Genomic DNA, 54,836 nt, shown 5'->3' with positions numbered 1-54,836 from the left:
CCAGGCTCGAACGACTCGCTTGTGCTCGACCGTGCGGGCATGCACCTCACTGCCGGTCTCGGACTCGGCGGCCGTGTTGATGAAGGCGCACCCGTGGTACCCCTCACGGCGGGCGGCGTTGGCGAGGGCGTCGAACATGCCGACCAGTTGCGCCCGCGGATCGTCGCCCGCGTCACGGGCTGCGGCCCGCAGTTGGCCGAACCAGGTCTGGTCGACCGTGTCGAGGTAGGCCAGCACGAGGTCGTCCTTGCGCGGGAAGTGCTTGTAGAGCGTGGCCTTGGCCACGCCGGAGTCGGCGATGACGGTGTCCACCCCGACGCCCCGAGGCCCGCGAGCGTAGAAGAGGCGGAACGCGGTGTCGAGGATCCGCTCGCGCGCGGGCCGGGCCGCGGTATCTGCCTGACGCACTGTTGCTCCTTCGAAGCTGACGTGATCAGCCATTCTACAGACAAGTCGGTCTCTGAGCGACAACCGCATACGGCCTATCCCGCACCGCGATCATCCGTAGCCCGGCGCTTGGCATAGACAGACCTGTCTGCTAGCTTGGTCCTCGCGCAGGTCGCGCCCCTGGGCGAGCAACGTTTCCGAGACGGCAAGGAGCACCCGATGAAGATCGCAGTACTGGGCACTGGAATGGTCGGCCGCGCCCTCGCAGGCCGGCTGGCCGAGCTGGGCCACGAGGTCACCGTGGGCACCCGCGATGTCGCAGCGACGATGGCGCGCACCGGGTCCGACGCGATGGGCAACCCGCCCTACGCCGACTGGGCCCACGGGCACCCGCAGGTGGCCCTCGCGACGTTCGCCGATGCGACCGCTGGCGCAGAACTCGTCGTGAACGCGACCTCGGGCAACGCGTCGATCGCGGCACTCGAGGCGGCCGGCCGCGAGCACCTGGCCGGCACGGTGCTCCTCGACGTGGCCAACCCCCTCGACTACTCGCAGGGGTTCCCGCCCAGTCTCTTCGTCGGCAACACCGACTCCCTGGCCGAGCAGATCCAGGCGGCATTCCCCGAGGTCAAGGTGGTCAAGTCGCTCAACACCATGAACGCGGTCCTCATGGCCGATCCGCGGCAGCTCCTCGACGGCGACCACTCGGTCTTCGTCTCCGGCAACGACGCCGACGCGAAGCAGCTCGTGACCGGGCTGCTGGAGTCGTTCGGACACGCCGATGTCATCGACCTCGGCGACCTGAGCATCGCACGCGGCACCGAGAGCCTGCTCCCCGTCTGGGTGCGGTTGTACGGTGTCCTGGGCACCCCCGCCTTCCAGTTCAAGGTCGTGCGCTGAACCGCGCTCGGCCGCACCGCCATGATCCGGCACGACGGAGGACGACGATGACCGACCACACCACCCCTTCGATGGCCGGCAAGACCGTGCTCATCACCGGCGGCACCGGCGGGATCGGCAAGGCGACCGCGAGCGGGCTCGCCCGGCTGGGCGCCCGAGTGGGCATCGTGGGACGTGACGCCACCCGCGCCGCGTCCGCTGCCGGCGACATCCGCTCGCTCGCAGGCAACGACGCGGTGGATGTCTTCATCGCCGACGTGTCGTCGCAGGCCGAGGTGCGCCGGCTGGCGGCGGCGGTGCTCGACACCTACCCCCGGCTCGACGTGCTCGTGAACAACGTCGGCGGCTACTGGGCGCACCGGCACGTCACGGCAGACGGGCTCGAACGCACCTTCGCCGTCAACCACCTGGCACCGTTCCTGCTGACCAACCTGCTCCTCGAGCGGCTCGCGGCGAGCGCACCCGCGCGGGTGGTCACGGTCTCGTCGGGCGCCCAGGCGATGGGGCGCATCGACTTCGACGACCTGCAGGGGTCGCAGACGTACTCCGGGCAGCGGGCGTACAACCAGTCGAAGCTCGCCAACGTGATGTTCACGTACGAGCTCGCCCGTCGTCTCGAGGGCACCGGTGTGACCGCGACGGTGCTGCATCCGGGGGTCACCCGCACCGATTTCGGCGCGGAGGACCAGGCGGCCTACTTCGCGTGGATGAGCGGGATCGCGAAGCCGTTCATGAAGAGCCCCGCCGGCGGAGCCGAGACGCCGATCTTCCTCGCGTCCTCCCCCGACGTCGAGGGGGTCTCGGGCCGCTACTTCGCCAACCGCAAGGCCAAGGACTCCAACAAGGTCTCCTACGACACGGATGCCGCGGCGCGGCTGTGGCAGGCGAGCGCCGAGCTGGTCGGGCTGCCCACCACTTCGCGCTGACACCTCGATCTCGCCGACGCATCGGCGTAGCCTGACCGGCGAGGCTCATGGACGAGACGGCGCCGCGCCGAACGAGCGCAGCGCCGAACAGAGGGGGTTCCCGATGGCCGAGCTCGCACCCATCCAGCCGTGCCTGTGGTTCGACGACCAGGCACGCGAGGCGATGGAGTACTACGTCGACGTGTTCCCGAACTCGCGCGTCAACCGGATCGACGAGTATCCCGACGAGTCGCTCGACGAGCACTTCGAGGGGATGTCGGGAAAGGTGCTGAACGGTCGGTTCACGCTGAGCGGGGTGGACTTCGTGTGCCTCGACGGCGGTCCGCTCTTCCGGTTCAACGAGTCGATCTCGTTCGTCGTGTCGTGCCGCGACCAGGCCGAGATCGACGAGTACTGGTCGAAGCTCTCGCACGTGCCCGAGTCGGAGCAGTGCGGCTGGTGCAAGGACCGGTTCGGCGTGAGCTGGCAGATCATCCCGGCGAACATGGGCGAGCTGACCCGTCGGCCCGAGCAGGTGCAGGTGATGATGCGGCAGAAGAAGATCGTGATCGCCGAGCTCGAGAACGCCTGACGGCGGCGCGTCAGCGCGTGAGGCTCGCCTCGGCGTCGAGCCGCGCCAGCTTGTCGGGGTTCGCGATCGAGAAGATGCGGGTGATGCGCCCGTGCTCGACGGTCACGCTGACCGCGGCGGCGAGCTCGCCGCCGACCTCGATCCGGGCGCCGCGCGCCCCGTTGACCCACGCGGGCGTGGCCACGGGGTGCACGTCGAACTTCGCCATGCTGCCGAGCAGGTACGCCGCGAGCTTCGCCGCCCCGACGATCGGTCGTCGAGCTGCGCCCCGGACCTTCCCGCCGCCATCGGCGACCGCCACGACATCTGGTGCGAGCACGTCCATGAGACCCTGCAGGTCACCGGTGTTGAACGCCGCGAGGAAGCGCTCGACCACCTGCTCCTGTTCGGTGGGGTCCACCCGGATGCGCGGGCGGCGCGCCGCCACGTGGTCCTTCGCCCGATGCGCGATCTGCCGGACCGCGGCAGGCGTCTTGCCGACCGCGTCCGCGATCTCGTCGTAGGGCAGGTCGAAGACCTCGCGCAGCACGAACACCGCCCGCTCGGCCGGCCCGAGCGTCTCGAGCACGGTGAGCATCGCCACCGAGAGGCTCTCGGCGAGTTCGACGTCGTCCGCGACATCCGGACGCGTCAGCAGCGGCTCGGGCAGCCACTCGCCCACGTACTCCTCGCGACGGCGCGAGACGGTGCGCAGGTGGTTGAGCGACTGCCGGGTCACGATGCGCACGAGGTAGGCGCGCGGGTCTCGCACCCCGTCGTGGTCGACGCCGGCCCAGCGCAGCCAGGACTCCTGGAGCACGTCCTCGGCGTCGGCGGCCGAGCCGAGCAGCTCGTACGCGACCGTGAAGAGCAGGCTGCGGTGGAGGACGAACTGGTCGGCGGCGGTGCCGGCGGAACTGCTCATGACGGGCAGCCTACGCGGCACCGGCGACGGCCGAGCGGGTGGCGAGCGGCGGCAGGCCGCACGCATCCGAGTAGTGGTCCGAGCGGATGCCGAGGGCGAGGTTCATGCGCGCCGTCGCGTTCATGAGGCCCACCGCGGCGGCCAGTTCCAGGAGCGCTGCCGGTCCGAGCTCGGCGAGGAGCGCATCGGAGAGCTCGTCGGTGACGACGACCGGGGTCTGGCACATCGCCTCGGCGTACTCCATCACTCGCCGCTCGAGCGGGGTGAACACGTCGGACTCGCGCCACCGTGGAACCTCGCGGGCCTTGGCCTCGTCGAGCCCGCGGTTGTGGGCGAGGAAGTAGTTGAAGTCGAGGCAGAAGCCGCAGCCGACCTCGGCGGCCGCGGCCATCCGGGCGAACGACCCGAGGTTCTCGTCGAGCGCGTGCCATTTCTCGGACTTCCGCCCGATCGAGATCAGGTCGGTGAACACGCGGGGATTGTGCCACAGGACGCCGACCGAGTCGGGCACCCGCCCGACCATCCTGCGCATCGCGGCCTTCACCAGGATGCCGTAGCCGCCGGTGATCTCGGTCGCGGGGATTCGTGCGGTGCTCATGTCTGCTCCAGGTCTCGTGTCGTGTCGTGCCGTCGACATGGAGACACCGGCCGGGGGCGGGATGTGACAGGCACTCGCGGATCACGCGGCGGGCAGCGCCGACTCGACCCAGGCGCGCAGTTGCGCCGCCGGCACGGCGCCGATCTGGCGCGACACCTCGGCGCCGTCGCGGTAGAGCAGCAGCGTCGGGATCGCGGTCACGCCGTGACGACGCGAGATCCCGGGCGAGCGGTCGGCGTCGACCTTGACGACCTTGAGGCGCCCGGCGAGCTCGCGTGAGAGCTGCTCGACGACCGGCGCGATCGCGCGGCACGGTCCGCACCACACGGCCCAGACGTCGACGAGCACGAGCATGCGGCTCGCCACGGCGGCGTCGAAGGTGGCGTCATCCGCCTCGACGAGCCAGGGCAGGTCGGCGTGGCAGTTCGAGCAGCGGACCCGGCCACGGCCGCCGAGCGGCACGCGGTTGCGGGTGCCGCACGAGGGGCAGGCGACGACCTTTCCCGGCTGGACGCTGGTCATGTCCGACAGCCTACGACTCGGCTCTGCCGTCGGCTCAGCCCGGCGGCTCAGCCCGGCGATTCAGCGCCTCGGCTCAGCCCGTCGCCCCCACGAGCGCCTCCCCCAGCGGCGTGCGCAGGTGCAGCATCCGCGCGCCCTCGCGGCGGCTCGCGACAAGGCCCGCCTCGCGGAGCACGGTGAGGTGGTGCGAGGCCGTCGAGACGGCGATCCCGGCATCTGCCGCGACCTGCGAGGTCGTGCGTGCCTCGTGGGCGGCGAGGAGGATGCCCGCGCGGGCGGGCCCGAGCAGGGCCGCGAGCGCGTCGACGAGCGCCGTGGCATCCGCCGCCCAGCGTTCGGTCACGCCCTGCGCGGGGTAGAACAGCGTCGGCTGCGCGGGCGGCTCGGTGAGCACCGAGCAGCCGAGGCCGCCGAGCACCGAGGGCACGAGCACGATACCCGAGCCACGGCAGTCGAGCACCTCGGAGTGGAACCCGAGCTCGACGCGCAGCGCACCCTCGTGCCACCCGACGGTGTGGTGCAGGCCGTCGACCATGCTCGCGAGGCCGTCGGTGGCGATACGGCGGGCGCGCACCGCGATGTCGGCGCGCAGGATGCGCTCGAGCTGCGGCCAGACCGGTGCGAGCAGCGCCGACCACAGCTCGAGCCAGGCATCGGCGATCAGCGCACGGGCACGCGGGAGGTCGTGGAGCATGCGCTGCACCGCATCGCGTCGCGCTCCCTCGGAGCGATCGACGACCTTGCCGAGGTCGACCCGCATGAGCTCGTCGGGCACCTGCCGCAGCCGCGCGGCCTCGTCGACGGGGTCGAGGTCCCACGTGGGCGTCGTCGTGAGGAAGTCGGGGAAGTACCCGCGCTCGCGCACGATCACCGCGAACAGCTCGAACGCCTCCCGCGGCACGCGGTCGCGCACGCTGCGCAGCCAGCCCCACTGCAGCGGATGCTCCGCCGGCCGCTGCAGCACCCGCACCGCGTGGCACAGCTCGTGCCCCGGCGAGACCCCGAACCGGATCGCCGAGACGTCGCCGGGCGCGAGCCGGAAGTCCACGAAGTTTCGATCCACGTCGAAACACTACCGACGACGGATGCCGCGGCGGGAGCCTTGCGGTGTCAGCCCGCCGCCCGCCGCGACGCGACCGCCCCGCGGCATCCGTCACCGAATCGAGGTCATCATGAACGCCGTGAACCCCGCCGAGATCACGCTCACGCCGACGATGGAGGGCCCGGCCAGCGCCGCGGTCGTGCCTGCCGAGGCACTGCGGATCGGGACCGGACGCACGCGCCGGTTCGTCGGGCTCGAGCACGGCGCCGGCGTCTCGTACTTCTTCGTCGACAACGAGCCGGGCGAGGGGCCGGGGCTGCACTGGCACCCGTACACCGAGACCTGGGTGGTGCTGGAGGGCACCGCCGAGATCACGATGGGCGATCACCGGCTGATCGCCGCCGCCGGCGACACCGCGACGGTGCCGGCCGGCGTCTGGCATCGTTTCGAGAACGTCGGCGACGGGCGGCTGAAGGTGCTGTGCATCCACGCGTCGGCCGTGATCGTGCAGACGTGGGCGGACGAGGACTGAGGCCCGCGTTCGTCGCCGCGGCCACCGCACCGCACCGCATCACACCGCACCGACCGCACCGCACCGCACCGCACCGATCCATCCGAACCGAAGGAGACCGCAATGTCGTTCCAGGCCTACCTCGACAACATCGAGGCGAAGACCGGCCTCACCCCGCGCCAGTTCGTCGAGCTCGCCGAGCAGCAGGGCTTCGGACCCGACACGAAGGCCACCCCGATCGTCGCGTGGCTCGCCGACGACTACGGCCTGGGCCGTGGGCACGCGATGGCGCTCGTGCACGTCATCACGAAAGGTCCGCAGATCAGCCGCAAGCACGTCGAGAGCGGCGGCACGCACAGCGACCCGGCCGACACGCTCTGGCTCGACGGGGCGGCGACGAACCCGAACGCCTGAGCAGGGCCCGCCTCGCTCCGCAGCGAGGTGAGCGCCCGACGGTCACGCCGCAGCGGATGCGGCGTGCAGCCAAGGTGGATCGGGATCCGCGTCCGGGCGCAAGAACGTCGGCGCTTGCGGGTTGGGCGGAGTGCTGGGCGGTCGGGAGCCGGTCGGCCCCGGCACAGGGAGGAACGGCCGTTCGGGGAGCGTGCGGAGCACGTGACCGACGGGTGAGGTCCAGCGGATGACGCCGTCGGGCTCGTGCGCCATGCGCCATCCGGATTCGTGCTTCAGCCGATGATGCGCACGGCAGAGGTGGGCGAGGTTCTCGGCGGAGGTGCTTCCGCCCTGCGCCCATGCGACGATGTGATCGAGGTCGGCGTGTCGCGCCCGGCGTGCGCAGCCGGGGAACCGGCAGCGCCCGTCGCGGACGCGGAGGTACCCGGCCAGGTCTGCGGCGACCCGGTACCTGGTGCGACTGTACGAGAGCGCCGCGCCGGTTTCGGGGTGCACGAGCAGGCGTTGCACCGAGGGCGCGTGCGCCGCGAGCCGACGGGCGGTCTCGGCGTCGATCGGGCCGTATCCATCGAGCTCCGCGGGCTCGTCGGTCACGCCGAGCAGGCTCAACACGGGAACGGTGACGACGATCTGCGCTGCGACCCGCCCCGTCGCGGCGGCCAGGTGGTGGTCGGCGGCGTCGAGCGTGCCCGCGAGCAGCAGATCTCCGGCGACATCCGCCGCTCGTTGCGCCCTGGTGCGGCAGTCGGGTCGGTCGGGGTCGGACGCCGCCGCGAGCGCATCGAGGCGTTCGACGATCGCGACGGCGCGTTCGGCCTGGAGGAACAGGCTCAGCCAGGCCATGCCGTCGGGTGCCGAGTCGAGCGCGACCCGCCGGTCTTCGGCGGCCCGCGCACGACGCTCGCTGAGCGACGCAGGGTGCAGTCGCTCGCGAAGACGATGCACCCGCCCACGGAACGCGGCGCTCGTGCGCATGGCGGCGTCGGCCAGGGCGAGACGCTCGAGGTCGCCGGCGGCGTCGGCCGGCATGGTCTGGGTGATCTCGAGCATCGAGCGCACGTGCCCGACGCTCACCGCACCGGCCGCGAGCGCCTCCAGCGTCGCGGCCCGCGCACCGGTGAGCCGGCCGGCATCCGCCACAAACCGGCCCGCGGCCGCCTCGGGCACGACGAGCGTGGTCGCGATCTCGGCCACGAACGACCGCGTGGCGAACTCCCGTTGGGCCGGGCTGCTCACCTCGGTCACGCCCTCGATTTGGGCATGCCTGACCCTCGCCGCCTCGATGACCCGGTACTGCTCGGCCTGCGCCCACCGAATGGTGCGCTCGAGCGATTCGAGCAGGGCGAGGTCGGCAGCGAGCGCCGCTTCGACACCCGCGGCCGCGCCCGCCATCGTCGCCTCGTCCGCCCACGCGGTGACGAACACCTCATCGAAGACCTCGCCGACGAACACCTCATCGATCAGCGCACGCTCTGACACGTCGGCGGCCGACTCGAGAAGCGGTGTCGCCATCGGGGTCATGCGACCAGTCAACCAGCACCCACCGATATCCGATCATGGCCGAATACCCTGACGAGCTACGGTTTCCGGGACTCCCCGATGCCGACAGCGGGCCGCGCCCTCAGCACCCGTCCGCCGGCGCGACCACCGCGCAGATCTGCTCGATCACGAGCGCCGGGCTGACGTTCGCGACGAAGTGCCCGCTGTTCGTCGTCGTCACGTGCGTCGCGCCGAGGGAGGCGGCGAGCAGGGCGTGCGCCTCGAGCCACTGAGGCCAATAGGCGTCGGCGTCGCCGATGCCGAGGAAGTCGAACGGCTGGTCGGCCGACAGCACCGCGGCCGGCATGGGCGGCAGCGGCGGGGTGGCGTCGAGCGCCGCGATGCTCGACGGGTAGTCGGGCGATTCGAGCTCCGGATGCTTCGCGCCGGCCTCGGCCACGGACTGCATCCAGCGCGACCACACCTCGGGCGGCAGGGCGGTCTGCAGGAACTGCGACGCTGGATCGACGAGCACCACGCCCGAGACGTCGTCGGGGTGGGTGCGCGCGAAGGTGGTCGCGATCAGGCCCCCGAGCGAGTGCCCGACGACCACGTAGGGGCCCGGGATCTCGGCCGCGGTCAGCAGCGCCTCCAAGTCCGCAGCATCGGCCTGCGTCGTCGTGGGCTGCGGCACGGGCGTCGAGCCCCCGGCGCTGCCGTCCCACGGCTGGGTGCCGGGGCGGTCGTACGCGCAGACCCGCGTGAACCGCGCCGTTGCCGGGAACACCGCCGAATCCGAGGGCATCGCCGATTCGACCGAGGCTCCCGCGTCGGCGACCGCGTACCCCCAGTTGTCGGCGGCGACCCCCGCACCCGAGATGAGCACCACGGTCGGCGAGCCGGTGCCGCTGCACTCGAGGAAGAGTTCGCGGCCGCCGCCGATGTCGACCAGACCGGCACTGTCGACCATGTCAGGGTCGAAGGCTCCGGATGCCGCGGGTCCGGCCCCGGTCGCGTCCGCGGTCGCGTCCGACGGGCTCGCGGCCGGTACCGGCGCCCCCGTGCATGCCGACATCGCCGCGAGCACGACGAGCGCGACGAACGGAGCCGCACCCACCGGCATCCTTGCACTCGCATGACGCGTATGTCGTCGCACGTTCATCGCGGCTCCGTCCCGACGACGACTCGATGGCGCCGACCTCGACCGAAGGCTACGCCGAACACGCCGATACCGGCAGTGCCGGCACCCACGCCCTCCCGAACCACGGACTCTCAGGTCCTCCCTCATTCGCGCCACCCGACCTCGCGTCGAGGGGATGAACCACGCACTCGAACTCGACAACGGCGTGACGATGCCCGCCCTCGGCTTCGGGGTCTTCCAGACCCCGCCCGACGAGACCGTGACCGCCGTCGAGACGGCACTCCGCACCGGGTACCGCCACATCGACACGGCCGCCGCCTACTTGAACGAGCGCGAAGTCGGCGAGGCCATCCGCCGGTCGGGACTGCCCCGCGACGAGGTCTTCATCGAGACGAAGGTGTGGATCAGCGACTACGGCTACGACGAGACCCTGCACGCCTTCGGCAAGAGCACCGGCAAGCTCGGCGTCGGCACGCTCGACCTCCTGATCCTCCACCAGCCGATGCCCGTGTACTTCGACCGAACGATCGCGGCCTATCGCGCGCTCGAGACCCTCCTGGTCAACGGCAACGTGCGCGCCATCGGCGTGAGCAACTTCATGCCCGACCACCTCGAGACGCTGCTCGATGCCACGACCATCGTGCCCGCGGTCAACCAGGTCGAACCGCATCCGTACTTCGCCCAGCCCGAGGTGCAGGCAGCGGATGCCGCGCACGGCATCCTCACGCAGGCATGGTCGCCCATCGGCGGCATCACCTTCTACCGCGGCGGCGCCGCCGGCATGCTCGCCGACCCGGTGATCGGCGGCATCGCAGCGGAACACGGCAGGTCGCCCGCGCAGGTCATGCTGCGCTGGCACCTGCAGCAGGGACGCTCGGCGATCCCGAAGTCGGTGCGGCCCGAGCGCATCGTCGAGAACTTCGACGTCTTCGACTTCGAGCTGACGCCGGCGGAACTCGAGGCCATCGACGGGCTCGACACCGGCGAGCGCGGCGGCCCCGATCCCGCCTCGATCACGCCCGAGACCTTCGCGCGCACCATCCCCGAGGCGTGAACGCGACGCGGCATCCGCTCGACGACGGCTACAGCCCCTCGGCGATCTCCTTGATCGCGGCGAGACGGCGGTCCCACTCGGCCCCGATGGCCTCGAGCCGGCGTGCGGTGGCGCTCAGCTCCGCGCCGACCACGCGGTAGCGCACCTCGCGGCCGACCCGCACGGGCTCCACGAGACCCACCTCCTGCAGCACCGCGAGGTGCTTCGCGATGGCCTGGCGGGTGACGGGCAGCCGCCCGGCGAGGGCCGACGCCGACGCGTCGCCCTCGCCGAGCGCAGCCAGGATGCTCCACCGGGTCTCGTCTCCGAGCGCGGCGAACACCGGGACCAGCGTTCCGGTGGTCACGCGTCGCCCTCGAGCAGGGCGACGAGCTTGTCGAGCTCCGAGACCCAGCCCTCGCCGTGGCTCGCCATGTTGGCGGCCGGGTCGGAGGTGCGGTCGAACCCGGTCTCGACGACGGTGAGCTGCGTGCCGTCACCGAGCGGCTCGAGCGTGAAGGTGAACACCGTCGAGGTGGCCTCGTCGACCGCGTCGGGCAGGCGCCCCAGCGCGTCGTCGTTGCCCCAGCGGTAGGTCACCGTGTGCGGGGCGTCGATCGCCTCGACGCGGATCGGCACGGCGCCGTAGTCGGGGAACGTCATGGTGCCCCGGGCTCCCACCCCCGCGCCGTCGAGCACCGTGCGGCCGAACCATCGGGAGATGTGCTCGGGCTCGGTCACGGCGCGCCACACCTTGTCGACGGGGGCGGCGATGCGGATCGTGCGTCGCACGGTGAACGCGCCCTCGTCGATGACGGATGCCTGGTTGTCGGTCATGGTCACAATGATCAGTCCTCTCAGCGGATGCATGCAACCGATGGGTTGCATCGTTTACTGCAACCTCATGATTGCACTTGCTCCACGGCTTTGCAACCCTGAAGTTGCAGGATGCGGGGGCGCAGTGGCAAGGCGGACCGATTCCGGTCGCGCGGACCGATCTAGCCGCCCGCCCGCGGCGTCAGGCGGATGACCGGGATCTGTCGGTCGGTGGTCTGCTCGTACTTCGCGAAGCCCCGTGCCCGGGCCGTGATCCGTCGCCAGGCCGCATCGCGTTCGGCGCCGTGGAGCTGCTCGGGGATCACCTCGATGCGCCGGCCCGCGAACTCGATGCGCACCCGGTCGGGGTGCGCCGCGATGTTGTAGTACCAGGAGGGATTGCGCGCCGCCCCGTCCGCCGACGCCACGATGAGCCGCGTGTCGCCGTCGCCGCCGTCGCCGTCGCCGCGACCGGCCTCGGGACCGTCGTCGTGACCCGGATCGGGGAACCAGCGCACCGGCGTCATCCGCTCGAGACCCGACCGCTTGCCGACCGTGACGAGCACGAGGATGTCGCCGCGGCGGGTGCCCGTGCGCCGCACGTGCTCGGCCATGCGCAGGTTCGCCCAGCGCTCGAGCCGGTTGCGGCCGGGCTGGCGCGCCCCGCGAGTGCCGTTCGGAGTGTCGAAGGCCATGGCGCCCCCTTCCAGTGACGGTCCGTCCCTCAATGATCCCGCGGATCGCATCGCGACATCCGGCGAATTCGTCACAGCAGCTCCGCCTGATCGGTCTGAGTCATCGAGCCCGTAGGTCACGGGCATCCGTCGAGAAGGGACCAGCACCATGTCAGAACAGAAGCCGACCGTCGTGCTCGTGCACGGGGCGTTCGCCGAATCCGCCAGCTGGACCGGCGTGATCGAGCGCCTGCATGCCGCGGGGATCACGTCCGTCGCCGTCGCCAACCCGCTTCGCAGCCTGGCCGGCGACGCCGCCTACGTGCGCGACGTCATCGCCGCCGTCGACGGCCCCGTCGTGCTCGTCGGGCACTCCTACGGCGGACTCGTGATCAGCGAGGCATCCGCCGGCGACGACCGGGTCGTCGCACTCGTGTACGTCTCGGCATTCGTGCCCGAGCCGGGCGACAGCGCGTTCTCGCTCTCGGCCAGCGCACCGGGGAGCACGCTCGCCGAGGCCCTCGACGCGCACCCGATCTCGACGGGCGGCGTCGAGCTGGTGATCCGCCGCGACCGCTTCCACGAGCAGTTCGCCGCAGATGTGCCGGCGCAGGTGGCCGGCGTGATGGGCGCGACCCAGCGACCCGCGACCGAGGCGGCGCTGACGGCCGCCGTGCAGGCACCCGTTCCCGGCTGGCGCGACCGGCCGAGCTGGCACGTGTTCGGCTCCGAGGACCGCAACATCCCGGCCGCCGTGTTCCGCGCCGGGGCCGAGCGCGCAGGCTCGCGCGGCACGCGAGAGCTGTCGGGAGCCTCGCACGCGACCAGTGTCTCGCGGCCCGACGAGGTCGCCGCCACGATCATCGATGCCGTCGATGCCGTCGCCGTCGTCACAGATCCGGTGACTGCCCGGTCAGAGCTACGTGACGGCAGCGGATTCGCCGCAGCCCTGATGGAAGGCACCCAGTCATGAAGATCGTCGTCATCGGAGGCACCGGCCTCATCGGATCCAAGGTCGTCGAACTCCTCGCCGAGCACGGCCATGAGGCCGTCGCCGCCTCGCCGAACTCCGGCGTGAACACCATCACCGGCGAGGGGCTCGCCGAGGTGCTCGTCGGCGCGAACGTGGTCGTCGACGTGTCGAACTCGCCGTCGTTCGCCGACGACGACGTGCTCGCGTTCTTCACGACGTCCACCCCGAACCTGCTCGCCGCCGAGCGCGATGCCGGCGTCACCCACCACGTCGCGCTCTCCGTCGTGGGCAGCGACCGCCTGCCCGACAGCGGGTACCTCCGCGCGAAGGTCGCCCAGGAGCGGCTCATCGAGGACTCGGGCCGGCCGTACTCGATCGTGCGGGCGACCCAGTTCTACGAGTTCGTCGGGCGCATCGCCGACGAGGTCACCGTCGACGGCACCGCACGCGTGTCGACCGGGTTCATGCAGCCGATGGCCGCGGCGGATGTCTCGGCAGCCGTCGCGCGCGTCGCCGCGGGCGACCCGATCGACGGCGTCCTCGAGATCGGCGGGCCCGAGCGCATCGGCATGGACGAGCTCATCCGCACGGGACTCGCGGCGAAGGGCGACACCCGCGCCGTGATCTCCGACCCCGAGGCGCCGTACTTCGGCACTCGTCTCGAGGGCACCGAGCTCGTGCCGGGGCCCGAGGCCCAGCTGTCGACGACCACGTTCGCCGACTGGCTCGCCGCCCAGACGGCCACGGTGAGGTAGCCCGCCATGAAGATCGCGGTCATCGGCGGCACCGGCCTCATCGGCACCCGACTCGTGGCGCGGCTCGCGGCCGACGGCCACGAGGTCGTCTCCGCGTCGCGCGCGACCGGGGTCGACTCCTACACCGGCGAGGGCCTCGCGGAGGCCCTCGCCGGGGCGATCGCGGTCATCGACGTCTCGAACTCCGGGTACCTCGACGAGCGCGGCGCGAAGGACTTCTTCTACGGGTCGACCCTCAACCTGCTCACGTACGGCGCCGCGGCAGGCGTGCGCCACCACCTCGCCCTCTCGGTCGTCGGCACCGATCGGCTGGCGCGCACCGAGCGCGGCTACTTCGCCGCGAAGGCGGCCCAGGAGCAGCTCATCCGCCGGTCGGGACAGCCGTACACGATCGTGCACGCCACCCAGTTCTTCGAGTTCCTCCCGCACATCGCGGATGCCGCGACCAGCCGTGACACCGTGCGCCTCGCCGACGCCCTCGTCCAGCCGATGGCCGCTGACGATGTCGCCGCCGCGGTGGCCGACACCGCCACCGGCTCGCCGCTCAACGGCATCGTGGAGTTCGCCGGCCCCGAGCAGTTCCGACTCGAGGAGATCGTGCGACGGGCGCTGCAGATGCGGCGAGACCCGCGCGAGGTGGTCGAGGACCCGCTCGCGCGCTACTTCGGCACCGACCTCGACGAGCGCGAGCTCCTTCCCGGCTCCGACGCGACGATCGCGCCGACTCGGTTCGACGAGTGGCTCGCGGCCACCGGCCGGCCGGTCGGTGGCGCGTCGGCCGGGTCGGCCCCCGCAGCCGTGTCGGCCCCCTCAGCCGTGTCGGCCCCGTCAGCCGTGTCGGCCCCGTCGGCCGACTGACAGGATCGCCACATGGATGCGAACCTCGACGACGCGCTCGACGTCTTCCAAGCCGTGCGACCCCGTCTCTTCGGCATCGCCTACCGCATGCTCGGCAGCGCATCCGAGGCCGAGGACATCGTGCAGGAGACCTGGCTGCGCTGGCAGGGCACCGACCGTTCCGTCGTGCTGGAACCGGCGGCCTTCCTCGCCACCGCCACCACCCGGCTCGCCATCAACGCGCTGCAGTCGGCCCGCGTGCGCCGCGAGACGTACATCGGCCCCTGGTTGCCGGAGCCCGTCGACACGAGCAACGACCCCACCCTCGGCGCCGAGCGAGCCGAGGCGCTCGGATTCGCGGTGCTGGTCATGCTCGAGCGGCTCACGCCGACCGAGCGGGCGGCGTACGTGCTGCGCGAGGCGTTCGCCTACTCGTACCCGCAGATCTGCGACATCGTGCAGCTCTCCGAGCCAGCTGCCCGCCAGCTCGTCAGCCGTGCTCGCAAGCACCTCGCCGGCGAGCGACGACGCGAGGTCTCCCAGCAGGAGCAGCGTCGCCTGCTCACCGCGTTCGTGAGCGCCGCGAAGACCGGCGACCTCGACGAGCTCGAGCGGCTCTTCGCCGAGGACGTCGTGTCGTACTCCGATGGCGGCGGCGTCGTGCGCGCCTCGAAGTTCCCGGTGCGTGGCCGGGAGACGGTCGCGAAGTTCGTGCGCGCGTTCCACACGCACTTCTGGGACGGCGTGTCGGTCACCGAGACGGTCGCCAACGGCCAGCCTGCGGTCGTGCTGTCGAAGGACGGCACCACGATGGCGGTGCTCACCGTCGTCGCCTCCGCCGACGGCATCGACCAGGTGCTCTGGATGATGAACCCCCACAAGCTCGCCGCCGTGACCCATCGTGCCGCGTGACGACGTCGCCGCCCGCCTCATCGCCGCGCTCGATCAGGGCGACGACGTGGCGCTGGCGCGCCTGCTGAGCGACGCCGTGCGCATGGTGGTCGACACCGGCGACGACACCGGCGGATCGGAGCAGGGACGGGCGAGCGTCATCCCTGCGCTGAGAACCCGGCGGATGCGGCATCCGGATGCCTCGCTCGAACCCGTCCGGGTGAACGGCGGGCCCGGGCTCGTGCTGCGCCGACCCGGCGGCGAGGTCGTCGGCGTGCTCTGCATCGGCGTGGAACCCGACGGCTCGATCGGCGACGTCTGGCTGTCGTCGGCCCCCGGCAAGCTCACCCGCTGGAACCGCGGGGAGCCTGCCGAGGGCTGAGACGCGGCTAGCGCACGCTCTCCAGGAAGTTGCGGGTGCGCTGGCGCTGCGGATGGTCGAGCACGTCCTCGGGGCGGCCGGCCTCGACGACGACCCCGCCGTCCATGAACACCACCTGGTCGGCGACACCCCGCGCGAAGCCGATCTCGTGGGTCACGACGATCATGGTCATGCCGTCGCGGGCGAGCTCGCGCATGACGTCGAGCACGTCCCCCACGAGCTCGGGGTCGAGCGCCGACGTGGGCTCGTCGAACAGCATGAGCTTCGGATCCATGGCGAGTGCCCTCGCGATCGCGACGCGTTGCTGCTGTCCGCCCGAGAGCTGCGCCGGGTAGTGCCCGGCGAACGCGGCGAGGCCCACGCGGTCGAGCAACTCGTTCGCCCGCGCCCTGGCCCGCGCCCGCGGCACGCCCCCGATCCCGATCGGCGCCTCGGTGATGTTCTCGAGCGCGGTCAGGTGCGGGAAGAGGTTGAACCGCTGGAACACCATGCCGATCGCACGCCGCTGCCTCGCGATCTGCTTCGGCGTCATCTCATGGATGTTGTGCCCGGCCTGCCGGTAGCCGATGAGCTCGCCATCGACGATGATGCGGCCCCCGTCGATCGTCTCGAGGTGGTTGATGCAGCGCAGCAGCGTGGACTTGCCGGATCCCGAGGGCCCGAGCAGTACGGTCACCGTGCCCTCGGGCACCGCGAGCGAGACGTCGCGGAGCACCTCGTGGGCGCCGAAGCTCTTGCGAACCCGGCGGATCTCGACGAGCGCTCGCGCGGGAGCCTCGGCGACGGTGGGGCTGATGGGGGCGGTGGCGCTCATACGACGCTGACCTCCTTGGTCTCGGGCGCGGGCGCGGGAGCGGGCCGACGCGTTGCGAGCGCACGACGCACCCGCTGCAACGGAGTGGGCGGCAGGGTGCGGCTGGTGCCGCGGCCGTACCGCCGTTCGAGGTAGTACTGCGGGATGGAGAGCACGCTCGTCATGAAGAGGTACCAGAGGCTCGCGACGATGAGCAGCTCCACCTGCTTGAGGTTCTGCGACGAGATCACCGTCGCCTGCGTGTAGATCTCGAGCACGGCGATCACCGACAGCAGCGAGGTGTTCTTCAGCATCGAGATGGTCTCGTTGCCCATCGGCGGGATGATCACCCGCATCGCCTGCGGCAGCAGCACCCGGCGGAACGTGTAGAGCGGCGACATGCCGAGGGAGTAGGAGGCCTCGCGCTGGCCCTCGTCCACCGAGAGCATGCCGGCCCGCACGATCTCCGACGAGTAGGCGGCCTGGTTCAGCGTGAGGGCGAGCAGGCCCGCGACGAACGCGCTGATGAGCTCGTTGGTGTTCACCTGCCAGAAGACGACGTCGGTGAACGGGATGCCGACGGTGAGCTTCGCGTACAGCAGGCCCAGGTAGCCCCACAGCACGATCTGCACCAGCAGCGGCGTACCGCGGAAGGCCCAGACGTAGAACCACGCCACCGTCGAGAGCACCGGGTTCGACGAGAGCCGCATCGCCGCGACGACGATCGCGAGCACCGTCGAGACGATCATCGAGATGGCGGTGATGAGCAACGTCAGCCAGACGCCCTCGAGGATCCGCGGGTCGAAGAGGAACTCGCCGATCGCCGCGAAGTCGATGTTCGGATTGGTCAGCACCGAGGAGGCGAATGCCGCGACGAGCAGCAGCACCACGGCGGCGCTGATCCAGCGCCATGGGCGGCGAAGGGGGATCGCCACGACATCGTCGTCGGTGGCATCCGGTGCGAGCGCGAGGGTCGCGTCGTGCAGGGCGGTCACTGCGCCGCCCCCTGGTTCACCTCGGCCGACGCGACGGCGTACGCGCCGATGTTGTTGCGGTCGAGCACCTGCTGGTAGGTGCCCTCGTCGATGAGGGCCTGCAGGGCCTGCCGGATCGCCTCGGTCAGCCCGGCGTCGTCCTTGAGGAGGCCGATGCCGCTGTAGACGGGGTTGAACCCGGCCGGGTTCTCGGGGTCGCGCACGACGTCGAAGGCCTCGCCGTCCGCGGTGGTCGCCGCGACGTATTCCGCGACGACGGCGTCCGAGACGTAGGCATCGCTCTTGCCCGCGCGCAGGGCCGTCTGCGCATCGAGGTCGGAGGGCAGTTCCGTCACCGTCACGGGATCCGACCCGCAGTCCATCGCCCGGAGCAGCTCGCCCTGCACGGTGGCCTTCTGCACCGAGACGGTCGTGCCGCACAGGTCGGCCTGGGTCGTGATGCCCTTCGGGTTGCCCGCGGCGACGAGGATGGCGAACCCGCCGTGCGTGTAGTCGACGAAGTCGAGCGTCTCCTGGCGTTCGGGGGTGTCGTTCATCCCGCTCATGATGATGTCGTTGTTGCCCGCCTGCAGCGACGGGATCACGGAGTCGAACGCCTGCTTGTTGAGCGACACGTCGATGCCGAGCTTCTGGCCGAGCAGGCGACCCAGCTCGGGGTCGAAGCCGACTTCGCGGTTGGTGTCGTCGTACATCGCCATGGGCGGGAACGGGATGTCCACGGCGACGTCGATGCGGCCCTTCTCGACGATGTCGTCGGGCAGCAGTGCGGTGAGGGCCGGGTCGACCGTGGTCGAGACCTCGTCGCCGATCGGGAGGTCGGGGCCGGCTGCCGCGGCGGCGGCGCCCGCACCGCCCGAACCGGAGCATCCGGTGAGGACGAGCGCGGCGGCGACCGCCGCGGCGCCGAGCAGCGTGGTGGTGCGTGCGATCATGAGTGACTTCCTTGTCATCGGGGGTGGGGATCGGTGGCCGGGGTGGCCTGGTCAGACGAGCGCGCCGGCGAGTGCCGGGGCGTGTGTGGCGAGCAGGTCGTCGTAGGTCTCGCGGCGCGTGACGAGTCGGGCGTCACCGTCGCCGACGAAGACGATCGCCGGCTTCAGCGCCCCGTTGTAGTTGTTCGACATCGTGTAGGCGTAGGCGCCGGTGCCGGCCATCACCACGAGATCGCCGACCCGGGCCGGTGGCATCGGAGCACCGTCGACGAGCAGGTCGCCCGATTCGCACTGGCGCCCGACGAGCTGCACCGTCTCGGTCCATGGTTCGTGCAGCCGGTCGGCGATGATCGCCTCGTAGCGCTGCTGCGTGAGCGCGATGTCCATCTGGTCGGCGAGGCCGCCGTCGACCGCGACGAACGTGCGGCCGGTCCGCTTCACCGTCGTGATCCGGTAGAGGGTCACGCCGGCGCGCGCGACGATCGACCGGCCCGGCTCGATGAGGAGCCGGGCGTCGGCCGGCAGGTACGCCCTCGCGGCCGCGACGATCGCGTCGAGGTAGGACTCGACGCTCGGCGCCTCCTCGGCGTAGGTGTAGCTGATGCCGAGTCCGCCGCCGACGTCGTAGGTGCCGAAGGTGCCGACCGTCGAGATCTTCGCGACGGCCTCCGCGAACTGCGCGGTGTCGAGGATCTGCGAGCCGATGTGCAGATGCACGCCCTCGAACCGCATCAGGGGGTGGGTCTGCATGCGGGCGATCGCGCGCTCCGCCTGGTCGAGCGGCAGGCCGAACTTCGAGTGCACGCCGCCCGTTGCCTGCGAGGCGTGCGTCTTCGCCTCGACACCGGGGATGACGCGCAGCAGCAGCCTCTGCGGCCGCTCGAGCAGCCGCTCGAGGCGATCGAGCTCATCGTCGTTGTCGACGATGATCGTGTCGATGCCCGCGTCGAGGGCCATGCGCAGCTCCGCGTCGGTCTTGGCGTTGCCGTGGAAGTGGAGTCGAGCGGGGTCGACGCCCGCGGCGAGTGCGAGCTGCAGTTCGCCCCCGCCCGCGATGTCGACCGAGAGGCCCTCCTCCTGCGCGATGCGGTACATCCCGACCGCCGGCAGCGACTTCGAGGCGAACAGCACCTCCGAGTTTGGCCACCGGTCGCGCAGCCCGTCGACGAAGCGGCGGATCTGGCGGCGCAGGCCGGCCTCGTCGTAGACGTGCAGCGGCGTGCCGAATCGTTCGGCCAGTTCCGTGACCGCCACGCCCCCGATCTCGAGCACGCCGTCGCCGCTCGCGGTCGCCTCCTCGGGCAGGATCCGCCAGAGCTCCCCGAGGCGGGTGCCCTCGGGTGCGGGCCGGGTCGCAGTCATCGTTCCTCCTCCGCGGCGACGCGTCATCGCGGCCGCCGTTGGCAAGCCTAGGAAGTTCGCTCGCCCAGATGGTTGGAGATCTGGCATATCTTTAGCGCATGCATGGTGAGATTTCTCCAATGTCGGTCGCGCACGTCACGCGCCCGCCCGTGACGGTCGCCGACCTCGTCGACCAGCTCGGACCGCGCACCGTCACCCCGATCGGCTCGGCAGGCACGCACGCGGCCGTCACCGGCACCGAGTTCCTCGACATCGCCGATGAGGTCCCGGATGCCACGGGCCTGCTGCTGCTCGCCCCCTCGACCGCCTCGCTCAGCACCGCGCGCCTCGCGGCCGTCGCCGCCGACGCGGCCGAGCACGGAGCGGCGGGAGTCGCGGTGAAGTGCAGCGCCGACCGGGTTCCCGCGCTCGAGGCGATCGCGGAGTCCACCGGACTCGCACTCCTCCGGGTCGCCCAGCGGATCAGCTGGCGACTCCTCGATGCGCAGCTCACGCACCTCCTGGGCGAGGCCGAGGCGCCGCTCGCCGGCCCGCAGGACCGGGGCGCCGAGCCGCTCTTCGCACTCGCGAACGAGCTCGCCGAGTTCTTCGGCGGCTCGGTCGCGATCGAGGACCTGAGCCGCAACATCCTCGCGTACTCGTCGGTGCCCGGTCAGCTCATCGACGCGCTCCGCACGCACGGCATCCTGGCGCGGCAGGTGCCGGCGTCACCGTACAACGACGACCAGTACCGCACCGTGCTCCGATCCGATCGGCCGGTCAAGTACCCGCGCCTCGGTGAGGAGGAGCCGCGCGTGGCCTTCGCGATCCGGGCCGGCGCACTGCCGCTCGGCAGCATCTGGGCGATCGACGCCTCCGGCGAGGGTCCGGTGACGCCCCAGCAGGAGGAGCGGATGCGGCGCGCCGGCGCCCTCGCGAGCGCGCACCTGCTCGACGACCTCCGCGCGCACGCGACGAATCAGCGACCGCGCGAGGACCGCCTGCGCACGCTCCTGACCGGCATCGATCTCACGGGCACCGAGTTCGCCGAGCTCGGCATTCCCGAGGAGCGCGGCGCGATCCTCCTCGCCTTCGACGTGCCGGGTGCGGGACCCACGGCGATCGCCCAGCTCCGCTCGACCGTGATCCGGCACCTCGTGCTGCACCGCCCCGACGTCGTGGCCGTGGCCCACCGCGGGCAGGTCTACACGCTCTTCGCCGCGAGCGACGTCGGGGAGGCGATCGCGGTCGCGCGTCCGCTCCTGCCGCTCATCGATCGGCTCGTCGGCGAGGGCACCCGGGTGGCCGTCACCGGTCCCGCCCACCGGTCGGGCGACGTCGCGGGGGCCCGTGAGCTCGCCGACCGCCTGCTCGCCGCGGCCGCACGTGGCGCCCACGCACGCGAGCGGATGCCGCGCATCGTCACCGCCGACGGCCTGCGCCCGAGCCTCGTCGTGGAGCGGGCCGCCGAGCTCTTCGCCGGCTCGGACGAACTCCGGGACCCGGCGCTCGAGGCCCTGAACGCCGGCGAGGGCACCCGTCCCATCGCCGAGACCCTGCTCACGTGGCTGGAGAGCTTCGGCAACGTCGCGCAGACCGCGGAGCGGCTCGAGGTGCACGAGAACACGGTGCGTCACCGGCTCCGTCGGGCGAGCGAGGCGCACGGCATCCGGGTGGAGACGCCCGACGAGCGGCTCGCGGCCTGGCTGCAGTTGCGGTCGGCCGCCGACTGAGGAGTCAGCGGGGCGGAGTGGTCTCGCGCCGCCCGCCGGCCCCGGGCGAAGCCGGCACCCCGGCGGCTCGTACCGCCGTGAGGGGCGACGCCGTGGCAGCCGCCCGACGTGCCGCGCCCGGCGTGACGCCGTGGTGGCGCTTGAACGCGCGACTGAAGGCGGCTTCCGAGGTGTAGCCGACACGGGTCGAGATCGCCGCGATCGGGTCGTCGGTGCGAGCGAGCTGCGAGCCGGCCTGCTCCAGCCGCCAGCCCGCGAGGTAGCGCATCGGCGGCTCGCCGACGAGCGCCGTGAACCGCTCCGCGAACGCCGAGCGTGACATGTTCGCCGCGCGGGCGAGCTCGACGAGCGTCCACGGGGCGTCGGGGCGCGCGTGCATGCGGCCGATGGCGCGGCCGATGTGCGGGTCGCGGATCGCGGCGAGCCAACCGGTGGTCGCGTCGGCGAGGTGCAGCCAGCGCCGGAGCACCTGGATGACGAGCACGTCGGCGAGCCGTGTCATGACGGCCTCGCCGCCCGGCTCGATCACCTCGGCCTCACGCGCGAGCAGGCGGAGCACGGTGCGGAAGGCGCCGCCTTCGCCGTCGTCCCACGCGTCGACGCGGATCACGTCGGGCAGTTCCGCGACGAGGCGGGCGGTCAGCGGGGCGTCGACCTGCATCGCGGCGTACGCGATCTGGGCGCGCTCGCCGCCGCCGCCGAAGCGCATGTGCTCGTACGTGTCGCTGAGCTGCTCGACGGGGATGTCGAAGAGCGGCGTCGCCGCGGCATCCGCCGTGCTCAGGAGCCGGTGCGGGGTGCCGCGCGTGATGAGCGCAGCACTGCCCGCTTCGAGCGGATGTCGTTCGTCGCCGATCTCGAGCACGCAACGCCCCGACAGCACGACGGGAAGCATCATGTACCCCTCGAGCGCGGGGAACTCGACGCCCCAGGGCGCGGAGAGCTCTGCGCGGCAGTAGAGCGCTCCGGTGAAGCGAAGCTGGTGCAGGCCGTCGGCGAGCCGGTCGACGGGCTCGGCCGCGGTGCCGGCGGCCACGAGGGTGCGCGGGTTGACCATGCGTCCAGCGTGGCATGCCGCCCTGCCGAGCATCCCGGTGGGAGGACGTACGGCAAAGAAAAGGGTACTTCTGGCGATTGTCCGTCCGCCGAGACGCGTCGATGGTGGATGGACAGGGACAACCACACCATCGGAAGGACTCGCCATGACCTCCACCATCGCCGTGATCGGCGCAACCGGAAAGACCGGACGGCGTATCGCCGACCTCCTCGAGGACCGCGGCAGCAGTGTGCGCCGCCTCGCCCGCGGCACTGCTCCCGCGTTCGACTGGGAGCAGCCGGAGGGCTGGCGGCGAGCCCTCGACGGCGTCGATCGACTGTACGCCGCCTACGTGCCCGATCTCGCCGCGCCGGGGTCGGAGGCGGCCATCGCCCGCCTCACCGAGGTCGCCCGGGATGCTGGCGTGCAGCGCATCGTGCTGCTCTCGGGGCGGGGCGAGGAGGGAGCGCGTCGGTGCGAGGAGCTCCTGTTCGCATCCGGCATCCCCGCCACCGTGGTGCGCGCGAGCTGGTTCCTGCAGAACTTCACCGAGGGGATGCTGCGCGACGCCGTGCTCTCGGGCGTGCTCGCCCTCCCGGCCGGGAGAGTGCGCGAGCCGTTCGTCGACGTCGACGACATCGCGGCGGTCGCGGTCGAGGCGCTCACCGGCCGCGGGCACGAGGGGCGCGTCCACGAGGTGACCGGACCGCAGTCGATGACCTTCGAGGAGGTCGCCGCCCTGCTGTCGGAGATCCACGGTCGCGACGTGCAGTACCTCCCCGTCGAGTTCGACGAGTTCCACGCGGCCGTCGCCGCCGAGGCGGGCGCCGACGTGGCGACGATGCTCACCGAGCTGTGCCGCGAGGTGTTCGACGGCCGCAACGAGTCCCCGACCACCGGGGTGCTCGAGGCGCTCGGCCGGCCGCCGCGCGACGCGCGCACGGTGTTCACCGAAGCCGCCCGGCTGGGCACGCGGGCCTGACCGTCAGGGACCGACGTGCCGTGCGTGCGACTGCCATCGTGCACCGTCTCGCACGAGCACGTCGGTCGCGCTGGCCTCGAGCGCGAACAGCGCGCCGCGCTGGCGTGCCCGAGGCGGGCGGCCCACGATGGGGGGATGGCGATCGACGACCACGGATCGGCGCACGACCGGCGCGGGGAGCTGCTCGACGAGGCCCGCGAGCGGGCGGCTCGGCGACGGCCCGCCGACCTGCTCGCGCAGTGGCGCGACGACTCGACGGTGGAGCCATCGCCGCTCGACCTGCGCACGGCGCTCGCGTTCGACGCACTCGCGCTCGAGGCCGCCCCCGGCTACGACGCGCTCCTGCTGTCGCCAGTGGCGCCGCTCGGCGCCGCCTCGGTGGTCGCTCCGACCTCTCAGGACCGCACGCTCTCCACCATCCGCCCGAGCGAGGTCGTCTCCGACCCCACCAACGTGCTCGCACTCGAAGCGGCGCGCCGCCTGCGCGAGGCGCCGCTCGGTGCGGTGCGCCTCTGCACGGTGCACCAGGTGCTGCGGATGCAGGCGGCGCCTCCAGGCCGGGGCCGGACCCGCCACTTCCGCATGTTCGCACTCGCCGACGCCGGTCGGGCGCGGCCCGAGGACGCGTTCGAGGTCGAGGCGGTGGTCGCGCATCTCGCCGTGTACCGCCGCCAGCTCGAGCTCGCGGCGGAGCGGCACGGTGTGCGATTCGCCGCGCCGCGCGCCACCGTGTCGTCGGACGAGGCGCGCCGGGTGCTCGGCGACCGCACCGTCGCGGCGATCGCGGAAGCCTTTCCCGACGTGGAGGTGGTGCGCGAGCCGATCGAGGCCGCCTACTACGACGGCTTCCGCGTGCAGTACGGGGTGCACGCGCGCGACGGCGCGTTCCTGAGCCCGGTGGACCTGGGCCGATTCGACTGGGTCGCCTCGCTCACGAGCGACCGACGCAACCGGTACGTCGCGAGCGCGATCGGCATCCAGCTGTTGCCGCTGCTGCTCGGCGGTGAGGCCGCCGGCGGCGGCATCGACGGAACCGACCCGGCATGATCCCTGAACCGACGCGGCATGATCCCTGAACCGACGCGGCATGATCCGGCGCCCATCGCGGGCTTCCCCTCACCCGCGTCGCACGTCAGGGTCGTCGCGGGCAGCGAGCGCAGTCCGGCGGCGAACCCACACCGTCGACGGGCCGTCCGCGAACACCGCACCGCCGACCGCGTCCGCATCCGCGAACGCCTGGTCGGACACGGTCACGGCGCCGTCGTCGGCGAACACCTCCACGAGGCATCCGTCGACCGCCAGCTGGACCCGCAGCCGTCCCTCGCGCAGCGGGACCAGCGCACGACTCGACGAGGGGAAGTCGGGATGCACGTCGACGTGGCCCGAGTTCGACCGATCGAGCGAGAGGCGGCCGCTCTCCACGTCGTACGAGAGTCGCGTCGCGGTGCCGTCGCCGACGAGCAGGTCCATGCCGATCCGCCTCGCGCCTCGCGGCTCCCACTCGACGTCGAGCAGCACATTGCAGCCGATCGGAAGTCGACGAACGCCGTCGAGGTCGACGCCGTCGAGCAGTGTCTCGCCCGCTGCCGGATCGATCGCAGCGAGCTCGCGCGGCAGCGACTGGACGAGCCGCACCCGTCCGTCGATCGTCCGGAGCGCGAGCTCCCGCGGCAGCGACATGGCGCCGCGCCACGGCGCCGTGGGGATGTCGGCCGCGTACCGCCAGTTGTTCATCCAGCCCAGCATGATGCGCCGGCCGTCTGGGGCGTTGTCGAACGTGACGCCGGCGTAGAAGTCCCGGCCGTGATCGAGTCGCTGCCACCCGGGGGATTCGTCGGGCGTGAACCGATGCCCGTCGAAATCCCCCACGAGATACGCCATGGACGAGCCATCCGGATCGGCATCCGCACCGACCGGATTGATGCTGAGGAGCAGCACCCACCGTTGACGCAGCGGGTCGTCGTCGACGTCGAGCGGGAAGAGATCGGGGCACTCCCACACCACTCCCCCGGGGCCGAACGCCCCGACGGTCGACTCGTGCCGCCACTCGCGCAGGTCGTCCGAGCTGAAGACGAGCACCTCACGCCGCTCGGCCTCCACTGCGACCATGACCCAGCGCTCGCGTCCATCGCGGTCCGCCGCTCGGATGACCTTCGGGTCGCGGAACGCGTGCGACCCGCGGTCGAGCACCGGGTTGCCGGCGAACGGATGCCACGTGGTTCCCGAGTCCACGCTGACCGCGAGCGACTGCGCCTGCCGACCGTCGGGGTACACGCTCGTGTACATCGCCATGAGGGGCGGGATCACCCCATCGCCGAACCCCGAGGTGTTCGCGTGGTCGACGACGACCGAACCCGAGAAGACCTGCTCGTCGTCGCGGTACGGCAGCGCGACCGGATGCTCCGTCCAGGTCAGCAGGTCGGGGCTCGTCGCGTGACCCCAGCTCATGTTGCCCCAGTCGGCCCCCTCGGGGTTGTACTGGAAGAACAGGTGGTAGCGATCGTCGATCCACACGAGTCCGTTGGGGTCGTTCATCCAGTTCTCGGCGGGCGTGAAATGGAACGCCGGCCGGTACGGATCGAGGGACACGCCGTCGGCGATCGACGCCTCGTGGTCTGTCATCGTCATCAGATCGAGTCGCGGAGCACCGGCGGGCACGCCACCTCGAGGCGTCCGCCGTCGGGCACGGCGTCGATGCCGAGCAGCATCCGCACACCGGCGGCGCCGAGTTCGTAGTGCGGCAGTGCGACGGTGGTGAGCGGCGGCCGGAGGTGCGCGGCGATGACCTCCTGGTTGTCGAAGCCGACGACCGCGACATCCGCCGGGATCGACAGGCCGCGCTCCCGCAGCCCGTCGTAGAGTCCCATCGCCACCCGGTCGTTGTGGCAGAACACCGCGGTCGCCCCGGCGTCGAGGACCGCGCCGACCGCGTCGAATCCGCCCTCCTGCTCGGGACGCGCGTCGAAGACCAGCGCGGGATCGAACGCGATGCCCGCGTGCTCGAGCGCCTCGCGGTAGCCGCGCAGCCGTCCCTCATGGGCGGGCGACGGCGTGGTCGTGTTGATGATCGCGATCCGTCGATGGCCGGCCTCGACGAGCAGCTCGGTCGCGGCGCGGCCGCCCTGCACCTCGTCGGGCACGACCGCCGGCGCCTCGCCCGCCTCGGAGTAGCAGTCGACGAGCACCACGTCCGTCTCGAGCAGGGCCGGAGGGATCTCCGCCGCCCGGTGGTACCAGGTGGAGTAGAGGATGCCGCGCACCTTGTGCTCGAGCATCATTCCGATCGCCTCGTCCTCGACCTCCCGGTCGCCCTCCGTGTTGGCGACGAGCAGCACGTACCCCTGTCGCCAGGCTTCGTCCTGCGCGCCGTGGATGATCTGGCCCGCGAACGGCGTGGTCGCGATCGCGTCGGCCACCAGGCCGATGAACTTCGAGTGGCCGCTCACGAGGTTCTTCGCGAGGGCATTGGGTCGGTAGCCGAGTTCCTCGATCGCCTTCCGCACCCGCTCACGCGCGGCATCGCCGATGCGGGCGTTCGGGTTGTCGTTCACGACGTGCGAGACCGTGGCCACCGACACCCCCGCAGCCTGCGCGACCTCACGCATCGTCACCGGATGCGACGATCGACCCTGCTCGCTCATCGTCATCCCTTCGTGGCTCCGCTCTCCAGACCGTAGATCATCGCCTTGTTCAGCACGAGAAAGACGAGCAGCAACGGCGTGATCGTGATGCACACGGCTGCGAACGTCGCGGTCCAGTCCACGTTGCCCATCGCGCCGATGTAGTTCTGCAGGCCGAGCGGGATGGTCTTCAGTTCATCCGACAGCACGAAGGTGTTGGCGAAGATGAAGTCGTTCCAGATGAAGATGCTGTTCACGAGCACGATCGTCACGATCGTGTTCACCGAGAGCGGGAACGTGATCTGCCCGAAGATGCGGTACGGACCGGCGCCGTCGATGGACGCCGCCTCGTACGTCTCCCGCGGGATGTACTCGTAGAACGACGAGAACAGGTAGACCGACATCGGCAGCGCGAATCCGGCCAGCGGGATGATCATCGACAGGTACGTGTCGAGCAGGTTCACCGACGAGTAGTCGATGAACAGCGGCACGAGGGCGATCTGCACCGGCACGATGATGCCGATCAGGAACAACGCACGCACCACACGGCTGAGGCGGAACCCGAGCACCTGGATCGCGTAGGCGGCCATCATGCCGAGCAGCACGATGAACAGGTTCGCCCCGAGCGTCACGACGAGGCTGTTGACGATGTTCAGTCCGAGGTTCCCGGTCGCGAAGGCCCGAGCGTAGTTGTCGAGCGTGAGCTCGGTCGGCAGTGCGAACGGGTTGCCGCTCGCGAAGTCCTGCTCCGTGCGCAGGCTCGTGAGGAAGAGCCACGCGAGCGGGTACACCTGCACGATCACGATGAGCGTGACGATGACGCTCGCGAGCGTGCGATGCAGGTCGAGGCGGCGCCGGCGGCGCTGCGGCATCCGATCGCGCTCGACCGGCGTCGTCATCGTCGTCGAGGGTGGGGCGATGGCCGTGTGGGTGGTCATGCGTCGGCCTTCCGTCGGAGCAGCAGGATGATGAGCCCGACCGCGATGAGGCACTCGACGACGATGAACACCGAGATGGTGCTGGCGTAGCCGTAGTCGGTGTGCGTGAAGGCGGTCTTGTACATGTAGGTGGTGAGCAGTTCGGATGCCTGACCGGGCCCGCCGTTCGTGAGCAGGTACGGGATGTCGAATCCGCGCAGCGCGTACGTGGCGGCGATGATCGTGGTCGTGATCCAGACGGGACGGATGTATGGGAAGCGGATCTTCGTGAAGACCTGCCACCAGTTCGCGCCGTCGAGCCGAGCCGCCTCCTCGAGCTCCTGGGGAACCGCGAGCAGCGCGGCGTAGATGATCAGCATGTAGAGCCCCGTGAAGCGCCAGCCCTCGGGGATGGACACGGCGGCGAGCACCGTGTCGACGTTCGAGAGCCACGCCTGCTGCAGCTCCCCCAGCCCGACCCACTGCAGCAGCTGGTTCAGCAGTCCGGTCGGTTCCAGCGAGTAGATGCGCTGGAAGAGGAACGCGATCGCCACGGTCGAGATCACCGCCGGCAGCAGGTAGAGCGTCTTCACGAGCTCGCGGCCGCGGCGCAGCGAGATCAGCAGGCTCGCGACGACGAGCGCGCCGCCGAGTTGCAGCACGAGGCAGATGACGAGGTAGCCGAGCGAATTGGAGAACGCGGTCCAGAAGACGTCGTCGCCGACGAACATGCGCGCGTAGTTGTCGAACCCGACGAACCGCAGGTCGGTGATGCCGTCCCAGCTGAAGAAGCTGAGGAACAGCGACTGCACGATCGGGAAGAGCACGGCGATCCCGTACAGCAGGAGCGGCGGGAGGAGGAAGACGAGGACCGAGGTCTTCGAGCGGTTGGGGAGCATGGTGCTGCTCATCATGGGCCTCTCTCGGATGGGGAAGCGGGCCGGGGCGGCGGCGGGGGCAGTCGGGGCCCCCGCCACCTCGGCATCACTCGAACGCGGCCGGGCCGTTCTGGGCGATCGTGGAGTCCATCGTGTCGATGAACTCGTCGGGCGTGCTCTCACCCTGCACGAGCAGGGTCAGTTCCTGCTGCAACCGGGTGTTCGAGGTCGGGTCGAGCTGGGTGTCCCAGGGCATCGCGATCTGCTCGCCGACGTCGTTCGCCTGCTCGACGGCACGCTCGTACAGCGGGGTCGCGTTGTCGGGGATGGTGGTCTCGACGTTCGAGGTCGGCGAGAGCGCACCGGTGGCGGCGTACACCTCCGGGTACCGCTTCAGGGCGAACGCGAGGAAGTCGCGCACGAGCGGGTCGAAGGTCTTCGCGTTCACGGCCATGCCGATTCCCGAGGGCGTGACGTACTCGTTCGCCGCGGTCACAGCGTCTGGCGTGAGCGGCAACGTGAAGTAGTCGATGTCGTCGCGCACCGCCGGGTCGAGGTTCTCGGTGGCGAGGTTCCCGAGCTCCCACGTGCCGATGTTGTACACGGCGGCCTTGCCCGACGTGAAGAGCGCCTGCGCATCGGCGTACCCGGTCGACGAGAAGCCCTGCGCGAAGCATCCCGCCTCGCCGAGCGAGTGGAGCCAGTCCACGGCCGCTTGGCCGTCGGGATCGGCGAACTTCGCGTCGCCCTTCTTGAGCTCCTGCACGTACTCGGGCCCCGCGGTGCGGAACGGGTGGTACGCCATGTACCGCTCGAGCGGCCACTGGTCCTGGCCGTCGAGGGCGATCGGAGTGACGCCCGCCGCGCGCAGCGCCGTGCACATCGCCGGGAAGTCGTCGAGCGACTCGGGCACCTGCACGCCCGCCTGCTCGAAGAGCGCCGTGTTGTACCAGAAGAACTCCAGCTGGAACTCGAACGGGATCATGTACAGCGAGCCGTCGTCGAACCGCTGGTAGTTCAGCGCCGCGGGGCGGTAGTCGTCGTACAGGTCGAGGCTCTTCAGGAGCTTCTCGGCGTCGATCATGCGGCCCTGGTCGGCGAGCTTCCTCGCGAACGGCGTCGCGTCGGTGTCGAACAGCTCGGGCAGCTTGTTCGCCGCGGCGAGCGTCTCGTACTTCTGGATGTACGAGGGCCGGTCGGGCGTGGTGATGAGGTTCAGTGAGAACCCCGGGTGGTCGGCGGCGTACTCGTCCGCGATCTGCTGCATGGCGGTGATCACGCCGCCGTCGGCCGGCCGCGAGAGCAGCCACGAGATCTCGCGTGGGGTGATCTCGCCTGCGGGGTCGACGTCGCCGGGATCGGTGCCGGCGCTGCCGCCGCCGGCGCAGCCGCTGAGCACGAGTGCGACCGCGGCTGCGGCGGCCACCACCGCGGCCCTGATTCGGGTGTGCGTCATGTCGTTCATCTCCATTGATTGAAGCGGGTGTGAGGGGAAATGTGTTCAGTTGTCTGGTGGTGCGGTGTTCAGGTCGTGGCGGATGCCGCGGCGAGCGCCCCGGATCCGACCGGGTCGGCGACGGGTTCCGGCTCGCGACGGGTGCGTACGCGGCATCCGTTCACGATCGCGGCCCCTTCGCCGACGAACAGTCCCAGCCGACCGGTCGGGCGGTCGTATAGCCGGGTGCTGAGGCTGACGCTGCCGTCGAGGTTCGCGACGCAGAGGTCGCCGTCGACGATGAGCTCGACCGTGTGCCGGCCGGGCGGGAGATCGCATGAGCGCTCGAGCTCGATGACATACGGCACATCGCCCGAGACCTCCCACTGCCCGTCACCGGTGCGCGGTCGCGGCCAGCGGTCGAAGACCATGCGACCGCGCTTCGGCTCGAGGCGGAGGATGTAGCCCTCGTCGCCATCGGCGCTGGCACGCAGGAGGATGCCGCACTCGGTCGTGCCGGGTGCGATGTCGAAGGTCACCGCTGCGTGGAAGGCATCAGGCAAATCGTCTCGCGACACGACCGCCCGATAGCCGTCGGGTGCGCGGAGCGGGATGGGCGCCCCGACGACCGGCGCCGGCTCGGCGCTGTCGGCACTGTCGAACGCGACGGCCTCGTCAGCGGTGAAGCTGCCTGTGGACTCGGCGGGGAAGCCGAACGCGAGCGTGCCATCGGCGTTCTGCCTCGCCTCGAGCACCGAGAGCGTGCCGGCCCACCGCCAGGCTCCGTCGTCGCGGCCGCCGTCGCGGCTCGCGATCCAGCCGAAGAAGAACCGGCGACCATCGCGCTCGGCCGACTTCGCCGCGTAGTAGGCGCGCCCGTCGATCGAGTCGTGCGTCGGTACCTGCCATGGTCCGTGGAGGCTTCGCGACATCCGGTACCGCGTGGTGAACGACTCGGAGAATTCGGACGAGACGAGGTACCACCAGTCGCCCCACTGGAACACCTCGGGGCACTCGTGCGTGATGTAGCGACGGGGATCCCAGAACGGCTCGGCCGGTTCCCACGTGGCGAGGTCGCGCGAGACGCACTGGGCGATGACGCCACGGCGACGTTCCGGCCCGTCGACGTGCCGTGCTGCGATGAGCATGCGCCAGAGCCCGGCCTCATCGTCGCGAAAGACGAACGGGTCACGCCAGTCCGCCGACTCGTAGCCGTCGGGTGCGCCGAAGGTGTGCTCGGGGTGCCGCTGCCAGGTCGTCATGCCGTCGGTGCTCGTCGCGTGCATCACCAGCTGGAGGGGAAGGCCGTCGTCACCGAGTCGACGCGGGTTCTGGCCGGTGTAGAAGAGGTGGTGCGCCCCGGTGGAATCGCGCACGATGCTGCCTGTGTAGGCGTTGAAGTCGGATGCGTCCGCCTCCCCCGCGGCGAATGCGAGGCCTTCATCGTCGAAGTGCACGAGGTCGCGGGTGGTGACGAGATGCCACGGCGTGCCCGGCTTCGGCGAGCGGCGCTGCTCGTGCAGGTAGAACAGGTGGAAGACGCCGTCCTCCTGCCAGGGGATGACGTCGCCGACCCACGCGCCGGCGGGCTGGAAGAAGACTGCGTGTCGCATCGTCGCTGATGTCCTTTGGTTAAGCGTTTGATCAGGACGATCATACGACGCGCTCGAGGGATGGTCAAGCGTTTAATCAGCGCGATCAAGCGTTTGATCACGACCGAGGACACGCGAGGAATTCAGCCACGACATCGCGCCGAACTCGCCTCAGATGAGGCGACCCTCACACGAGGGAGCGCGAAACGCGCCCGCCGTCACCGGCGGGCGCGCGTGCCGGCCTGCTGCCGGCCGCCCCGCCGCTCAGGCGTGCTCGTCGGGCTGGCCGGCCTCGGGCTCGACAGCCCACGACGGCGGCTCGTCGGCGCCCGCCTCCTCGTCGCGCTCGGCGTCATCCGCCGTCTTCTGCACCTTGCCGGGCGCGTGATGCACGGGGGCATAGACCGTGTAGAGGCGCAGCGGCTCGTCGCCCGTGTTCTCGACGTCGTGCCACGTGCCGGCGGGCACCTGGATGCTCCAGCCGTCGGCGACGTCCTCCTGGAACGTCAGCCGGTCCTTCTCGGGGCCCATCTTCACCCGTCCCCTGCCGGCGTCGAGCCGCAGGAACTGGTCGGTCTCGGGGTGCGCCTCGAGGCCGATCGATTCGCCGACGGGGATCGACATGAGCGTCACCTGGAGGTACTTCCCCGTCCATGCCACGACGCGGTAGTTCTCGTTCTCCTTGGTGGCGGCCTCGATGTCGAACGCCTTCGGCTCGGGTCCGTTGTCGGTGATGTCCATTACTGCAAGTCCCCCTTCGCTGGTGCGCCGGTGCTCGGCGGCACCTCGGTGCTCCGGATGCCGCGCCCCGCCGCGTGCCAGTTCAGGCTAGCCACGCGCGACGGCGGTTCCTAGGGCTTGCGGCCCACGGCCGCGCGGCATCCACGAGGTCGCGGCCGCGCGATCGCCCCGACGTGCTGCGAGCTACTCGACGTGCTGCAGCACGCGGGTGAGCTGCCAGTCGACCGTGCCGTGGTCGATGGCCGCGTGCACGGGCGAACCCGCCATCTCGCCCGTGATGCCGGCTGCCCCGCGCTCGGCATGAGCGAGGTCGTCGTACGCGACGATGTCGACGATCGTGCCGTCGTCGCGCTCGACGATGCGGCGCCACAGGAATCCCGGCTGCCGCTTCAGGTATTCGTTGATGTCGTCGTTCGCCGCGATGAAGTCGGCCACGGCGAGCCCCGGGGCGGGCCGGAGCGTGGTGATCTCGAGGATCTCGGTCATGTCGTTCCCTTCGACGGACGCGGCCCGTTCGGGCGCTGCATCCACCATGGCCCCGCGCCCGCAGATGAGGAAGACCGTGGCTGCCTCGGTGCGCGGCACCTAGGACCGAGCGACCATCGCGGCGAGGAACGTGAGCGCCTGCTCGCTGGGACTGCCGGGCACGGGGGTGCCGACGAGCAGCTGCTGGCCGGGGGCGTCGTGCACGTCGAAGGTCTGGTAGGTCAGCTCGATCCGGCCGGCCTCGGGATGCACGAAGACCTTGAACGCGCGCGCGAGACCGCCGACGCCCTGCGCGGCCCAGAGTCCGCGGAACTCCGGGGAGCGCGCGTCGAGGTCGGCGACGAGGTCGGCGATCGCCTGATCGCCGGGGAACAGGCCCGCGTTCAGCCGCAGCGCGTGCACGGTCGACTCGGCCACGATCGGCCACTCGGCGAACACGCGCCGGGCCTCGGGGTGGGTGAACAGGATGCGCGGCATGTTGCGCTCGGGGTCGAACGGCGAGAGCAGCGCGTCGGCGATCGCATTGGCGGCGAGCACGTCGAAGGCCGGGCCGAGCACGTAGGCCGCCGCCCCCGGGAAGGCGTCGAGCAGTTCGAGCAGGGCGGGATGCACCCGGTCGGCGCGACGGTCGGGCACGAGTCGCGGGTTCAGCCCCGCGAGCCGGAACAGGTGACCGCGCGCGTCGGCGCTGAGGCGCATGGCACGCCCGATCGCGTCGAACACCTGCGGCGAGGGGTTGCGCTCCCTGCCCTGTTCGAGGCGGGCGTAGTAGTCGGCGCTCACCCCCGCGAGCACGGCGACCTCCTCACGGCGCAGCCCGGCCACCCGGCGCCCCGAGACGCCTCCGGCAAGGCCCACGTCGGCGGGGTGCACCCGCGCGCGATTGGCGCGGAGGAACGCGCCGAGGTCGCCTTCTCCGGTGGTCATGCTGCGGATACTACCCGCGGATGCCTCGGGCCGAGGCGGGCTGGGTGGGTGCAGTGCACCCCGGCTCGCGCTGCCTTCCCCGTTCGATCGCGCGGCGGTCGAATGGTGGACATGACCGGCATCGCCTCCATCACCACCCACCCCAAGACCATCCTCATCACCGGAGCCAGCAGCGGCATCGGCGAGGCGACAGCGCGCCGGCTCGCAGCGCTCGGCCACCGCGTCGTCGTCGGCGCACGCCGCACCGACCGCCTCACGGCACTCGCCGAGGAACTGCGTGCGGACGGGGCATCCGTGACCCCGCTCGAGCTCGACGTGACCGACCTGGAGTCCGTGCGCGCCTTCGCCGCCGCGGCGATCGCGGAGCACGGCCGCATCGACGTGCTGGTCAACAACGCGGGCGTCATGGCACTGTCGGCGGTCGCCGACCTGCGCATCGACGAGTGGGAGCGGATGATCGACGTCAACCTGCGCGGGGTGCTCTACGGCATCGCGGCCGTGCTGCCGCAGATGCGGGCCCAGGGCGGTGGGCACATCGTGAACGTCTCCTCGGTCTCGGGCCACCGAGCCGACCCGACCGCCGCGGTCTACAGCGCGACGAAGTTCGCCGTCGCGGCGCTCTCCGAGGGGCTCCGGCAGGAGGAGCGCGACGTCCGCGTCACGGTCGTGAGCCCCGGACTCACGCGGTCGGAGCTGACGGATCGCGGCGGCGCTCCCGACGCCCAGGCGGCCGCGCGCGCGGCGGCCGAGCAGCTGGCGATCCCGGCATCCGCGATCGCCGACGCCATCGCGTTCGCGATCGACCAGCCCGCCGCGGTCGACGTGAACGAGCTCATCATCCGCCCGACTGCGCAGGGCTGAGCGCGGCGCCGTCACGCGGGCGCCGTACCGGGGCGCCGTCGCCGGGCGCCGTCCCGGCGGCCGGCCGGCTCGAGCGATCGTGCGGACGTCATCCCTGCGGATGATTCCGCACCCCCGCGCGGCGGCCGCGCCGTGCGCTCCCTCCAAGATGGAACCATGACCGCCCCCACCGCCGCCCGCTCCGGGTCCGACCGCCTGCACCGCGAACGGCGTGGGACCGGCGCGGGCGTGCGCGTCGCCGTCGTGGCTGTCGCCGCGTTCCTCCTCGGCGGACTGACGTCGTACGGGCAGCTCCTGTTGCCGCCCGAGTTCGCGTCGCTCGCGAACTCCGCGTCGGGATGGGCGATCCCGACGGCGGTGCTCGTGTACGTGTCGGCCCGCGGGTACGCCGAGGCGGCGCTCGGCGGCGCAGCGGCCTTCGTCGCCCTCACCCTCGGCTACGCGTTCACCTCGGCGATCCGCGGGATCGAATTCGACCCGGTGACGTGGGCGGTGATCGGCGCCGTCACCGGTCCGGTGGTCGGCGCGGCCGCGTTCGCAGTGCGTCGCGAGGTCTGGCCCGCCGTCGTCGGCGCGGGACTGCTCGCCGGCGTCCTCGTCGGCGAGGGCGTCTACGGCCTCACCGTGATCGGCGACACGACGAGCCCCGCCTACTGGTGGGTCGTGGTCGCGCTCGGAGCGACCCTCCTCGCGGTGCTCGCGGTGCGGCTCCGGTCCGTCGTGCCCGCGCTCGCCATGCTCGGCATCGCCGCGACCGTGGCTGCGGCCTTCCTCATCGCGTTCACGGCACTGCCGTCGCTGTTGGCGGGCCTGTGAGGACCAGCCGGCGATAGGCTCGGCGGATGGCCGCCGCGATCGCACTCACCGTCATCCTCTGCGCGCTCGCGGTGTTCCAGCTCGCGCTCGCGCTCGGCGCGCCGCTCGGCCGCTTCGCGTGGGGCGGCGCGCACCGCGTCCTTCCGGCGAGGCTGCGGATCGGCAGCCTCGTGTCGATCGTGATCTACGCCGTGATCGCCGTGCTCGCACTCGACCGCGCGGGACTCATCGACGTCGTGCCCGATGGGGTCTCGATCGTGGGAATGTGGATCGTGTTCGGCTACTTCGTGCTCGGCATCGTGATGAACGCCCTCTCCCGGAGCAAGCCCGAACGCTACACGATGACGCCGGTCGTGACCGTGCTCGCAGTGCTGAGCCTGCTCGTCGCACTGAGCTGAGCCGGCGGCCGGACGAACCGCCGGCGGGTCAGCTCACCTCGCGGTGGTGCGATGCCCACTCGACGCCGTGCATGGCCTGGTCCTTGGTCAGGGCCGTCGTGCCGCCGCAGTTCGAGCAGACGACGAAGTAGCGTCGCGAGAGCGCGAGCAGTGGGATGAAGAAGCTCGACAACCTGCTGGCGCTTTCGATCACGTGCTGGGTCGCGTGCGTTCCGCAGTGCTCGCACACGAACGCCACGACCGTCAGCACCCGCTCGCGCGGGGTCACGCCGAAGATCAGGAACATCATCCGATCGTACGGATCACGTCGCCTCGGCATCAGGGGGTTGCGCCCGGCCGAGTGGAGGTCCGTTCGCTAGCGTCGAGCCATGGATCCCTTCACCATCTCCGTCGCCGACGACGTGCTCGACGACCTTCGCTCGCGGCTCACGCGCACCCGGTTCACAACCCCGAGCGCGCCCGGCTGGACCGCGGGCACCGACCCGGCGTACCTGCGCGAACTCGTGGCGTACTGGGCGAACGACTTCGACTGGCGCGCCGCCGAGGCGCGGCTCAACGCCTACCCGCAGTTCCGCGCTCGCGGCCAGCACTTCGTGCACCTGCGCCGCGACGCGAGTCGGCCGCCGGTGCTGCTCGCCCACGGCTGGCCGAGCAGCTTCCTCGAGATGCTGCCGCTCGCCGACCTGCTCGACGTCGACGTGGTCATCCCGTCGCTCCCGGGCTTCCTGTACTCCGACCTCGTCGACGGTCCGCTCACGCGGGCGGCCATCGCCGAGGCGTTCCACACCTTCATGACCGACACCCTCGGCTACGAGCGCTACTTCGCGTTCGGGGGCGACATCGGCGGCGCGGCATCCGGATGGCTCGCCACCATGTACCCGAACGAGGTCGCCGGCCTGCACGTGATCCACGGGCCGTTCCCCGCCGACTTCGACGCGTCGCCCATCACGGCGGCCGAGCAGGCGTTCCTCGACGCCGAGGAGCAGCGTGACGAATGGGACTCGGGCTACAGCTGGATCATGAGCACCCGTCCCGACACGATCGCGGCCGCCCTCGCCGACTCCCCCGCGGGACTCGCCGCGTGGATCATCGACAAGTACCGCGACTGGAGCGACTGCGGCGGCGACCTCGAGCGCCGCTTCGACCGCGACACGCTCTGCACGATCCTCACGCTCTACTGGGCGACGGAGTCGATCGGCACCTCGTTCCGGCAGTACCTGGACTATCCGCAGAACGCGCCGCGTCCGACGATCCCGGTGCCGGTCGCGGTCACCCGCAGCCACGAGCCGCCGCTGGACCTGTTCCCGCGGTCCATCGCCGATCGCGCAGCCAGCGACATCCGCCAGTACTCCACGCCCGGCCGCGGCGGCCACTTCCTCGCGTTCGAGGAGCCGCAGCTGATCGCCGACGAGCTCAGCGCGTTCATGCGGTCGGTCGGGTAGCCCGATCCTGCCCGGTCGCGACCACGGCGGCCGGCGTCGCGTGCGCGAGCGCCCAGTCCAGCGCGTAGTCGGCGACCTCCTCCCAGCCGGGCTCGGCGCAGATCCAATGCGAGCGGCCCGGCCGCGTCCCAGCGGCCGGCCGCCCTGCAGGCGCTGTTCACCCCGTCGGGCGAGCCGGCGTGGAAGACCATTCCGAGCTGGTACGTCGTGGCATCGCAGGACCACACCATCCCCCCGGAGGCCGAGCGCGTCATGGCCGAGCGCGCGGGGGCGACGACCCTCGAGATCGACAGCTCGCACGTCGTGATGATGAGCCATCCTGCGGAGGTCACCGAGGTCATCCTCGACGCCGCCCGGTAGCCACCCTCGCCGCGGCATCCGTCACCTGAGCCGGTCGGATGCCGCGGCCCGGCAGGTATGCCAAGGCCCCTCGGCCCTCCTGCAGTGCGACCGTCTCAGCGCACCCCGAGCCGCTCCAGGTACGCGTTCGAGAAGACGCCCTCGGGGTCGAGGTCGCGGTAGAGCGCGCGGGCGTCGGCGAGGCGCGGATACGCGGCCGCGATGCCGGCGTCGTCGAACGCGTTCCACTTGCCCCAGTGCGGTCGCACGTCGAACGGATGCAGTGCCGCCTCGATGCCCGGCAGCAGGGCGCGCACGGCGTCGTCGTGCCGCATCCACGTGAAGTGGATCGCCACCGTGTCGCGCCCCGACGCCGGGCCGAGCCAGGTGTCGTCGGCCGCGATCGTGCGGATCTCGGTGATGATCAGGTGCGGATCGATGTCGGCCGCGAGTTCGCGCACCGCCGCGATCGCCGCCGGCGCGTGCGCCCTCGGCACGAAGTACTCAGACTGGATCTCGTCGCCGAACGACGGCGTCTCCTCGAGCCGGAAGTGCGGCAGGCGCTCCAGCCACGGCCCGACGCTGCCGTCCTGCGGGGTCCAGCTCACCTGGTCGAACCGCTCCCCCGCCTCGGCCTCGCGAACGGCGTCGAGCACGGATGCGTCGAACGACCCGTCGACGCGCTGCTTCACGAGCACGTGCTCCACGGTGGGCGCACCCCAGTGCGTGAAGAGGCTCACGCTCGTGCCCGCCGCGGTGACGTCGTCGAACCGATCGGCGAGCACGTCCCAGTCGAGGCCCACGTGGAGCCGCTGCCGCATCCGGTAGCTCGGCTCGACGGCGAGCTCGACGCGCGTGACGATGCCGTAGGCGCCGAGCCCCACGACGAATCCGCCGAACCGGGGGTCGTCGCGCTCGACGCGCTGCAGCTCGCCCGCCGCGTCCACGAACTCGAGCGCTCGCACCGCATCCGCGAGCAGCCGCAGCCGGTCGCCCGAGCCGTGGGTGCCGGTCGCGACCGCGCCGGCCACCGAGATGTGCGGCAGCGAACCCATGTTGTGCAGAGCCCGGCCGTGCTGCTCGAGCCAGATGGCCAGCTCGCCGTAGCGGATGCCGGCGCCCACGGCGACGACGTCGCCGGTGGCCGACAACCGCGGCTCGGGCGGCACGTCGACGACCGAGACGAGCGTGCCGGCGGTGTCGGCGACGTCGTTGAACGAGTGCCGTGTGCCGAGCGCGCGAACCGGACCGGTGCGCGAGCGCACCGCCTCCTGCACCTCGGCGACCGAGCGGGCTCGCACCAGGTCGCGCGCGTGGAAGCGGTGCGTGCCCGCCCAGGTCTCGCCGATCGCATCGCTCACCCAGAGGCTCCGTTCTCGCCGTCGGACACCGGCAGCGCGATGACCGCCACGCCCTGCGGGGGCAGCGTCATGCCGGATGCCGCCGCGCCCGTGAGCCTATCGGTTCCGTCGAGGCGCAGCACCGCGTCATCCGCCCCGTGGTTGATGACGAAGACCGACCCGCCGCGGCGCACCGCCTCGACCTGGCCGCCGCTCGCGACCGGCGACGGCAGTTCGATGCCCGCCTCCCGCGCGGCACGCTCGGCCAGGCGGCCCAACGCGCCCGGATCCGGAAGCGTGGCGACGTACCAGGCGCTGCCGTGGCCCGTGGCGCGCCGGGTCACCGCGGGCCAGCCGGCGAGCGCGCCGTCGCCGAACGTCGCGAGCGTCTCGGCCTCCTCGACGCGCACGAACTCGGCCCAGACGCTGCCGGTCGTGGCCCCGCCGAACACCTCGCCGTCGAGTGCCACCGCCGGCGCTGCCCCACCGCCGATCGCCCGCAGGTCGGCGGCCGCGGGCGGCGCGAACTCCTCGATCCACACCCCGAGCGCCCGCCGCAGCGGCTCGCCGAGGTAGCCGCCGAGCCGCACGTGCAGGTGCTCGTCGGTGATCGCCGTGCCGAAGCCCACGACGAGCGTGCCGCCGGCATCCGCGAAGGCCGCGAGGTTGCCCACCTGCGCGTCGGTCGCGACGAAGTGCGCCGGCGCGACCACGAGCCGATACGCCGAGAGGTCGGCCTCGGCGCGCACGAAGTCGACCGCGAGCCCGAGCGACGTGAGCGCGTGGTGCCACGCGAACAGCGTCTCGAGGTACGAGACCGTCGTCGGCGAGGCCGGCTGCTCGATCGCCCACCAGCTGTCCCAGTCGAAGGCGATCGCCACGCTCGATGGCACGCGGCTCCCCTCGACGCCGGCCTCCGGTCCTGAGAGACGCTGCAGCTCACCGCCGAGCTGCTCGATCTCGCGCCACACCCGGGTGTCGGTGCCGCCGTGCGGCAGCATCCCGGAGTGGAACTTCTCGGAGCCCGCCTTCGACTGCCGCCACTGGAAGAACAGGATCCCGTCGGCGCCGCGCGCCACCGACTGGTACGACCAGGCGCGCATCTGCCCGGGCGCCTTCGCCGCGTTCTGCGCCCGCCAGTTGACGGCGCTCGGCGACTGCTCCATGAGCAGCCACGGCGCACCGCCGCCGAGCGACCGCATGAGGTCGCGCACCATCGACGCGTACGCCGGGGACAGCGGGTCGGCGGGATCGGGGTAGGTGTCGTCGGACACGATGTCGACGTGCGGCGCCCACTTCCAGTAGTCGACGGGCTTGAAGAAGCCCATGAAGTTCGTCGTGATGGGCACCCGGGAGGCCGCGCGGATGACCTCGACCTCCGACAGGTAGCACGCGAGCAGTTCGTCGCTCGAGAACCGGTCGAAGTCGAGCAGGTGGGTGGGATTGCGGAACGTCGGCGCCGCCCGCGGCGGCTCGATCTCGTCGAACGAGGCGTACGCCTGCGACCAGAACGCGGTGCCCCACGCGCGGTTGAGCTCCTCGACCGAGCCGTATCGCGCCGCGAGCCACGCGCGGAACGCCGCCGCCGACACCTCGCAGTAGCAGTGGCTGACGTGGCATCCGTACTCGTTGTTGACATGCCAGAGCTCGAGGGCCGGATGCTGCGCATACCGCTCGACCACGCGCTCGACGAGGCGCCGGGCGTGCTCGCGGTAGACGGGCGAGCTCGGGCAGTACTGCTGGCGGCTGCCCACCTCGAGTCGCACGCCGTGCTCGGTGACGGGAAGGGTCTCGGGATGCAGCCGCGCGAGCCACGGCGGCGGCGACGCGGTGGCCGTGGCCAGGTCGACGCGGATGCCGCCCGCGTGCAGGCCGTCGAGCACCTCGTCGAGCCACGCGAAGTCGTACTCGCCGGGTCGCGGCTCGAGCCGCGCCCACGAGAAGACGCCCACCGTGGCGATGCTGATGCCGCCGCGCTGCATGAGGCGCACGTCCTCGTCCCACGTCTCGCGCGGCCATTGCTCGGGGTTGTAGTCGCCGCCGTACCAGATCGTCACGATCGTCCCTTCCCGAGCCGGGTCCCGTGTGCGTGCCGAGACCTCCGTGTGCGTCGCTGCATCCGCTCGCTCATCCCTTCACCCCGCCGGTGGTGAGGCCCGACTGCCAGTACCGCTGCAGGAACAGGAAGCCGATGATCAGCGGGAGGACGGTGACGAACGACCCGGTGATCACGGTGGAGAACAGCGCCTGCGAGCCGCCGCCCGCGGAGGCGGCCGCCTGGATCTGCGCGAGCCCGACCGTGAGCGGATACAGGTCGGAGCTGTTCAGCATGATGAGCGGCAGGAAGTAGTTGTTCCACGTGCCTACGAGGGTGAAGAGGAACACCGTGACGAGGCCCGGGCCGAGCAGGCGCAGGCCCACCTGCCAGAAGATGCGGAACTCGCCCGCGCCGTCGACGCGCGCCGCCTCGATGAGGTCGTTGGGGATCGCGTCGGCCGCGTAGACCCGCATGAGGTACACCCCGAACGGGCTCACGAGCGACGGGATGATGATCGCCCACGGCGTGTCGGTCAGTCCGGCCGACGAGAACAGCAGGTAGGTCGGCAGCGCGAGGGCGGTGAGCGGGATCATGATCGCGCCGAGCGTGATGCTGAAGAGCGCCTTGTTGCCGGGGAAGTCGTACTTCGCGAAGGCGTAGCCCGCCATCGTGGCGAGCAGCGTGGCGCCGACCGCGGAGGCGACCGAGTACCCGATCGTGTTGAGCAGCCAGCGCGTGAAGATGCCGTCGCGCACCGTGAACAGCGTCTGCAGGTTCTCCCAGAGCGAGAAGTCGCCGCCGAACCACAGTCCGAAGGTCGAGAACAGCGCGGCGTTGTCCTTCGTCGCCGACACGAAGAGCCACCACAGCGGCAGCACGAAGTACAGCACCAGCAGCCAGAGCATCACCGTGAGCAGCACGCTGCGTCGCCGCTCGGGCGCGTAGCGGCGCTTGGCGCGGCGACCGCCGGTCGCCGAATCGGCCGTGACGACGGCGCGAGTGTCGAGCGAGGTCATCGGATTCCCCTCTCACGTCGTTCGCGCTGCTGCGCGCTGAGCTGCACGATGTAGGACACGACGGCGATGACGATGCCGATGAGGAAGGCGATCGCCGCCGCGTAGTTCAGCTCCTGGTTGATGAACGCGATGTTGTACGCGTAGTAGTTCGGGGTGAACGAGTTCGTGATCGCGTCGGGCGCGATCGCGTTCAACAGGCTCGGCTCGCTGAACAGCTGGAACGTGCCGATCACCGAGAAGATCACCGTGAGCAGGATCGCGGGACGGATCGCGGGGATCTTGACGCTCCACGCGACCCGGAACTGGCCGGCGCCGTCGAGCTCGGCCGCCTCGTAGAGCTCGGTGGGGATCGACCGCAGGGCGGCGTACAGGATGATCATGTTGTAGCCGATGAACTCCCACGTGACGATGTTCATCATCGAGCCGAGGATGTTCTCGGGCGTCAGGAACTCGGGCGTCCCCCAGCCGACGCTGCGCGCGATCTGGGCGATCGGACCGAAGTCCGGCCCGTACAGGTAGCCCCACATGAGCGTGGCGACCACCGCGGGCACGGCGTAGGGCATGAACACGAGCAGGCGGATGCCCTTGGATCCGCGTGCCCGCCCGCTGTCGAGCGCGAGGGCGAGGAACAGCGCGATGCCGAGCATGATCGGCACCTGGATGATGAAGAACACGCCCATCCGGCCGATGCTGGCGAGGAACGCCGAGTCCTGCAGGGCGCGCACGTAGTTCGCGAAGCCGGCGAAGACCTCGCCGCCGATGAGCTTGCTCTCGAAGAGGCTCAGGTAGCCCGCGTACACGAGGGGCACGACGAGCATCGTGGTGAACACGACGAAGAACGGCAGGATGAACAGGTACGCCGCGCGGCGTTGCCTGCGCTTCGTCAGGCTCGTGCGCCGCTTCGGCGGCGCCGGGAGGGATGGGCGCTCGGCGGTGAGCGCCGGGGACTGCGACACGGTGGCTCCTTCTCTCGCAGGATGGCGGCCCGGGCCGGGCCCATCGGCCGCGTCGGCTCGATCGGCCGGCCCATGGCCGGGGGTGCGGGGCGCCCGCCGCCGCCGGACCGGCGGCGGGCGCCCCGGGGAGTCACTCGACGGTGAAGCCCTGGTCTTCCGCGTACTTCACGAGCTGGTCCTGCCACGTGTCGAGCGCGGCGGCGATGTCGCCCTTGTCGGCGATCACCGAGCCCATCGTCTCCTCGTAGCTGGAGTACACGTAGTCCATGAAGGGCAGCCACTGGAAGTCGGTGTCCACCGTCTGCGAGATCTCGGAGAACAGCTTGTTGACCTGCTGGCCGCCGTAGAACTCCGACTCCTGGTCGACGAACGCGGGGTCCTCGAGCACCGAGACCTGCGGCGGGAACAGGAACTGCTCCGTCGCGAGCTTCATCGCGGACTCCTCGTCGTTGTTGATGAACTTCGCGAGCTCGTACGCCGCGATGGGGTTCTTGCTCGACGCGAGCACCGCGTCGGACGAGCCGCCCCAGTTGCCCGAGACCTCCTCGCCGGCCTTCCACTGCGGCAGCGGAGCCGCGCGCCACAGGCCCGAGGTGTTCTCCGCGGTGCCCTGGAGGAACACCGGCGCCCATGCTGCCGTGAGCCAGCCGGCGTACTTGCCGTTGGCGAGGCCCTGGTACCACTGGTCGTTGAAGTCGGCGTCGACCGAGATGAGGTCCTGCTGGATCAGGTCGGTCCAGTACGACGCGACCTCCTTGGCCCCGTCGCTGTTGACGTCGATCTTCACGGTCTCCTTGCCGTCGTAGCCGAAGGGCTTGACGCCCGCCTGCCAGAAGAGGCCGATCATCTGGCCGGCCTGGGTGGCGCCCAGGTTGGAGATGTACGAGCCCGTGGCGTCCTTCACGGCCTTGGCGGCCGTCGCGTACTCCTCGTACGTGGCCGGCGGCTCGGTGATGCCCGCCTTGCTCAGGATGTCCTCGCGGTAGAGGTTGCCCATGGGGCCGACGTCCTGCGGGATCGCCCACACCTCCTCGTCGGGCGAGACCTGGTTCCACGCCCAGTCCACGTAGTCGCCCGAGAGGTCGTCGGCGCCGTACGGCGTCAGGTCGAGCAGCGACCCCGGGAGCACGAACGACGGGATGTACTGGTACTCGATCTGCGCGACATCCGGTGCGCCCTCGCCCGCCTCGATCGCGCTGCGGAGCTTCTGGTAGTGGGGCAGGCCCTGGCCGACGTTCTCGACCGTCACGTCGATCGCGGGGTACTTCTCCTCGAAGAGCTTCACCTCGTTCTCGATGTCGGGCACCCACGTCCAGAACGTGAGCTTGGTCGGGGTGGTCATCGCCTTGTCGATGTCCTCCTGGCTGACGGGCCCCTGCGTGCTGCCGCCGCCGCCAGAGCTGGGCGTGCAGCCGGAGAGGACCAGTGCTGTGATGGCGGCGCCGACGCCCAGCGCCAGTGCTGCTCTTGGTGCGTTCCTCATGTCTCGCTTCCTCTTCTTCGGTGTTTCTTCGGTTCTCGGAGACCGGGGTTCCGGTCGCCTCACCCGTCGAGCAGGGTCAGCGTCGACCATGCTGCGAGGGGGAGTTCGGTGCCCGCCGCGTGGGCGGCGGCGGTGACCGCGTCGGTGACGTCGCGGTCGAGTGTGACCACGGTCTCGGTCCAGCTCCAGTTGAAGACGAACCAGGCCCGCCGGCCGTCGGGGAGCGTGCCCGAGGCGACGGTCACGGGCAGCGCACGGTCGGATGCCAGCCCGTCGGCCACGGGTGACGGCACCGCCCAGCGCACGAGGTCGGCGGCGAGCGCCGGCGAGGGCACGGTGCCGACGACGGTGACGCGGCCCGAGCCGTGGGCCTTCGTCGTCACGGCCGGGAAGTCGCCGAAGCGCGGGTGCTCGTAGCGGGCGAGCACCTCGGCGTCGTCGTTGATGAGCCCGTCGGCCCACAGGCGGGCGGTGGCGGTTCCGGATGCCGCGAACGGCTCGGCTGCGGCGACCGCGATGTCGTGGCGCAGGTTCGAGAACTCGTCGTAGTGCACGCCCGCGGCATCCGCCAGCCTCGCCGGCGCGACCTCGACGCGGGCCCGTGCCTCCTCGTCGCCGTACCCCGTGCGGATGCCGACGATGAGGTGGCCGCCGGCCGCCGCGTAGTCGCGGAGCAGGTCGAGTTCGGCGTCGGATGCCGCGTAGAACCCGGGTGCGACGAGCACCGGGAATCGCCGTGCGAGCTCCTCGGCGCCGAGGTCGCGCGCCTGGCCCACGTGCAGGATCCGCGACTGCGCACCGGCGTCGACGACGCCCCGGTGGAACGCGTCGACGATGCGCTGGTACGACGTGCGATCGGGCGTGCCGTCGGCCGTCGCGAGCGGCGGGAAGAACTCGAGCGCGAAGCGGCTGTCGTTCGACCACAGGATCGCGACGTCGGCGTCGGGCTCGTAGCCGTCGAGCGTGTCGCCGATGGCCCCGAGTGCGGCGCCGATCTCGGCGACCTCGCGGTAGACGCGGCCGGGCTGCAGGCTGTGCGGCAGGACGCCGCCCCAGTACGTCTCGGTGCCGTAGGGCAGCGTGTGCCAGTGCCAGTACTCGATCATCGCCGCGCCGCGGGAGATGAACGCGAACGCCGCCTGGGCGAGCTGGCCCGGGTACGGCGGCAGGTTGAACTCGGAGCCGCCGATCGACTGGGCGTCGGTCTCGGTCACGAGGAACCGCGACTGCTTCGAGGAGTACATCCGGTCGGCCTGGCGCAGGAGCGCGGCGACGCCGGAGGTGGTCCACGGCGTCACGGGATCGAGGTCGACGGTGGCGTCGAGGTGGTCCTGCATCGCGTAGTACGGGTTGCCGGCCGTGATGTCGAGGGCCTCCATGAGGTCGTCGTCGGCGAGCGCGGGGCGCGGGTAGGCGATGCACGTGGTGACGAACTGCCCGGGGCGGGCGTACTCGCGCACGAGCTCGGCCTGCCACACGATGAACTCGGTGGTGAGGTCGGCCTGGTAGCGCCGCCACGCGAGGTCGTACTGCGGCAGGGTGTTGCCGTCGGGGGTCCACAGGTCCGACCAGTCGGAGAGCCGGTGCGACCAGTACGTGAGTCCCCACTCGCGATTGAGCGTCTCGACGTCGCCGTACTTCGCCTTCAGTCGGCGCACGAAGCGCTGGAAGCTGCCGCGGTTGTGGAAGAGCAGCATCCCCGGCTCGTTGTCGACCTGGTAGCCGATCACGGCGGGGTGGTCGGCGTAGCGCGCGACGACGGCGCGGATGACGCGCTCGGCGTGGAACCGGAAGGCCGGGTGGGAGTAGTCGACCTCCTGCCGGGCGCCCCAGGGCGTCGGCTCGCCCGTGCGGGACTCGCCGGCGATCTCGGGATACGCGGTCTGCAACCACGGCGGCACGGCATAGGTGGGCGTGCCGAGGATGACGGCGATGCCCCGCTCGTGGGCCCCATCGAGCACCGGCTGCAGCCAGTCGAGATCGAACTCGCCGTCGCGCGGCTCCCACGTGGACCACACCGACTCGCCGACGCGGATGACCGTGAACCCCGCCTCCTTCATGAGGTCGAGGTCGGCCTCGGTGCGCTCCTCGCGGTGGTACTCGGCGTAGTACGCGGCGCCGAAGAGGATGCCGTTCGAGGGGTGTGCGGCGGTCTGCGAGGACTTCATCAGGGGCGAACTCCGTTGTCTGTGCGGCTGATGCGAGGACATATGTTTTCGACAACATCTGTCGGAACCAAGGATGTTGCCGATAACATTGCGTGTCAAGTCCCAATTCGACATCGTGATGCAGATCACGTCGCAGAGACTGGGACGCAGCATCGATCGGAGGGTCGGGATGGTCGAGCGAGCAGGTCGCCTCGAGCCGCGGACCGACGCGCCGAGCCCAGGACGGCCGTCGGCGGATCCGGTTCCCGGCACCGGGCGGAACCCGGTTCCGAGACCGGTGCCCGCGAAGGCCGCCACGATCTACGACGTCGCCCAGGCGGCCGGTGTCTCGCACCAGACGGTCTCCCGGTTCCTGAAGGGCTTCGCCGGCATCCGCCCGGAGACCCGCGAGAAGGTCGAGCGGGCTCTCGACGAGCTCGACTACCGGCCGAACCTCACCGCGCGCAGCCTGAAGTCGGGACGCTCGCACCGCATCGGCGCCCTCACCCACGAACTCTCCAACGTCGGCCCGAGCCGGGTCGCCGAGGGGGCGAGCGCCGCCGCCCGCGAGTGCGGCTACGTGCTCGACCTCGTGTCGCTCGACGCGCGCAGCGCCGGCGAGATCGAGCGGTCGCTCGACCTCATCACGCAGCACGAGCTCGCCGGCGTGCTCGCGCTCTCCTCCACCGACGAGATGACCCGCGCGTTCGAGACCACCGAGTTCCGCGTGCCCGTGTTCATCGACGCCGAGTCCGACGACGCCGTGACCGGCCGCCGCAGCGGCCTCGCCCAGGTGGGCATCCCCGCGCTCATCGACCACCTCGCCGAGCTCGGACACCGCAGCTTCCTGCACATCGCGGGTCCACCGATGTGGCGCGCGGCCCGGAACCGCATCCTCGCGTACGACCGTGAGCTCGAGGCCCGCGGCCTCCACTCGGCCGGCGTGCTGCCGGGCGACTGGTCCGCGCGATCCGGATACGAGGCGATCGCCGCGCTCCCCCGCCTCCCGGAGGCGACCGCCATCGTCGCCGCCAACGACCAGACCGCGCTCGGCGCGATGCTCGCCCTCAAGGAGCGCGGGGTGCGCATCCCCGAGGACATCAGCGTCGTCGGCATCGACGACATCCCCGAGTCGCCGTACTTCGATCCGCCCCTCACGACCGTGCACATCGACTTCGAGATGCAGGGGCGTGCGTCGGTGTACCGGCTCATCGCGCAGATCGAGCACGCCGAGTCGCGTCCGGTCGTCGTTCCCCCGCCGCGGCTCGTGGTGCGCCGCTCATCGGGACCTGCGGCCCATGCCTGACCGCTCGTCGGCCTGACAGGCTGAGGGAACGTACCCATCGCATCGGCCACGGGAGGCAGCATGGCGATCGAGGTGGCGCTCGCCGTCGACATCGGCGGCACCAAGGTCGACGCGGCCCTCGTCGACGGCGCAGGCGGCATCGTGCCGGGCAGCCGGCATCGTGAGGCGACCGGCGCCGGGCAGACGTCGGCGACGTTCTCAACCGTGCTCGCGTCGGTGTGCGGTCGAGCAGCGGATGCCGCGGCTCCGGGCTCGCACCGGATCGTCGGCGTCGGCATCGGCGCAGCGGGTCCGCTCCTGCGCGGCGGAACCAGCATCTCGCCGCTCAACATGCCCGGTATCCGGGACTTCGCGCTCGCGCCCGCGGTCGCCTCCGCGGCGCCGGGCGCTCCGGTCCGCGTCGCGCTCGACGGCACCTGCATCACGCTCGCCGAGCACCGGTTCGGCGCGCTGCGCGGCGTGCGCAACGGCATCGCCATGGTCGTGTCCACCGGCATCGGGGGCGGCATCGTGCTCGACGGGCGGATCGTGCTCGGCAACGCCGGCAACGCCGGTCATGTCGGCCAGGTGTGGGTGCGCCGGCCCGACCCGGCCGACCCCGTGCGCGCGACCGTCGAAGCGGTCGCGGCGGGTCCGGCCACCGTGCGCTGGGCGAATGAACGCGGGTGGCCCGGTGCCGACGGCCGCGCGCTGGCCGTTGACTACGCGGCGCGGCATCCGCTCGCCGTCGAGGCCGTGCACCGCTCGGCGAGCGCGGTGGGGCACGCGATCGCGGCCTACGCCGCCCTGCTCGACCTCGAGGTCGTCGCGATCGGCGGCGGGTTCGCGCGCGTGGCCCGCGACTACGTGGAACTCGTGGAGGCGGCGGCGCACGAGCTGGCGGTGCTGCCCGCGGCGCGCGGCATCCGTGTGGTGCGCGCGGCGCTGGGCGACGACGCACCCCTCGTCGGCGCGGCCATGCTCGTGCTCGCGGGGGTCGGCGAGCCCCAGCCGCAGGCGCCTGCCGCGGGCGGGTGAGCGCTTGGGTGGCTGAGCTCTTGCACGGTCGTCACCCCGGAGACCGCGAGCCGGTGGTCGGACACCGTGCCTGCCCCGAGGCCTACGACGTCACCCCGACGCTCCCGGATGGGCCCTCGCATGCAGCCAGGGGGGCTCGACCTCGACCGTGCACGAACGCTCACAGAGGCCGGAAGGATGGTCATTCGGAGTGAGATAGCTCGGTGGGCGCGGACGAGCCTCCCCTCCCGGCCCTGGCGCCGCCGCCGCGGACCGCCGCGACACCGACACGAACGGGCGCTCAGGGTGCGTTCGCAGCACGTGACCGACCGGCGATGTCCACCGCATCACGCCGCCGGGCTCGTGCGCGACCCGCCACCCGCTCTCGGGTTTCAGCCGGTGGTGCGACCGGCACAGGTGCGCGAGGTTGTCGGCATCGGTCGCGCCGCCGCGCGCCCAGTCGGTGGTGTGGTCGAGGTCGGCGCGGTGGGCGGGCCGGGCGCAGCCCGGGAAACGGCATCGGCCGTCGCGCACGCGCAGGTACCCGGCCAGGTCGGCGCCGGCGCGGTAGCTGGTGCGACCGTAGGACAGCGCGGCGCCCGTCTCGGGATGCACGAGCAGGCGCCGCAGCGACGGAGCGTGGCCGGCGAGGCGGCGGGCGGTCTCGGCGTCGATGGGACCGTAGCCGTCGAGTTCGGCGGGTTCGTCGGTGACGCCGAGCAGGCTGAGTACCGGCACGGTGACGGTGACCCGGGCCGTGACCCGGCCGGTCGCGGCGGCGAGGTGCCCGTCGGCGCCGTCGAGGGCGCCGACGAGCAGCAGGTCGGCGGCGATGTCGGCCGAGCGCTGCGCCGTCGTGCGGGAGTCGGGGCGATCGGGGTCGGATGCCGCAGCGAGCGCCTCGAGACGTGCGACGACCGAGACCGCGCGCTCGGCCTCGAGGAACAGGCTCAGCCACGCCATGCCGTCGGGAGCCGGCTCGAGGACCACTCGCCGCTCGGCGACGGCGCGAGCACGGCGGGACTCGAGCGGCTCGGGGTGCAGGCGCTCGCGAAGGCGCTGCAGTCGGCGGCGGAAGGCCGAACTCGTGCGGGAGGCGGCATCGACCAGCGCGACGCGCTCGACCTCGTCGGCAACGTCGGCCGGGAACGTCTGCGTGATCTCGAGCATGGACCGCACGTGCCCGATCGCGACCTCGCCTGCAGCGAGCGCCTCGAGCGTCGCGGTGCGCGGGCCCGCCAGCTGCCCGGCGTCGGCGACCAAGCGCCCCGCGACCTGCTCGGGCACGACCAGCGTGGTCGCGAGTTCCGCCACGAACGACCGCGTCGCGAGTTCGCGGCGCGTCGCAGTGCTCACCTCGCCGATGCCCTCGATCCGGGCGTGCCGTGCACGAGCCGACTCGATCAGGCGGCACTGCTCCGCCTGCGCCCACCGGATGGTGCGCTCGAGCGACGCGAGCAGCGCGAGCTCATCGTCGAGGGCGGTCTCGTCGCGCTGCCGGGACGCTGCGACGGGCGCTGCGTCGTGACATCCGTCGTCGACCAGCCCCTCGTCGACCAGCCCGTCGTCGAACAGCCACTCGTCGACGAGCCGCTCGTCGAGGGACCGTTCGTCGCCGAGCCACCCGCCGGCCGGCACCACCTCGAACGCGCCATGGCCCCACTCGAGCGGCGGGGTCGCAACGGCTGGCATGGAGCCAGTCAAGCACCACCCACCGACATTCCAGCCCCATTCAAATGCCCGACGAGCCGCCATTTCCGACCGCATCACGCGGCGCCGCGACCGGCGGCTCCGCCGCGATCCCAGCCCCGCGCCTCGAGCCTCGAGCCGCCGCCCTACCCGCCGTCGTTCTGCAGGAACGCGAGCACGGCCGCCACCCGCCGGTGCACGCCCGTCTCGGGTAGGCGGAGCTTGGTGAAGATCGCGTTGACGTGCTTCTCCACGGTCGACGTCGACAGGAACAGCGACTGCTCGATGCCCGCGTTCGTACGCCCCTGGGCCATCTCGCGCAGCACCTCGAGCTCGCGCGGCGACAGCGCCGCGAGCGGGCTCGACGCGCCGGCCGCACTGCGACGGCGCACGAGCGTGTCGACGATCTGCGGGTCGATCACCGACCCGCCCGCGCACACCTCGCGGAGGGCGTGCACGAGGTCTTCGAGATCGCCGATGCGGTCCTTCAGCAGGTAGCCGAGCCCGGCCGACCCCTCCGCGAAGAGCGCGAGCGCGTAGCTCTCGTCGGCGTGCTGCGACAACACCACCACGCCCGTCTCGGGGTGGGCCGCCCGGATCGCGCGCGCAGCCTCGATCCCCTCCATGTGGTGGCCCGGCGGCATCCGGATGTCGGTGAGCACCGCGTCGGGCGAGAGCCGGCGCACCGCGTCGAGCAGCTCCGTGGCATTGCCCGTGCCCGCGACCACGTCGACCTCGCCGGAGTCCTCGAGCAGGCGGCGCACCCCCTCGCGCACGAGGTAGTTGTCCTCGGCGATCACCACCCGCAGCATGTCGGACGCGCCGGGTGCACCCGACCCGCCGGGTGCGCCGGACCCGTTCGACTCATCCGACATGGAGCTCCTCCCGCTCGCGCCTCGGTTCCACGGGAAGGTCGACGAGCACCGTCGTGCCCGTCGGCCGGGCCGGCACCACGCGCACCGTGCCGCGCAGCGCCGCAACCCGATCGCGGATGTTCGCCAGCCCGCCGCTCGACGTCGCCGTCGCCGCCGCCGCCTCCGTGTCGATTCCGCATCCGTCGTCGCTGATCTCGATGCGCAGGTGGCCGTTGCTGCGTGCGAGACCGACCGAGGCGTGCGTGGCGTTCGCGTGCTTGGCGGTGTTCGCGAGCGCCTCGCGCACCACGTAGTACGCCGTGGTCTCGACGTCGTCGGGGAACCGCTCGGCGCGCACCCGCTCGTCGGCCTCGACGCTGAGCGGGATCGGGTACCGCGCCACGCCCGATTCGACGGCGGCCACGAGCCCGTTATCACTCAGCACGGGTGGGTGGATGCCGCGGGCGAGCTCGCGCAGGTCGGTGAGCGTCTCGCGGGCCTGGTCCTGCAGCTCGATGAGCTCCTCGGCGGTGAGTTCGCCCCGCTGCAGCCGGTTGCGCGCGAGCCGGAGCCCGGCGATCTGCGCCACCACGTTCTGCTGGATGCCGTCGTGCAGGTCGCGCTCGAGCCGCCGGCGCTCGTCGTCCTGCGCGGCGACGAGCCGCTCGCGCGAGGCGGTCAGCTCCGCGAGCTGCTCCGCGAGCTGGGCGGTGAGCCGGACGTTCGCGACGGATGCCGCGGCCTGGCCGGCGACCGTGCGCAGCAGCGCCTGCTCGGCGTCGCCGTACTCCCCGCGGCGGCGGGGGCCCACGTCGATGCGGCCGAGCGTCTCGTCGCCGCGCACGAGGTCGCACGACGCGACGACCTCGCCCTCCACCTCGCCCGCGACGCCCGCCGGCGCGGCCGCGAGGCTGCCGTCGGAGCCGGCGAGCGCAATGCGCACCCACGATGCGTCGAGGCCCTCGCGCACCGCGTCGGCGAGCCGCGTGAGCAGTTCGCGCGGATCCACCGCCTGCTCGAGCCGGGCGCCGAGTTCGCCGAGCATCGTGAGCTGCCGCTCCCGATCGCCGAAGACGAGGCGGTGGATGCGCCGCTCGAGCCAGCCGCGCACCGGGAGCAGTCCGACCGCGAGCAGCGTCGTCAGCAGCACCGCGCCGACGAGCGTCAGGCTGTCGGCGAGGAGCACCGCGGGGGTCGCGACGCCGATCCCGTAGAGCACCGCGATGAGCAGGCCCGACGAGCGGGCGAACAGGCGCCCGCGATCGCCGGGGGCGATGTCGAACGCGCCGTAGCGGAGGATGCCGTGGATGCCGGCGAACGGGATCGCGATCAGCGTGACGAAGACGGCGACGCCGAAGAGCCAGATCTCGGGCCAGAACGTCCATCCCGCGAAGGCGAGGAGCGAGGCGGTGACCACCGCGGCCATGACCCGTGTGCGCGCACGCACCTCCTCGTCGCCGAAGAGCGCACGGTAGCCGAGCACCCCGAGTCCGAGCACCACGGACGGCCACGGCTGGTATGCGACCGAGTAGACGATCGGGGCGGCCCACTCGAGCCACGGCACGGCGTACTGGTTCGGGATGCCGTCGCCGCTGACGCCCATGTAGGGCGACAGGAGCACGTACGGGGTCGTGAGCACGACGAGGGGGCCCACGAGCGCGGGGATCCAGATGAACCACACCGCGATCCGCTGCCATCGCCGCTCGGGGATTCCGGTGGGGAACGTGGCGAACAGGCTCACGAACGCGGCGGTCGACACCGCATCGGAGGTCAGGCCGAGCATGTTGAACAGCGGGAACCAGGACTCCTGCAGCAGCTCGACGTTGCGCCCCAGGAAGGTCTCGTACGCCGACGAGAACGCCATCGCGGTCGCCGCGAGGGCGAGGAACAGCGCCGCCCGCGACGACGACACCGTGAGCAGCCACATGCCGAACACGAACGTCGGCACCACGCCCAGCAGCAGCCAGCCGAGCTCGTGGGCTGCGTTGCCCTCGATGAATCCGGCCACGACGACGACGTAGACCACCGACGCGACCCCGATCGGACCCATCGTCGCGAGGCACACCCACCTGCGGTCCATGGCTCCATCGTCCTCCTGCCGGGCCGATCGCGGGAGAGGGCCTGCCCCGACGTCCCTTAGCAGGCAGCCCCCAGTGCGCGTGCGGCGCTCCTCCACACGCGGTCCGGTTCTCCGCGTTCCGGCGGGTCGCCGCGTCGGCGACGGTGAGAGGCGAGCGGATGCCGCGACCGGCGCCGCACGAACTGGGAGGGACATCATGCGCAAGCTCTACACCGGCCTCGCCTGGACCATCGCGGGCGCCGTCGTCATCCAGGCCGCTGCCATCGCGTTCGCGTTCGGGGGCATGCTCAACCTCGTCTCCGAGGGCGGCGTCGTCGACAAGGCGCTCCTCGAGAGCTTCCAGGCTGGGGGCGTGGGCGAGGTCGGGTTCATGGTCCACGGCGTCGTCGGCGGCGTGCTGATCCCGCTCATCGCACTCGCGCTCCTCGTGGTCTCGTTCTTCGTACGGGTACGCGGGGCCAAGCTGTGGGCCGCGATCGTGTTCGGGCTCGTGGTGCTGCAGGTGGTGCTCGGCTTCTCGATCGTGGGCTCGCCCTACCTCGGGCTGATCCACGGTGCGAACGCGCTCGCCGTCGTGGCGACTGCAGCGGTCGCCGCGCTGCGCGTCCGCCGGGCGCGGGCAGCCGACGCCGCCCAGGCTCCGCTCGAACCCGCCGAGGGGGCGAGCTCCGATGCCGTCGCGGCGTGAGCTCGTGCGGCGGCTCGCCGTCGGCGTCGCGGTCGCGACCGCGGTCGCCGCCGGCGCGGTCGCGTGGAGCTCCACGCTGCTCGGCGAGTACTCGGTGATGGACATGGGCGCGGGGCACGGCGCCCCCGTCGACCACGCGGGGCACGGAGGGTCGGGTTCCGGCGCCTCCGCGGCATCCGGAACCGTCGGGGCGACCGGCGCGGTCAGCGTGACCTCCCTCACG

56 protein-coding genes and 1 pseudogene (2 of these 57 only partly in view) are annotated in these 54,836 nt (G+C 71.5%); 23 read left to right on the top strand and 34 right to left on the bottom strand.

Annotation, left to right across the window (positions count from 1 at the left end):
- Positions 1–408, bottom strand: partial view of a TetR/AcrR family transcriptional regulator gene (locus EDM22_RS01020; RefSeq protein ID WP_245989075.1) — the 5' portion only. 174 nt of this gene lie to the left of the window's left edge; only the first 408 of its 582 coding nucleotides appear in the window; the start codon lies at positions 406–408; its stop codon lies beyond the left edge, outside the window.
- A 198-nt stretch (positions 409–606) separates the two neighbouring features.
- Between EDM22_RS01020 and EDM22_RS01015 the strand changes: the two genes are divergently transcribed.
- The 3 genes from EDM22_RS01015 (at position 607) to EDM22_RS01005 (ending at position 2,784) form a co-directional block, all read left to right on the top strand.
- Positions 607–1,287 (top strand): NADPH-dependent F420 reductase, encoded by a 681-nt coding sequence (locus EDM22_RS01015; protein WP_122935156.1) that lies wholly within the window; start codon positions 607–609, stop codon positions 1,285–1,287.
- A gap of 47 nt (positions 1,288–1,334) precedes the next feature.
- Complete coding sequence (locus EDM22_RS01010; RefSeq protein ID WP_212591852.1) at positions 1,335–2,213, top strand: SDR family oxidoreductase; 879 nt, start codon at positions 1,335–1,337, stop codon at positions 2,211–2,213.
- 103 nt (positions 2,214–2,316) lie between these two features.
- On the top strand, positions 2,317–2,784 hold the full coding sequence (locus EDM22_RS01005) for a VOC family protein (RefSeq protein ID WP_122935154.1): 468 nt from the start codon (positions 2,317–2,319) through the stop codon (positions 2,782–2,784).
- A 10-nt stretch (positions 2,785–2,794) separates the two neighbouring features.
- On the opposite strand, the gene EDM22_RS01000 is transcribed toward EDM22_RS01005, so the two are convergent.
- The 4 genes from EDM22_RS01000 to EDM22_RS00985 form a co-directional block, all read right to left on the bottom strand.
- On the bottom strand, positions 2,795–3,688 hold the full coding sequence (locus tag EDM22_RS01000; RefSeq protein WP_122935153.1) for an RNA polymerase sigma-70 factor: 894 nt from the start codon (positions 3,686–3,688) through the stop codon (positions 2,795–2,797).
- Between the two features lie 10 nt (positions 3,689–3,698).
- The gene (locus EDM22_RS00995; protein ID WP_122935152.1) at positions 3,699–4,286 is read right to left on the bottom strand and encodes a carboxymuconolactone decarboxylase family protein; all 588 of its coding nucleotides are present in this window, start codon (positions 4,284–4,286) and stop codon (positions 3,699–3,701) included.
- Positions 4,287–4,367: 81 nt separating this feature from the next.
- Positions 4,368–4,808: a thioredoxin gene (trxA, locus tag EDM22_RS00990; RefSeq protein ID WP_122935151.1), complete on the bottom strand. Its 441-nt coding sequence runs from the start codon at positions 4,806–4,808 to the stop codon at positions 4,368–4,370.
- A 73-nt stretch (positions 4,809–4,881) separates the two neighbouring features.
- On the bottom strand, positions 4,882–5,871 hold the full coding sequence (locus tag EDM22_RS00985; RefSeq protein WP_122935150.1) for an ArsR/SmtB family transcription factor: 990 nt from the start codon (positions 5,869–5,871) through the stop codon (positions 4,882–4,884).
- A gap of 109 nt (positions 5,872–5,980) precedes the next feature.
- Between EDM22_RS00985 and EDM22_RS00980 the strand changes: the two genes are divergently transcribed.
- Both EDM22_RS00980 and EDM22_RS00975 read left to right on the top strand, forming a co-directional pair.
- Complete coding sequence (locus EDM22_RS00980) at positions 5,981–6,382, top strand: cupin domain-containing protein (protein ID WP_245989073.1); 402 nt, start codon at positions 5,981–5,983, stop codon at positions 6,380–6,382.
- A 102-nt stretch (positions 6,383–6,484) separates the two neighbouring features.
- Positions 6,485–6,775 carry a DUF4287 domain-containing protein gene (locus EDM22_RS00975; RefSeq protein WP_122935149.1) on the top strand — a complete coding sequence of 97 codons (291 nt, stop codon included), beginning with the start codon at positions 6,485–6,487 and terminating at the stop codon, positions 6,773–6,775.
- Positions 6,776–6,817: 42 nt separating this feature from the next.
- Here EDM22_RS00975 and EDM22_RS00970 read toward each other — a convergent pair whose 3' ends face one another.
- Both EDM22_RS00970 and EDM22_RS00965 read right to left on the bottom strand, forming a co-directional pair.
- Complete coding sequence (locus EDM22_RS00970) at positions 6,818–8,287, bottom strand: HNH endonuclease (RefSeq protein WP_170963955.1); 1,470 nt, start codon at positions 8,285–8,287, stop codon at positions 6,818–6,820.
- Positions 8,288–8,396: 109 nt separating this feature from the next.
- A complete protein-coding gene (locus tag EDM22_RS00965) occupies positions 8,397–9,371 on the bottom strand; it encodes an alpha/beta fold hydrolase (RefSeq protein ID WP_170963954.1) in 975 nt (324 codons plus the stop codon).
- A 199-nt stretch (positions 9,372–9,570) separates the two neighbouring features.
- Here EDM22_RS00965 and EDM22_RS00960 point away from each other — a divergent pair, with 199 nt between their 5' ends.
- Positions 9,571–10,449: an aldo/keto reductase gene (locus EDM22_RS00960; protein WP_122935146.1), complete on the top strand. Its 879-nt coding sequence runs from the start codon at positions 9,571–9,573 to the stop codon at positions 10,447–10,449.
- A 28-nt stretch (positions 10,450–10,477) separates the two neighbouring features.
- Here the strand turns inward: EDM22_RS00960 and EDM22_RS00955 are convergent, their stop codons facing one another.
- The 3 genes from EDM22_RS00955 to EDM22_RS00945 form a co-directional block, all read right to left on the bottom strand.
- Positions 10,478–10,795 carry an ArsR/SmtB family transcription factor gene (locus EDM22_RS00955; RefSeq protein WP_122935145.1) on the bottom strand — a complete coding sequence of 106 codons (318 nt, stop codon included), beginning with the start codon at positions 10,793–10,795 and terminating at the stop codon, positions 10,478–10,480.
- On the bottom strand, positions 10,792–11,265 hold the full coding sequence (locus EDM22_RS00950; protein WP_245989072.1) for an SRPBCC family protein: 474 nt from the start codon (positions 11,263–11,265) through the stop codon (positions 10,792–10,794). The genes EDM22_RS00955 and EDM22_RS00950 overlap by 4 nt, the downstream gene beginning before the upstream one ends.
- A 161-nt stretch (positions 11,266–11,426) precedes the next feature.
- Positions 11,427–11,939, bottom strand: coding sequence for a nitroreductase/quinone reductase family protein (locus tag EDM22_RS00945; RefSeq protein ID WP_122935144.1), 513 nt, complete (start codon positions 11,937–11,939; stop codon positions 11,427–11,429).
- Between the two features lie 148 nt (positions 11,940–12,087).
- On the opposite strand from EDM22_RS00945, the gene EDM22_RS00940 reads away from it, so the two are divergent.
- From EDM22_RS00940 to EDM22_RS00920, 5 genes are read left to right on the top strand one after another with little or no spacing between them, the layout of a single operon-like run.
- On the top strand, positions 12,088–12,891 hold the full coding sequence (locus tag EDM22_RS00940) for an alpha/beta fold hydrolase (RefSeq protein ID WP_122935143.1): 804 nt from the start codon (positions 12,088–12,090) through the stop codon (positions 12,889–12,891).
- A complete protein-coding gene (locus EDM22_RS00935; protein ID WP_122935142.1) occupies positions 12,888–13,646 on the top strand; it encodes an SDR family oxidoreductase in 759 nt (252 codons plus the stop codon). The genes EDM22_RS00940 and EDM22_RS00935 overlap by 4 nt, the downstream gene beginning before the upstream one ends.
- Positions 13,647–13,652: 6 nt before the next feature.
- The gene (locus tag EDM22_RS00930; protein WP_122935141.1) at positions 13,653–14,504 is read left to right on the top strand and encodes an SDR family oxidoreductase; all 852 of its coding nucleotides are present in this window, start codon (positions 13,653–13,655) and stop codon (positions 14,502–14,504) included.
- 12 nt (positions 14,505–14,516) lie between these two features.
- Positions 14,517–15,395, top strand: coding sequence for an RNA polymerase sigma-70 factor (locus tag EDM22_RS00925; RefSeq protein ID WP_122935140.1), 879 nt, complete (start codon positions 14,517–14,519; stop codon positions 15,393–15,395).
- Positions 15,385–15,756, top strand: coding sequence for a sigma-70 family RNA polymerase sigma factor family protein (locus tag EDM22_RS00920; RefSeq protein ID WP_122935139.1), 372 nt, complete (start codon positions 15,385–15,387; stop codon positions 15,754–15,756). The genes EDM22_RS00925 and EDM22_RS00920 overlap by 11 nt, the downstream gene beginning before the upstream one ends.
- Positions 15,757–15,763: 7 nt before the next feature.
- Here the strand turns inward: EDM22_RS00920 and EDM22_RS00915 are convergent, their stop codons facing one another.
- From EDM22_RS00915 to lysA, 4 genes are read right to left on the bottom strand one after another with little or no spacing between them, the layout of a single operon-like run.
- Positions 15,764–16,570: an amino acid ABC transporter ATP-binding protein gene (locus EDM22_RS00915; protein WP_122935138.1), complete on the bottom strand. Its 807-nt coding sequence runs from the start codon at positions 16,568–16,570 to the stop codon at positions 15,764–15,766.
- A complete protein-coding gene (locus EDM22_RS00910) occupies positions 16,567–17,544 on the bottom strand; it encodes an amino acid ABC transporter permease (protein WP_122935137.1) in 978 nt (325 codons plus the stop codon). Before EDM22_RS00910 ends, EDM22_RS00915 begins: the two co-directional genes overlap by 4 nt.
- Entirely contained in the window at positions 17,541–18,476 is a 936-nt protein-coding gene (locus tag EDM22_RS00905; protein WP_245989071.1) for an ABC transporter substrate-binding protein, read from the bottom strand. The genes EDM22_RS00910 and EDM22_RS00905 overlap by 4 nt, the downstream gene beginning before the upstream one ends.
- A gap of 51 nt (positions 18,477–18,527) precedes the next feature.
- A complete protein-coding gene (gene lysA / locus EDM22_RS00900) occupies positions 18,528–19,838 on the bottom strand; it encodes a diaminopimelate decarboxylase (protein WP_122935136.1) in 1,311 nt (436 codons plus the stop codon).
- A gap of 119 nt (positions 19,839–19,957) precedes the next feature.
- Here lysA and EDM22_RS00895 point away from each other — a divergent pair, with 119 nt between their 5' ends.
- Positions 19,958–21,550 (top strand): PucR family transcriptional regulator, encoded by a 1,593-nt coding sequence (locus tag EDM22_RS00895; RefSeq protein WP_122935135.1) that lies wholly within the window; start codon positions 19,958–19,960, stop codon positions 21,548–21,550.
- Between the two features lie 4 nt (positions 21,551–21,554).
- Here the strand turns inward: EDM22_RS00895 and EDM22_RS00890 are convergent, their stop codons facing one another.
- Positions 21,555–22,607 (bottom strand): AraC family transcriptional regulator, encoded by a 1,053-nt coding sequence (locus EDM22_RS00890; RefSeq protein ID WP_212591851.1) that lies wholly within the window; start codon positions 22,605–22,607, stop codon positions 21,555–21,557.
- Positions 22,608–22,752: 145 nt separating this feature from the next.
- Here EDM22_RS00890 and EDM22_RS00885 point away from each other — a divergent pair, with 145 nt between their 5' ends.
- Both EDM22_RS00885 and EDM22_RS00880 read left to right on the top strand, forming a co-directional pair.
- Positions 22,753–23,568: an SDR family oxidoreductase gene (locus tag EDM22_RS00885; RefSeq protein WP_122935134.1), complete on the top strand. Its 816-nt coding sequence runs from the start codon at positions 22,753–22,755 to the stop codon at positions 23,566–23,568.
- Positions 23,569–23,703: 135 nt separating this feature from the next.
- A complete protein-coding gene (locus EDM22_RS00880) occupies positions 23,704–24,615 on the top strand; it encodes a hypothetical protein (RefSeq protein ID WP_122935133.1) in 912 nt (303 codons plus the stop codon).
- A gap of 69 nt (positions 24,616–24,684) precedes the next feature.
- Here EDM22_RS00880 and EDM22_RS00875 read toward each other — a convergent pair whose 3' ends face one another.
- The 9 genes from EDM22_RS00875 to EDM22_RS00835 form a co-directional block, all read right to left on the bottom strand.
- Positions 24,685–26,196 (bottom strand): glycoside hydrolase family 32 protein, encoded by a 1,512-nt coding sequence (locus EDM22_RS00875; RefSeq protein ID WP_245989070.1) that lies wholly within the window; start codon positions 26,194–26,196, stop codon positions 24,685–24,687.
- Positions 26,196–27,209 (bottom strand): LacI family DNA-binding transcriptional regulator, encoded by a 1,014-nt coding sequence (locus EDM22_RS00870; protein WP_170963952.1) that lies wholly within the window; start codon positions 27,207–27,209, stop codon positions 26,196–26,198. The genes EDM22_RS00875 and EDM22_RS00870 overlap by 1 nt, the downstream gene beginning before the upstream one ends.
- A gap of 2 nt (positions 27,210–27,211) precedes the next feature.
- Positions 27,212–28,126, bottom strand: a complete 915-nt coding sequence (locus tag EDM22_RS00865; protein WP_122935131.1) for a carbohydrate ABC transporter permease — start codon at positions 28,124–28,126, stop codon at positions 27,212–27,214.
- A complete protein-coding gene (locus EDM22_RS00860) occupies positions 28,123–29,004 on the bottom strand; it encodes a carbohydrate ABC transporter permease (RefSeq protein WP_122935342.1) in 882 nt (293 codons plus the stop codon). The genes EDM22_RS00865 and EDM22_RS00860 overlap by 4 nt, the downstream gene beginning before the upstream one ends.
- 85 nt (positions 29,005–29,089) lie before the next feature.
- Complete coding sequence (locus tag EDM22_RS00855; protein WP_122935341.1) at positions 29,090–30,439, bottom strand: ABC transporter substrate-binding protein; 1,350 nt, start codon at positions 30,437–30,439, stop codon at positions 29,090–29,092.
- Between the two features lie 68 nt (positions 30,440–30,507).
- A complete protein-coding gene (locus EDM22_RS00850) occupies positions 30,508–32,031 on the bottom strand; it encodes a glycoside hydrolase family 32 protein (RefSeq protein ID WP_122935130.1) in 1,524 nt (507 codons plus the stop codon).
- Positions 32,032–32,274: 243 nt separating this feature from the next.
- Complete coding sequence (locus EDM22_RS00845) at positions 32,275–32,751, bottom strand: cupin domain-containing protein (protein WP_122935129.1); 477 nt, start codon at positions 32,749–32,751, stop codon at positions 32,275–32,277.
- Positions 32,752–32,934: 183 nt separating this feature from the next.
- Positions 32,935–33,237: a hypothetical protein gene (locus EDM22_RS00840; RefSeq protein WP_122935340.1), complete on the bottom strand. Its 303-nt coding sequence runs from the start codon at positions 33,235–33,237 to the stop codon at positions 32,935–32,937.
- 99 nt (positions 33,238–33,336) lie between these two features.
- The gene (locus EDM22_RS00835) at positions 33,337–34,164 is read right to left on the bottom strand and encodes a helix-turn-helix transcriptional regulator (RefSeq protein ID WP_122935128.1); all 828 of its coding nucleotides are present in this window, start codon (positions 34,162–34,164) and stop codon (positions 33,337–33,339) included.
- Positions 34,165–34,275: 111 nt separating this feature from the next.
- Here EDM22_RS00835 and EDM22_RS00830 point away from each other — a divergent pair, with 111 nt between their 5' ends.
- From EDM22_RS00830 to EDM22_RS00820, 3 genes are all read left to right on the top strand, one after another.
- Positions 34,276–35,025, top strand: coding sequence for an SDR family oxidoreductase (locus EDM22_RS00830; protein ID WP_122935339.1), 750 nt, complete (start codon positions 34,276–34,278; stop codon positions 35,023–35,025).
- Between the two features lie 156 nt (positions 35,026–35,181).
- Positions 35,182–35,841 (top strand): DUF6518 family protein, encoded by a 660-nt coding sequence (locus EDM22_RS19375; protein WP_170963951.1) that lies wholly within the window; start codon positions 35,182–35,184, stop codon positions 35,839–35,841.
- A gap of 26 nt (positions 35,842–35,867) precedes the next feature.
- The gene (locus EDM22_RS00820; RefSeq protein ID WP_122935127.1) at positions 35,868–36,239 is read left to right on the top strand and encodes a hypothetical protein; all 372 of its coding nucleotides are present in this window, start codon (positions 35,868–35,870) and stop codon (positions 36,237–36,239) included.
- Positions 36,240–36,267: 28 nt separating this feature from the next.
- Here EDM22_RS00820 and EDM22_RS00815 read toward each other — a convergent pair whose 3' ends face one another.
- Positions 36,268–36,525, bottom strand: coding sequence for a zinc-ribbon domain-containing protein (locus tag EDM22_RS00815; RefSeq protein ID WP_170963950.1), 258 nt, complete (start codon positions 36,523–36,525; stop codon positions 36,268–36,270).
- An 82-nt stretch (positions 36,526–36,607) separates the two neighbouring features.
- Here EDM22_RS00815 and EDM22_RS00810 point away from each other — a divergent pair, with 82 nt between their 5' ends.
- Entirely contained in the window at positions 36,608–37,681 is a 1,074-nt protein-coding gene (locus EDM22_RS00810) for an epoxide hydrolase family protein (RefSeq protein ID WP_122935125.1), read from the top strand.
- 87 nt (positions 37,682–37,768) lie between these two features.
- Positions 37,769–38,041: pseudogene (locus EDM22_RS00805) on the top strand (alpha/beta fold hydrolase); the annotation flags it as partial.
- 95 nt (positions 38,042–38,136) lie between these two features.
- On the opposite strand, the gene EDM22_RS00800 reads toward EDM22_RS00805, so the two are convergent.
- From EDM22_RS00800 to EDM22_RS00775, 6 genes are all read right to left on the bottom strand, one after another.
- Positions 38,137–39,381, bottom strand: coding sequence for an FAD-binding protein (locus EDM22_RS00800; RefSeq protein WP_122935124.1), 1,245 nt, complete (start codon positions 39,379–39,381; stop codon positions 38,137–38,139).
- Positions 39,378–41,417: a beta-galactosidase gene (locus tag EDM22_RS00795; protein ID WP_342768484.1), complete on the bottom strand. Its 2,040-nt coding sequence runs from the start codon at positions 41,415–41,417 to the stop codon at positions 39,378–39,380. The genes EDM22_RS00800 and EDM22_RS00795 overlap by 4 nt, the downstream gene beginning before the upstream one ends.
- A 70-nt stretch (positions 41,418–41,487) precedes the next feature.
- Positions 41,488–42,414, bottom strand: a complete 927-nt coding sequence (locus EDM22_RS00790; protein WP_122935122.1) for a carbohydrate ABC transporter permease — start codon at positions 42,412–42,414, stop codon at positions 41,488–41,490.
- The gene (locus EDM22_RS00785; protein ID WP_245989068.1) at positions 42,411–43,370 is read right to left on the bottom strand and encodes a carbohydrate ABC transporter permease; all 960 of its coding nucleotides are present in this window, start codon (positions 43,368–43,370) and stop codon (positions 42,411–42,413) included. Before EDM22_RS00785 ends, EDM22_RS00790 begins: the two co-directional genes overlap by 4 nt.
- Positions 43,371–43,500: 130 nt before the next feature.
- Positions 43,501–44,853, bottom strand: coding sequence for an extracellular solute-binding protein (locus EDM22_RS00780; RefSeq protein ID WP_245989067.1), 1,353 nt, complete (start codon positions 44,851–44,853; stop codon positions 43,501–43,503).
- A 59-nt stretch (positions 44,854–44,912) separates the two neighbouring features.
- Entirely contained in the window at positions 44,913–47,021 is a 2,109-nt protein-coding gene (locus tag EDM22_RS00775) for a beta-galactosidase (RefSeq protein WP_122935121.1), read from the bottom strand.
- 277 nt (positions 47,022–47,298) lie between these two features.
- Between EDM22_RS00775 and EDM22_RS00770 the strand changes: the two genes are divergently transcribed.
- Together EDM22_RS00770 and EDM22_RS00765 are read left to right on the top strand one after the other, a co-directional pair.
- A complete protein-coding gene (locus tag EDM22_RS00770) occupies positions 47,299–48,306 on the top strand; it encodes a LacI family DNA-binding transcriptional regulator (RefSeq protein WP_170963949.1) in 1,008 nt (335 codons plus the stop codon).
- Positions 48,307–48,366: 60 nt separating this feature from the next.
- Positions 48,367–49,323, top strand: a complete 957-nt coding sequence (locus tag EDM22_RS00765; RefSeq protein WP_245989066.1) for an ROK family protein — start codon at positions 48,367–48,369, stop codon at positions 49,321–49,323.
- 90 nt (positions 49,324–49,413) lie between these two features.
- On the opposite strand, the gene EDM22_RS00760 is transcribed toward EDM22_RS00765, so the two are convergent.
- The 3 genes from EDM22_RS00760 to EDM22_RS00750 form a co-directional block, all read right to left on the bottom strand.
- Positions 49,414–50,994, bottom strand: coding sequence for an HNH endonuclease signature motif containing protein (locus EDM22_RS00760; RefSeq protein WP_122935119.1), 1,581 nt, complete (start codon positions 50,992–50,994; stop codon positions 49,414–49,416).
- Positions 50,995–51,137: 143 nt separating this feature from the next.
- On the bottom strand, positions 51,138–51,866 hold the full coding sequence (locus EDM22_RS00755) for a response regulator transcription factor (RefSeq protein ID WP_342768483.1): 729 nt from the start codon (positions 51,864–51,866) through the stop codon (positions 51,138–51,140).
- Positions 51,856–53,925: a GAF domain-containing sensor histidine kinase gene (locus EDM22_RS00750; RefSeq protein WP_122935118.1), complete on the bottom strand. Its 2,070-nt coding sequence runs from the start codon at positions 53,923–53,925 to the stop codon at positions 51,856–51,858. The genes EDM22_RS00755 and EDM22_RS00750 overlap by 11 nt, the downstream gene beginning before the upstream one ends.
- Positions 53,926–54,121: 196 nt before the next feature.
- Here EDM22_RS00750 and EDM22_RS00745 point away from each other — a divergent pair, with 196 nt between their 5' ends.
- On the top strand, positions 54,122–54,613 hold the full coding sequence (locus EDM22_RS00745; protein ID WP_212591850.1) for a hypothetical protein: 492 nt from the start codon (positions 54,122–54,124) through the stop codon (positions 54,611–54,613).
- Positions 54,597–54,836 carry the 5' end (the start) of a multicopper oxidase family protein gene (locus tag EDM22_RS00740; protein WP_122935117.1) on the top strand. Its footprint extends 1,275 nt past the window's final position, so 240 of the gene's 1,515 nt are visible here — the first part of the coding sequence; it begins with the start codon at positions 54,597–54,599; its stop codon lies beyond the right edge, outside the window. Before EDM22_RS00745 ends, EDM22_RS00740 begins: the two co-directional genes overlap by 17 nt.

This window comes from Agromyces tardus (genome assembly GCF_003710805.1).
Classification (GTDB): domain Bacteria; phylum Actinomycetota; class Actinomycetes; order Actinomycetales; family Microbacteriaceae; genus Agromyces; species Agromyces tardus.
The sequence above is the reverse complement of the archived record's forward strand: the minus strand, read 5'-3'. Positions and strand labels throughout refer to the sequence as shown.

Bases quoted from the DNA above. Each gene is read 5' to 3' on its own strand.
- EDM22_RS01010 (WP_212591852.1), top strand. From the start codon at position 1,335: ATGACCGACCACACCACCCCTTCGATGGCCGGCAAGACCGTGCTCATC.
- EDM22_RS00855 (WP_122935341.1), bottom strand. From the start codon at position 30,439: ATGACGCACACCCGAATCAGGGCCGCGGTGGTGGCCGCCGCAGCCGCG.
- EDM22_RS00745 (WP_212591850.1), top strand. From the start codon at position 54,122: ATGCGCAAGCTCTACACCGGCCTCGCCTGGACCATCGCGGGCGCCGTC.
- EDM22_RS00760 (WP_122935119.1), bottom strand. From the start codon at position 50,994: ATGCCAGCCGTTGCGACCCCGCCGCTCGAGTGGGGCCATGGCGCGTTC.
- EDM22_RS01015 (WP_122935156.1), top strand. From the start codon at position 607: ATGAAGATCGCAGTACTGGGCACTGGAATGGTCGGCCGCGCCCTCGCA.
- EDM22_RS00840 (WP_122935340.1), bottom strand. From the start codon at position 33,237: ATGACCGAGATCCTCGAGATCACCACGCTCCGGCCCGCCCCGGGGCTC.
- EDM22_RS00945 (WP_122935144.1), bottom strand. From the start codon at position 11,939: ATGGCCTTCGACACTCCGAACGGCACTCGCGGGGCGCGCCAGCCCGGC.
- EDM22_RS00810 (WP_122935125.1), top strand. From the start codon at position 36,608: ATGGATCCCTTCACCATCTCCGTCGCCGACGACGTGCTCGACGACCTT.
- EDM22_RS00915 (WP_122935138.1), bottom strand. From the start codon at position 16,570: ATGAGCGCCACCGCCCCCATCAGCCCCACCGTCGCCGAGGCTCCCGCG.
- EDM22_RS00820 (WP_122935127.1), top strand. From the start codon at position 35,868: ATGGCCGCCGCGATCGCACTCACCGTCATCCTCTGCGCGCTCGCGGTG.
- EDM22_RS00925 (WP_122935140.1), top strand. From the start codon at position 14,517: ATGGATGCGAACCTCGACGACGCGCTCGACGTCTTCCAAGCCGTGCGA.
- EDM22_RS01000 (WP_122935153.1), bottom strand. From the start codon at position 3,688: ATGAGCAGTTCCGCCGGCACCGCCGCCGACCAGTTCGTCCTCCACCGC.
- EDM22_RS00830 (WP_122935339.1), top strand. From the start codon at position 34,276: ATGACCGGCATCGCCTCCATCACCACCCACCCCAAGACCATCCTCATC.
- EDM22_RS00885 (WP_122935134.1), top strand. From the start codon at position 22,753: ATGACCTCCACCATCGCCGTGATCGGCGCAACCGGAAAGACCGGACGG.
- EDM22_RS00765 (WP_245989066.1), top strand. From the start codon at position 48,367: ATGGCGATCGAGGTGGCGCTCGCCGTCGACATCGGCGGCACCAAGGTC.
- EDM22_RS00850 (WP_122935130.1), bottom strand. From the start codon at position 32,031: ATGCGACACGCAGTCTTCTTCCAGCCCGCCGGCGCGTGGGTCGGCGAC.
- EDM22_RS00815 (WP_170963950.1), bottom strand. From the start codon at position 36,525: ATGTTCCTGATCTTCGGCGTGACCCCGCGCGAGCGGGTGCTGACGGTC.
- EDM22_RS01005 (WP_122935154.1), top strand. From the start codon at position 2,317: ATGGCCGAGCTCGCACCCATCCAGCCGTGCCTGTGGTTCGACGACCAG.
- EDM22_RS00750 (WP_122935118.1), bottom strand. From the start codon at position 53,925: ATGGACCGCAGGTGGGTGTGCCTCGCGACGATGGGTCCGATCGGGGTC.
- EDM22_RS00875 (WP_245989070.1), bottom strand. From the start codon at position 26,196: ATGACGATGACAGACCACGAGGCGTCGATCGCCGACGGCGTGTCCCTC.
- EDM22_RS00930 (WP_122935141.1), top strand. From the start codon at position 13,653: ATGAAGATCGCGGTCATCGGCGGCACCGGCCTCATCGGCACCCGACTC.
- EDM22_RS00950 (WP_245989072.1), bottom strand. From the start codon at position 11,265: ATGACCGACAACCAGGCATCCGTCATCGACGAGGGCGCGTTCACCGTG.
- EDM22_RS19375 (WP_170963951.1), top strand. From the start codon at position 35,182: ATGACCGCCCCCACCGCCGCCCGCTCCGGGTCCGACCGCCTGCACCGC.
- EDM22_RS00995 (WP_122935152.1), bottom strand. From the start codon at position 4,286: ATGAGCACCGCACGAATCCCCGCGACCGAGATCACCGGCGGCTACGGC.
- EDM22_RS00775 (WP_122935121.1), bottom strand. From the start codon at position 47,021: ATGAAGTCCTCGCAGACCGCCGCACACCCCTCGAACGGCATCCTCTTC.
- EDM22_RS00835 (WP_122935128.1), bottom strand. From the start codon at position 34,164: ATGACCACCGGAGAAGGCGACCTCGGCGCGTTCCTCCGCGCCAATCGC.
- EDM22_RS00870 (WP_170963952.1), bottom strand. From the start codon at position 27,209: ATGAGCGAGCAGGGTCGATCGTCGCATCCGGTGACGATGCGTGAGGTC.
- EDM22_RS00960 (WP_122935146.1), top strand. From the start codon at position 9,571: ATGAACCACGCACTCGAACTCGACAACGGCGTGACGATGCCCGCCCTC.
- EDM22_RS00755 (WP_342768483.1), bottom strand. From the start codon at position 51,866: ATGTCGGATGAGTCGAACGGGTCCGGCGCACCCGGCGGGTCGGGTGCA.
- EDM22_RS00865 (WP_122935131.1), bottom strand. From the start codon at position 28,126: ATGACCACCCACACGGCCATCGCCCCACCCTCGACGACGATGACGACG.
- EDM22_RS00895 (WP_122935135.1), top strand. From the start codon at position 19,958: ATGTCGGTCGCGCACGTCACGCGCCCGCCCGTGACGGTCGCCGACCTC.
- EDM22_RS00970 (WP_170963955.1), bottom strand. From the start codon at position 8,287: ATGGCGACACCGCTTCTCGAGTCGGCCGCCGACGTGTCAGAGCGTGCG.
- EDM22_RS00860 (WP_122935342.1), bottom strand. From the start codon at position 29,004: ATGCTCCCCAACCGCTCGAAGACCTCGGTCCTCGTCTTCCTCCTCCCG.
- EDM22_RS00845 (WP_122935129.1), bottom strand. From the start codon at position 32,751: ATGGACATCACCGACAACGGACCCGAGCCGAAGGCGTTCGACATCGAG.
- EDM22_RS00975 (WP_122935149.1), top strand. From the start codon at position 6,485: ATGTCGTTCCAGGCCTACCTCGACAACATCGAGGCGAAGACCGGCCTC.
- lysA (WP_122935136.1), bottom strand. From the start codon at position 19,838: ATGACTGCGACCCGGCCCGCACCCGAGGGCACCCGCCTCGGGGAGCTC.
- EDM22_RS00780 (WP_245989067.1), bottom strand. From the start codon at position 44,853: ATGAGGAACGCACCAAGAGCAGCACTGGCGCTGGGCGTCGGCGCCGCC.
- EDM22_RS00790 (WP_122935122.1), bottom strand. From the start codon at position 42,414: ATGACCTCGCTCGACACTCGCGCCGTCGTCACGGCCGATTCGGCGACC.
- EDM22_RS00940 (WP_122935143.1), top strand. From the start codon at position 12,088: ATGTCAGAACAGAAGCCGACCGTCGTGCTCGTGCACGGGGCGTTCGCC.
- EDM22_RS00935 (WP_122935142.1), top strand. From the start codon at position 12,888: ATGAAGATCGTCGTCATCGGAGGCACCGGCCTCATCGGATCCAAGGTC.
- EDM22_RS00880 (WP_122935133.1), top strand. From the start codon at position 23,704: ATGGCGATCGACGACCACGGATCGGCGCACGACCGGCGCGGGGAGCTG.
- EDM22_RS00890 (WP_212591851.1), bottom strand. From the start codon at position 22,607: ATGGTCAACCCGCGCACCCTCGTGGCCGCCGGCACCGCGGCCGAGCCC.
- EDM22_RS00980 (WP_245989073.1), top strand. From the start codon at position 5,981: ATGAACGCCGTGAACCCCGCCGAGATCACGCTCACGCCGACGATGGAG.
- trxA (WP_122935151.1), bottom strand. From the start codon at position 4,808: ATGACCAGCGTCCAGCCGGGAAAGGTCGTCGCCTGCCCCTCGTGCGGC.
- EDM22_RS00905 (WP_245989071.1), bottom strand. From the start codon at position 18,476: ATGATCGCACGCACCACCACGCTGCTCGGCGCCGCGGCGGTCGCCGCC.